Source organism: Mycobacterium sp. AZCC_0083 (assembly GCF_014202335.1).
Taxonomy (GTDB): Bacteria; Actinomycetota; Actinomycetes; order Mycobacteriales; family Mycobacteriaceae; genus Mycobacterium.
The window spans coordinates 681,761-733,549 of sequence record NZ_JACHGP010000001.1; the positions used below are offsets into that span (position 1 = coordinate 681,761).

The window sequence follows — 51,789 nt, forward strand, 5'->3', positions numbered from 1 at the left end:
GTCGAAGATGCCGACGGAGTGCAGGCGCAGATCCTGCACCATCCCACCGGCGCGATCAACGAGATCGACTGCGACGCAGTGATCTACGCCACCGGCTTCCTACCCACTCCGCTTCGCGGGATTCTCGGCGATCTTTCCGATGACGTCGTGCTGGATGAGGGCGGCCATCCCGTGGTGTCCCGCGACTACCGCGTCGCCACGTCGAAGCCGACCTCTGGCGGGCTGTACATCCAGGGCAACACCGAGCACAGCCACGGGTTGACCTCGTCGCTGCTGTCGAACATCGCGGTGCGCAGCGGGGAGATCCTTCAGTCGATCGATTCGAGCCGCCTCAGCCCGGTCGGCGACGCAATGCACCCGATCGGCGTGCTGGCGTAACCGGACCGGCTTAAGCCAGTGCGCGCTGCGGTTGGCCCGAGTAGTCGCTCAGTGGCCGGATCAAGGCGTTGGATGCGGCCTGCTCCATGATGTGGGCGGTCCATCCGGTGATTCGGCTCATCACGAAGATCGGGGTGAAGCTCGGGATGTCGAATCCCATCAGGTGATAGGCGGGGCCGGTCGGGAAGTCGAGGTTGGGTTTGATGCCGGTGGTGGCCGCCATCCCGCTCTCCAGCACCTGGTAGATGTCGAGCCAGCGTTGGCCGTCCTTGGCGGCAGCGACGCGTGCCAGTGCCGCCTTCATCGTCGGGACCCGGGAATCACCGTTCTTGTAGACGCGGTGGCCGAAGCCCATGATCTTCTCGTTTCGAGAAGCCTTGCCATGCAACCAATCCGCGGCCCGGTCCGCATTGCCGATCTCGATCATGTCGTGCATGACCGCTTCGTTGGCGCCGCCGTGCAGCGAGCCCTTGAGAGCACCGATCGCCGCCGTGACCGCGCTGTAGATGTCGGACTGCGTGGAGGTCACCACGCGAGCCGCGAAGGTGGAGGCGTTGAAGCTGTGTTCGGCGTAGAGGACCATCGACTGTTCGAAGGCCTCGACGATCACCGGTTCGGGCACCTCGCCGAAGCACATGTTGAGGAAGTTCTCCGCATAGCCCAGCTGGGCGTGCGGCGGAATCGGTTCCAGTCCCCGACGGCGGCGCATGTCGGCGGCCACGATCGTCGGCAGGGCCGCGTACATCCGCAGCGACTTGGTGTAGTTCGCATCCGGTGAACCGTTGTCCTCCTCCGGATCCTCGGCACCGAGATAGCTGATCGCGGTGCGTACCACGTCCATCGGATGACAGTTGTCCGGCAGTTTGGCCAGCAGTGAATGCATGGACCGGTTGAGCCCGCGGCTGGAGCGCTCCCGCTGCGAGAACAGCTGCAGTTGGCCGTCGGTGGGCAGCTCGCCGTGCCACAGCAGGTAGGCGACCTGCTCGAAGCTGCATCGTGCAGCCAGGTCCTGCACCGGATAACCGCGGTAGGTCAGAGAATTCGTCTCGGGCACCACCTTGGAGATCGCCGTGGTGTCGACGACGACGCCGGCCAATCCCTTGTAGATGCGCGGCGTCTCGGTCGCTGCGGTCACGATGTCACTCCTTGCAGCGCGAAGTTGTAGATGTCGGAGTCGAACTGGTTGTAGTCGTTGTAGCGCAGCAGCTCGTACAGCCTGCTGCGGTGCTGCATCTGATCGAGGAGCCCGGATTGCGTTCCGGTGGACTCGATTTCACGCAGGCTCGCTTCGACGGCGAACATCGCCAACCGCAGCGTGGTGACCGGGTAGATGACCACGTTGTAGCCGATGTCCGAGAGCTGCCTTGCGGTCAGCAACTGCGACTTGCCGAACTCTGTCATGTTCGCCAGCAGTGGCACGTCGACCGCCGCGCGGAACTGTTCGAACTCCTTGGGTTCGGTGAGCGCCTCGGTGAAGATCAGGTCGGCTCCGGCATCGGCATAGGCCCGGGCCCGCTCGATGGCGGCAGGCAACCCCTCGATGCCTGCGGCATCGGTGCGGGCGCAGATGACGAAGTTCGGGTCACGCCGGGCGGCAACCGCGGCGCGCAGACGTTTCACCATCTCGGAGGTCGGTACCACGGCCTTGCCGTCGAGATGGCCGCACCGCTTGGGGTTGACCTGGTCCTCGAGGTGAAGCCCGCCCAGTCCGGCGTCCTCCATGACGGAGACGGTGCGGGCCGCGCTCATCGGTTCGCCGAAGCCGGTGTCGGCGTCGATCAGAGTTGGCAGGTCGGTGACCGAGGCGATCTGTGCGCCTCGCCCGGACACCTCGGTCAGCGTCGTTAGACCGATGTCGGGCAGCCCAAGATCCGCGGACAGCACCGCCCCCGACACATAGACGCCGTCGAAGCCGATGTCGCCGATGAGCTTGGCCACCAACGGCGAGAAGGCGCCAGGAAAGCGTTGCAACCGACCCGATTCCAGCGCGAACCGGAAGCTTCGCCTCTTCTCGGCGGCGGAGCTGACCGCTCCGATCAGCCCGCTCATCGGAAGATTCCCGAGGGGATCGTCGGTGCCTTGTCGAGCACCCGGGGGTCGACAAGGACGTTGAGAGACCGCAGCGCACCAGGTTTCAGTTCCGCCAGATTGTCGACCACCGACAGGAAGCGTTGCTGCTCAGCCGAGTCGACGACACCGTCGGCGAGTTCGGTGAACTTGGCGACGTACTGTTCGCGCTCGAACGGGCGGGCGCCGAGTGGGTGTGCGTCGGCGACGGCGAGCTCGTCGGTGATCACCTCGCCGTTCTTGAGCGTCACCTCGGCCCTTGCGCCGAACGCCTTCTCGGCCGGGTCGCTCGAGTGGTAGCGCCGGGTCCATTCCGGGTCCTCGACGGTGCGGATCTTGCGCCACAGCTCGACGGTGTCCGGCCGGTGCGCGCGTTCGGGAGCGTAGGACCGTTCGTGGTGCCAACTTCCGTCCTGCAGTGCGACGGCGAAGACGAACATCACCGAGTGGTCCAACGTTTCGCGGGAGGCGTCCGGATCGAACTTCTGCGGATCGTTGCTGCCAGTGCCGATCACGACGTGCGTGTGATGGCTGGTGTGCAGTGTGATGGTGGCGATCTGCTCCAGATCGCCGATGCGGTCACGCATCCGGCGCGCCAGATCGATCGGGGCCTGGCTCTGATACTCCGCGGAGTGCTCCTTGGTGTAGCTGTCCAGGATGGCGCGCTTGGGTTCTCCGGCAGCCGGCAGCGGCACCGTATAGGTGTGATCGGGCCCGGACAGCAGCCAGGAGATCACGCCGTCCTCGCCCTCCCAGATGGGCGACGGCGAGCCCTCCCCTCGCATCGCGCGATCGACGGCCTCGATGGCGACCTTGCCTGCGTGGGCCGGTGCGAACGCCTTCCAGCTGGAGATCTGGCCCTTGCGTGCCTGCCGGGTTGCGGTCGTCAGGTGCAGTGCCTGACCGATCGCGGCGTAGATCGTCTCCGGATCGAGCCGGAGCATGGTGCCTAGACCCGCGGCGACCGACGGCCCGAGGTGTGCGACGTGGTCGATCTTGTGCTCGTGCAGGCAGATTCCACGGACCAGATCCATCTGGACCTCGTAGGCGGTGGCGATGCCGCGGACCAGGTCCGCGCCACGGACGCCAAGCTGTTGTGCGACCGCGACGAGCGCGGGGATGTTGTCGCCGGGGTGCGAGTACTCCGCGGCCAGGAAGGTGTCGTGGAAGTCGAGTTCGCGGACGGCAACACCGTTGGCCCAGGCGGCCCACTCCGGTGAGTACGTCCCGTCGACGCCGAACACGGTGGCGCCGTTCTTGTTGTGATTCGCCTGCGCCTGAGCGCGAGCGACGGTGACCGGGCGGCGGGTCACCGACGCGGCAGACACCGCGGCGTTGTCGATGATCCGGTTGACCACCATCGCCTCGACCTCGGCGGGCACGTCGACCGGGTCGGCGGCGACCTCGGCGATCTTCCAGGCCAGGTGCTCAGTGCGGGAGAAGTCGTCGGCGCTGCGTCGGGTGCGAACGTCATTTTCAAGCATGTCCGCACGGTACGCAGAGTCGAAACCCTCGGAAAACCCCCTGTAAAGGCGTAATTTTGTGTCCTTCGTGGTCCAGGTTTGCGGATCTTGTGTAAGGACCTTGCGCTACCGTGGGGCGATGGCGAAGACGTTCGCGGGCGCCCGACTGAGGCGCTTACGTGAAGAGCACGGCCTGACGCAGGTCGCACTGGCCAAGGCGGTCGACCTGTCGACGAGCTACGTCAACCAGCTGGAGAACGATCAGCGCCCGATCACCGTGCCGGTCCTGTTGGCCCTGTCCGATCGGTTCGACCTGCCGACGCACTACTTCGCGCCGGACTCCGACGCCCGCCTCGTCGCCGATCTGCGGGAGACGCTGGCCGACAGTCCCGCCACCGACACTCAGATCGAGGAGCTCGTCGCCCGCATGCCAGGTGTCGGGCAGACCCTCGTCGCCCTGAACCGGCGGTTGCACGACGCCACCACCGAACTCGAGGCCTATCGCGGGCGGGCGGACTTCGACGCGCCCGGCATCGGTCAGGGACCGATGCCGTTCGAAGAGGTGCGCGACTTCTTCTACGACCGCAAGAACTACATCGGCGAACTCGACGAGGCCGCGGAGGATCTGTTCGAACGGCATGGCATGACGGTCGGTGGGCTCGACACGCAGTTGACCGCATTACTGGCCGATCAGCTTGGCATCACCGTGCTGATCGACGACGGAGACGTGCTGAGCCCCAACGCCAAACGCGCGTACGACCCTGGCACCAAACGGCTTCACCTGGCGCGCTGGCTGCAGCCAGGGCAACGGGCCTTCCAACTGGCCACGCAGCTGGCGCTGTTGACGCATTCCGAGCTGATCACGGCGATCCTGGCGACCGACGACCAGCTGACCCCGGAGGCCCGCGAGGTCGCCAGGATCGGCCTGGCGAACTACTTCGCAGGCGCGTTCCTGTTGCCCTACCGGCAGTTCCTGGCCGCCGCCGAGGCGCAGCGCTACGACATCGACAAGTTGGCCCGCCGGTTCGAGGTCGGATTCGAGACCATCTGTCATCGGCTGTCGACCCTGCAGCGACCGGACCGTCGGGGAATCCCGTTCATCTTCGTCCGCACCGACAGTGCAGGGAACATCTCGAAACGGCAGTCCGCCACCGCATTTCACTTCTCCCGGGTCGGCGGGAACTGTCCGCTCTGGGTCGTGCACCATGCCTTCGCGCAACCGGGACGATTCCTCACCCAGGTCGCTCAGATGCCGGACGGGCGGTCCTACTTCTGGATCGCCAGAACCGCTGATTCGCCGTCCGATCGGTACCTGGGGCCGCAGAAGAGCTTCGCGATCGGTCTTGGCTGCGATCTGGCCCACGCCGACAAGCTGATCTACTCCGCCGGAATCGACTTCACCACTGCGGATGCCACCGTGCCCATCGGCGCGGGGTGCAGGATCTGTGACCGGCCTGCGTGTCCGCAGCGCGCCTTCCCCTACCTCGGTGCCGGTGTCCGCGTCGACGAGCACGCGAGCAGCAACCTGCCGTACCCACCGACCGCCGATTCGTGACGAGACACCACCCGCCGCCGAAGCGCCGGGTCAGAGTTGCTAGCCGATGCCTTGGAACTTTGCTGGAACGCTGATATACCTACGAGCAGATCAAGTTCAACGGGGGGTTGGCGTGGCTGGTGGGCACCGGGCGAAGACGGCGAAGGCCAGTAACTCCCGACGGGCGAAGGGGCGCCACCGCGCCAAGCCGGAACCTCGCGTCGCTCATGGCTGGCTCGGCGTTGGCGCGGTCACCCTTGGCGTCGGTGCGGCTCTGGCCAGCGGGTCGGGTGTCGCTCACGCTGAAAGCACCGGTTCGGACAGTCCAAGCGGCTCCTCTTCATCGAGCAGCGGCACGGGCTCCGAAGCCAGCCGAGGGCCAAGCACGTCAACCGAGAGCACGTCGAGCGGCCCGTCGACCTCGACGCAGGAGCCGGGCGAATCCCCTTCCGCGGCATCGACCAGACCGTCGCAGACGAAACCCACCACTCACATCTCGTCCTCGACAAGCCACCGGACCAAGCCGACGGCCGCGGCAGAATCAACCAACACGTCGCCGGCCGCCTCGGCCGACCAAGACAGCACACCGGTTTCCCCGACACCGGGATCTACGAGTGCATCCACCAGCTCGTCACCCGAGGTCATCGCTTCGACGAGTGCCACCCCGTCGTCGGGGAACGGGCTGGCCCCCACCGTGCAGCGTGCGAAGGTGGCCGCGCTCGCGGAGGTGCACCCCACGGTCGACCCGGAATCCCCGGGACCTGCAGCCCGATCGTTCGTGTCGGGTGCCGGGTCGGCAACCGCGACGACCGCGGCAGCGACATCGCGCGTGGCATTGGCGCCGACTCCGGCGGTGGTGGCCGTGCTACCAGCGGCCGCCACACCGGTCGCACCGCCACTGCCGGGCAACGTCATCATCGGCGTGCTGTCGCAAGTGTTCTCCGTGGTGAATACGCTCATCGCTCCGAATCCGGCTGTGCCCCCGACGGATCCGTTGCACTTGCTGGCGTTCGAGCTGGTCCGTCGCATCGAATTGACACTCGGGATGCCGGTGGTGGGCACTCCCACCGGATTCACCAACGATCCGGTGATCGGCACGAATCCGGTATCCACTACTCCTGGAGTCCCCAGCCCCGACGACGTGGTCCAAACTCCGTACGGGGACATCGGCACTTGGCTGCTGGAGTCCAACGGACAGATCTCGGACTACGGCGGGCAACGGATCGACGGCAAGTCGGTCTTGGAGCCGATCAACGTCATCATCGTCGACCCGACGTCGAGCACCGCCGCTGAGGCCACCGCCAAGTTCAATGCACGTATGACTCAGGCCGGATTCCCGGCCCTGCCAATACACTCCACCGGCTTTCAAGGCACCATCGACGACGTCACATACGGTCAACAGCCCACCGGCAGCCTGGACGCCTACTCCGACAACTTCTTTCTGCTCCCCGACGACCACGCCCGTGCGTTCGGACCCGACCCCGTGCAGACCGCGTCGGGATTCGTCTGGACCGTCGCGGTCAGCCGCGAACAATTCGGTCTGGTCAACGGCATCGTGCCGGCGCATATCGTGACCTCGTACAACGCGGCCCGCGACGAACTCGCCAGTCAGCTCGTGGCCGACGGCGCAACGTTGGTCGGCATCGTGCCCTTGAGCAATTCGGTGGACAGCGCCACCCAAACCACCGGCGATCACGACGGCTATGCCATCGTCATCCAGCTGAACGACTGATTCCAGGTCGGTCGGCCGGTCAGCCGATGTCGAGCAGTTCCTCATGGAACCCGCCGTAGCGGCGATCCTCGTCGACGAGGTGGACCTCGAGGATCCAATGACATTCCCTGCCAGAACGGTCTTTTCGGCGCATCGGGTGCTTCGATCCCGGTGCGATGTAGGAGTCGATCTCCTCGCCGCGGATCTTCTCGTGCGGGAACTCTCCGACGAGGTGCCCGGCGATCACGCCACCGAAGACCCACCCCTGTTTGTCGCTCAAGGTGACGACGTGGTCGAACAGTTCCTCGCCAGTGATGTCCGATTGGCTGCGGAAGTAGTCGCGTCCCGCGTTCCACACCTCGGGAAGGGCATCACGTAGCGCGAGCTTGCGCGGATCGTCGCCGAGCACGAAGGTTCGCCCGAAGTCGGCTTCCCACTCTTCGAAGATCGGCCCCAAATCGAGGAACAGTACGTCGTCGTCGGCGATGACGCGGTCGGGCGGGCTGTCGCGGGCTGTTTCCAGGGTGTTCTCACCCGCGCGCACGATGCGCTTGTGCCAGTGCCGCGTGACGCCGAACATGTCCTTCGCGATGTCACGGATCTCGTCCGACAGGGTGCGTTCGCTGATCCCGGCGCGCACCAGTCCCCGCGCCTCGACCTCGTCGAACAACTGCGAAGCCTTGACCTGGGCGTCCAACAGTCGGCTGACTCGAACGCCTTCTTCTACAACGATGTCCTCCACGGGTCGATGCTAGTTCGGGCCGATGGGATGGGCGAACGATATTGGTCGGTCGATAGGTTCGAGCTATCGGCGCATTTCAGATCCCGAAGACAGCTCCCTGTCGCCCACCCTGCTGGGGCGTTACGGTCGTAGGTATGTCCACGATCGACAAAGAAGAAGCCGGTCAGATCCTCAACGACGCGCGTCTGGAGAAGGGGCTGACCTGGCGGGAGCTGGCCGACCACATCGACAAACCTCTGGTGTGGACGGTTGCGGCCCTGCTCGGCAAGCACCCGGTGCCACAAGCGACCGCGCAAGCCGTCGCCGAGATCCTCAATCTCGACGCCGACGTCACCCGTGCACTTCAGCGCCAGCCCTACCGGATCGCCGACGTCGACCTGGCCACGGACCCTACCGTCTATCGCTTCCACGAAGCGCTCGACGTGTACGGGCAAGCCCTCAAGGAATTGATCCACGAAGAATTCGGTGACGGAATCATGAGCGCGATCAACTTCAACGTGGACTTCGCGAGACACGAAGACCCACAGGGTGATCGGATCGTCGTCACCTTCAACGGGAAGTTCCTGCCCTATCAGTGGTGACCCGAAAACGCGACTATCGAACGGTTCTGGTGCAGGACGCAACGTCGCAGGTGACCGACGAGCGGTTGCAGGACCTGACCCTCATCGGCGTCACGGTGGCAGATACGGCAACCGTGTGGCTCCGCCTTGACGATCGGGCGCAGGCCCGACCCGCTAGAACTCCGCAGTTTGCCGCCTGTTGACGACGAGATGTCAGAGGTCACGTTTCGGACTCGTTCGTCGTGGCCGAAGCGTGACGGAACCTTGATCGAATTGCTAAGGCGCACTGGGATATCGAAACGCCATCCAACCTCTACGATTCCAATTGACATCGGTGTAATTATCTAGGGATTGGGATCCATGCGTCAGGTTGCGCGGTGTGTTCTTGTCACCATTGGGGTCAGCGGTCTCGTGGCTGCTGGGCCGGCCAGCGCCAGCATGGCAGCGGCCAACCAATCCCTTCGGCCCATCATCGCGTCCGTGCTACCCATGCCGAGCGAGGTAGTGGGTGTGGCGCACCCGGTGGTGGTGACGTTCAGCGCGCCCGTCGCCGACAAGAGCTTGGCCGAGCGCGCCATCGACGTTGAAACCACGCCGCCGATGACCGGCAAGTACGAGTGGCTCGGCGACGCCGTCGTGCAGTGGGTTCCCGACCGATACTGGCCTGCGCACAGCACGGTGGCGCTGTCGGTGGGTGGTATGTCCACCAGCCTGCAAACCGGTCCTGCCGTGGTCGGTGTCGCCAACATCTCGGAGCACACGTTCACCGTGACCATCGACGGCGTCGACTCGGGACCGCCGTCTGCACTACCGGCACCGCACCACCGACCCCACTGGGGAGAACCGGGCGTGTTCCCAGCCTCGATGGGTAGGCCGGAGTACCCGACGCCGGTCGCCTCCTACACCGTGCTGTCGAAGGACCGCGACGTGACCATGGATTCGAGCAGCGTCGGCATCCCCACCGATGCTCCCGACGGTTACCTGCTGACGGTCGACTACGCCGTCCGCATCACCAACCGTGGCCTCTTCGTGCATTCCGCTCCATGGGCCATCAATTCACTCGGGTTCGAGAACGTGAGTCACGGCTGCATCAGCCTCAGTCCCGAGGACGCGGAATGGTACTTCAACACCGTCAATGTCGGCGATCCAGTGATCGTGCAGGAGAACAACATTGAGGTTCCTCGCACGGTGTCGGGCTTGAGCGTCCCGACACCTCGATGACGAGCGGTTAGTTCTTTCGTCCCCACGCCGAACGCGCACGTACGGCGAAAAATCGGCCGGATCGTCGCCGTGGTTGCGCGTTCGGCGGACCGCTGCGCCTGGTTGGTCGCGTTTGCGTGTATCCGGCCCAGCCGCGGGCACACACAGCCCGACCGTCGGGTGCCAGCAGGCCGCGATCGCCTTGTCGACCGAGCCCATGTACGTGTCGTTCGGGAGCGCAAACCGACCGGCTTGAAGTGGCGGATGAAACTCGACGCGTCCAGGGTGACGCCGCGGAAGATCGCTGCGGCTCAAGCACACTCGCGGACCGAGCTCGGCGGCCAGACCGCCGACGAGAGCCCCAAACCTTCGACGAGCAACCAATCTTGAGTGCCACCGTGTGTCGACGGCCGACTCTTCAGGCACCACGACGTGACGTCCGGCGCTACCTCGACATCGGAGGAGGAACGAGCCTTAGCTCGGGCCTCGAACCGCAGGACCGGGCAGAAGCGGCTGACCGTCTGCAGGGGCGCCGGGCGCGGGCGGATCGATCGGATCACCCTTGCCCCCGAAGCCACCTGCCATGTCGACGATCGGAGCACCAGCGGCCAACGGCCCAGCTGCCGCAGCGATGGGAGCGATGGGAGCGCCGAGCGGCGGGACGATCGGCGGCACACCGAGCGGCGGGACGATCGGCGGCACACCGAGCGGCGGCACGATCGGCGGCGGCGCCAACGGCACCACCGGCACCGGCCCTGGCAATGCCAGCGGGACCCCGGACATGTCGGCGAGCGGAGCGGCGCATGGCGCCGCTGCCGGAGCACCAACCGTGCCAGCCGACGACGAAATGCATTCGTAGCCGCCGGTTGTCCATGCAGCGGCTGCAGCGTTCGCGCTCAGCCCGAGGGCGACCCCGAACAAGCCTGCGCCGGCAACAACTACTCCGATGCTCAATCGATCAAAGATCGCCATCGTCGTCGACTCCTTCGTTCGTGGTCAGACATTCCAAGTGGTGAAACAGGAAAGCTCGCCGCACCGCTGTCACGGTTCGACGATCGCGTTAATTATCAGCAGCCCAATGGCGATCCGCACCACGCCGCACCGCACCGTTTCCAAACGGAGACTCTCCTGATGCCATCTGTACGTCACGAGCGAACCGATGCCCATAGGCTTCGGTGACGAGCCCGCCTTCCTCTACGAGGGTCGCGCTCCGAAACAGCCGACGGAAGTGAAACCAGTGCGCCGTGACCGTGTCGTCGCCGTTCCGCAACGGTGTCGCGCCCCGGTCGCGCTCGTCACGGTGTTGTGCGTCGCCGTTGGTTGTTCGGCGTCCACACCGCCAGCTTCGACGCCCGCCGGCTCCACTCCAGTGACGGTGGCCGCCAACGGGCGGGTGGACGCGACCATGATGGACGAGCCGACGGTTCCCACCGCGGGAAATGCCCCCACGGGCGCGCAACCGCGGCTGGCAGTAGACCCGGTGCAGCTGGCCGACGATCTCGTCGCCGACGAACAAGCTCTGCGTGACCCATCGACGCCGGAGGCGGTGCTGTCAGCGGCCGCGCGCCGACAGCAGGCGGCCTACCGCGCGATCGGGCGCCACCCCGAATGGGATGGGCTCACACGGCCGCGCATCCCAGCGTCGCTGCTCCAGGCTTACGACCTCAACGTCGACGCCCGCAGACAGCTCACCGCGATGGCTCAGGTCAAGGACACGCTCCCGGCATGGCGCATCAAGGCACCCGTTCCTGCCGAGGAGCTGCTCGGTGAGTACCGCGAGTCCGAGGCGGCGTCCGGTGTCGGCTGGAATTACCTTGCCGCGATCAACTTGATCGAGACGCACTTCGGCAGCATCGATGGGGTCAGCACCGCCGGCGCGCAGGGTCCGATGCAGTTCATGCCATCGACGTTCGCCGGTTACGGGGCGGGCGGCGACATCACCTCACCCCACGACAGCATCATGGCGGCAGGCCGCTACCTGGCCGCGAATGGCTTTGCAGACGACCGCGATCACGCCATCTACCGGTACAACCACGCCAACGAATACGTGCAGGCGGTCAACGACTACGCAGCCGTCCTCGCCGCCGATCCCGCAGCGTTCGCGGGCTACCACCGTTGGGACGTCTACTACCACACGACCGTCGGTGACGTGCTGCTCCCCATCGGTTACGCCGCGACGTCGCGGATCCCCGTCGCCGACTACCTGGCGACCCACGCGCAATGAGTCGTCCGGGGCTTGAGCGTCGGGTTGCCAGCACCCTTAACGCTTCGACAACAACCAGCTAACTTGGATGCCAGATGGCTGACGATTCCAGACCTCACCCGAGCGCACCCAGGACGATCGTCTTCGCGCTCTACAACAAAGTGACGTTGCTGGACGTGGCAGCGCCGCTGGAGGTCTTCGCCCGCGCCAACGACTTCGGCGCCCAGTACGAGGTGCTGCTGGCCTCACCGACCGGTGAAGCCGTTGCGACGACGAGTTTCACGAAACTCAACGTGGACATGTCCCTCGCCGAGGTGCCCAACTCGATCGACACTCTGCTCGTGCCAGGTGGTGTTCCTGCCGACTTCACCTTCACCCCGGGCGAACACGACATTCCAGAAGAGCAGACACCCGATGCCGTAGCGGAGGCGCTGCAGATGGTGCGCGAACTCGCGCCGCGAGCGCGCAAGGTGGCTTCCGTATGCACCGGGGCGTTCGTCCTCGCGACCCTCGGACTACTGGACGGTCGGCGTGCAACCACGCATTGGGCTCATTGTCAGACACTGGCTCGCACTTATCCGAAGGTGATGGTCGACCCGGACTCACTGTTCGTGCGGGACGGTCGATACATCACCGGCGCGGGCATCAGCGCCGGCGTCGATCTGGCGCTTGCGCTCGTCGAGAGTGACTACGGCCCGAGCGTGGCACGTCGCGTGGCGCGCTGGCTGGTCGTCTTCCTGCAACGCCCCGGCGGGCAAGCGCAGTTCAGCGTCTGGGCTGAATCGGCACTCCCGGCGACGGGCGGTCTCCGCGAGATCGTGGACTCCGTCATCTCCAATCCCGGCGGCGACCACTCCATCGTGGTCATGGCAGCGCGTGCAGCGGTCAGCGAGCGGCACCTGGTACGCATGTTTCGGGATCAAGTCGGGATGACACCGGCAAGGTTCGTCGAGCAAGCCCGCCTGGAGGCCGCCAAGGTTCTCCTCGCAACGGGCGACCAAAGCCAGGAAGTCGTTGCGCGACGAGCCGGGTTCGGGACCCCGGACACCATGCGACGCACCTTTCGCCGCAATCTTGGCGTCTCCCCCGGCACGTATCGAATTCGCTTCCGCACCACCGGAATCGAACTTGGTTCTAGCTAGCTCGACTAGATCTGGACACGGGCGGTCGCCAGACAGTCGCGCACCCTGGCACCGTAACGCAGGCCGCTGCGCTGCGCCGCCGCATGGAAGGACTCCCCCGCCAGGACCAAGCCGACGGCGTTCTCCAACCGAACGTCGTGGACGTACTGCCGCAGCGTCACGCCGACCTGCGCCTTGAACAGTCTGGACAGGTGCCTAGGGCTGATGCCGACTTGGGCCGCAACGCGTTCCAGCTCGTAATGCCCAGCCGGTTCGGCGTTGACCGTAGCCAGCAGGCGCTCGAGTTCGGGATGTCTGGGGCGCGGCGTCCTGGCGGCGACGGAGATCTGCGGATGTCCTTCCATCCGCCTGCTCAGCACGACCATGTCCTTCGCGATCTCCTGGGCGACGTCGGCTCCGTAATCGTCGCTGACGAGGGCCAGCGCGAGATCGATCCCGGCCGCGCCCCCCGCGGACGTCCAGACGGTCCCGTCGCGGACGAACACCGAGTCACGGTCGAGGACGGTCGACGGGTGGCGCGCAGCGAACGCTTCCAGATACCGCCAATGGGTGGTGGCGCGTTGACCGTCGAGTAGACCCGCTGCGGCCAAGGCGAATGACCCGGCGCAGACGGCGGCGACCCGACGAGCACCTTCGGCGTGAAGGCGGACCGCCCGCTCCAGGTGGCGATCAACACCGTCGGCAACCAGGCACTCACCGCCCGGCACCAGCAGGGTGTCGACCTCCCCCACGAGTGCTGAGGCGGGAGTTGCGTCGAGGGTCAGCCCCGAGCTGCACCGTACGGAGTTGGTGTCTGCGGTCGAGTAGAGGTCGACGGAGTAGTCGCAGCCCTGCGTCCTCGCGACGTCGAACACTTCCAGTGGTCCGGTGACGTCGAGGGTGCGGACGCCGTCGAACACCAGCATCGCAATGCGGCGTCTACCGGGCGTGGAGATCATTTGTTTAGCGTGAGGTGCCGCGGGCACGCGGTGCGCGGCAATGTCCGGATCTACGCGATACGTGTCCGTCCCGGTCGGACGCGTTGCGTGTTCGGGCTAGACGAGCTGTGGGATGGCCTGCGGTGCGGCCGTGCTCGGGGTGCCGACGAAGCGCTCCAGCAACCACCCGAAGATCAGGCCGATGCCGCCCCAGACCAGGAGTTGGTTGAGGATCGAGTACCAGCGGAACTTCCACAACACGTCGGGGTCGAACCCGGGGTAGACGATCTGACCAGGAGCGGCGGTCTGGCCGTCGATGGTCAGCGGTGTGGGCAGGATGTTGGTGATCGGTTGCGGGGTTTCGGTGGCTGCGCGGGCGAAACCGAACTGGCTGGTCTGCTCGACGTTGGCCGGCAGGTCACCCAACGAGGGCAGCACTGAGATCAACGCTCCGAACACCGCCGCGAATGCGGCCGTGCTCAGCGCTACCGAGATGCCGGTGTTGAAGCGGCGCACAAGGATTCGGAACAGGTACACCGCGAGGCCCAGCAGGATCAGTGACCCCGCCACCATCGTCAGGTACAGGTGCCCGCGAGTGACGATCGTGAAGTCGTGACCGATCGCCGGTGGATTCGCCGGGTACTTGAAGAACGGCAGCAGGTACACGCCGAGGAACCCGAACCCGGCGATCATCCAGACCAGATTCCGTGGACGGACGTGCACGCGTCCGTGCAGCGCGACGTAGGCCACCGCGACCATGGCACCCATGGCCGCGGAGAACGCGAGCACGCCGGTGGCGATGCCCACGGTGGACTGGATGGTGCGGGAGAAGATCTCTGGGCCGTCCATCCCTGGCATGCCCCCAGCCGCCTCCTTGAGCTTGCCGAGGATCTCGTCGCGGCCGGACTCGTAGTCGATGGCCTGGTTGATGACCGGCTCGGCGAAGATCCTGGCGAAGACGAAGCCGATGATGCCGGCGATCACACCGGCCAGCGCGCCCCGAAGGACGATGCGAAATTCCACGAGTGTGCTCCTGTCGCTCAGTGGCAGGGGAATCCGAGGAGATGGCGCGCATCGTGGACCCATTCGTGGACCACCATCGTCTTCCCGAACACCGACGTCATGCCCTCGTCGACGCCGACGAAGTAGTACGCCAGCAGGGCGACGAAGACGGTGGTGGACAGCATCACGATGAGCCGGCCCCGTGAGATCGCCTCCGGTGAAACCTGAACTCTCGGTCCCGATGCGGGTAGTGACGCAGTCGTCATGATGGGCTCCTACTCAGTGGTCGTGGTCGTCTTCGGGGTGTACGGCGTGCCCACCGTCGTCCAACGGGGGCGCGTCGAGGACTTCGTGATCGTCGACGACCTTCTCCAGGGCGCTGACCCAGTGGTCGTAGTACTCCCATTGATCGCGCTCGGATGGTGCGGTGTTCTCCCAGTCACCGATGGTCGTGATCAGACTCTGCTGGAAGTCGCTCCAGTCGTAGTGGCCGAACTCCGAAAGCGCCAGCGCCAAGCCGAATGCCCGTCGCTGCCACTCGTGATCGAACTGCGGCGCGGCCCGATCGGTGGTGCAGGTCTCGTGCAGCATCATGATGCGGGCCCAGCCAGCGCGACGCCCATCATCGATTCGGTGGTCACCAGGTCCATCAGCATCTCGTCGGTGAAATCCTCAGTGCCGGCCGGACGTTCGGGGATGACGAACCACCGCGAGTGCCCGCTGCTGTCCCACACCTTGATCTCGGTGTCGTCCGGCAGCTCAACGCCGATCTCGCCCAGCACCTTTCGGGGCTCACGCGCCGCCCGGGCGCGGAACACCGGATCCTTGTACCAATATGGGGGAAGGCCCAGGACGGGCCACGGGAAGCACGAGCACAACGTACAGATGACCAGGTTGTGCACGCCAGGCGCGTTGGCGACGGCCTGTAGGTGCTCCCCCTCGGCCCCGGCCATGCCCTCGGGCAGGTCCAGTTCGGCGACCGCGGCCGGTGTGTCGACGACGATGCGTGCGGCGAATTCCGGGTCGTTCCAAGCCTTGACGACGATCTTCTTGCCGTTCAGCGGGGTCATCTCGGACTCGAAGTAGGCGAGCACCTTGTCGACGGTTTGCCCGGTGATGATGCCCTTCTCGACGAGAAGCGCTTCCAGCGCCGCGACCTTGGCGGCACTCGACGCTTCCCGGTCCGACGGGTAGACAAACTGATCACTCACTGGTTCTCCTCGATGGGTTGCAGGTACGCCTCGAACAGCTCGGCGTAGACGGAGTTGGGACTGTCTTCGGCGCGCGCGCCCCATAGTTCGGTCGGCGAGAACTCGACGATGTAGATCGGCATCGGGTCACCGATGCCGTCGCCGGTGTGGGTGAAATACGCGTAGTCCCCGTCGAAGACCCGCTCCACGGTGCCGACGTGACTGCGCAGGTACCCGGGCAACCGGGTGTGCGCGGCGGCGGGCACGTCGGTGACGCGCACCCGATCACCAGGAGCGAATCGCGGGTGGGCGACATCGCGTCGCGGGCTGTCCCCCTTGCGTAGGTACTGCTCGATCTGGTCGTCGACCTCGGCGCTCGCGGCATTCGACTCGGCCGCAACCGCGCCGGATGCCATGGCCGCCGCCAGTTCCTCTTCGGTGACGTAGCCCTGCTCGACGAAGAACGACGTGATTCCGCCGAGCCATTTCTCGTAGTAGCGAAACTTGAAGTAGTCGAACGGATTCATCGCCTCGGCGCCGGTACGCAGGCTCGCCCACGTCCATTCGTCGTGGAAGGCGGTCGGCACGTTCTCGATCGGGTAGGCAGGAAGAGCCGACGACAGGTGATTGCTCAGCCCCATCATCGCGACGTGGATGCCGAAGATGCGCTTCTCCCACTCTTCGACGAAGACGCGCTTCTCGAGGCTCAGTGGTTCCGGCAGACCTTCGAGGCCGCCGAGATAGTGCTGCAGTTTCATTACGCCGGACTGCCTTCCGCTGAGTTGATGGCGGTGTTCTGAGCCGCCTTGCTGGTCATGGCCCCGGCCAGGTACTCCGCGGCGATGCCGAAGGTTGCGCCGACGACGCACGCGCACGCCGCGACCAGTCCGGGGTGAGAGATCGTGGTGACGGTGACGTCATGGCCTCGGCCGGCCACCGTGGACACCGTCGAGGCGAAACCGACCACCACCGCGGGCGTGGTGGACAGCAGCGGAACCCACGATGCCTGCACCATCAGTGCGCTGCCGACACCGACGGCGACCGCGGTGGCCAGAAGACTGCCGCCCAGCAAATGCGCTGCGAACAAGCTCGCCGTGGCGATGACCACCCCGACGATGTTCGAGCACACCGAGCGCACCCAGCCGGACACGCCGCCACCGACGAAGACGAATGACCCCCATGCGAGGAATACCACCCAAATTGGCACGGTGACGACGTCTGCGGTGAACGCCACGGCGAGGCCACCGAGAATGCCGATACTCACCGTGAGAGCTGAACGGGAATCCATCGAACTACCTTCCTGGCAAATGCCGCATATTCGTGCCAGAACGTTCTGGAGACGACGTTCTCACCAGCGCTAGTTTTGTGAGGAGTTGTTTCGCAGCAGTAACGCCGGCGTGGCCGTCGTTTCCTGTGAGGACATACTTGACGCAATTCAGGACATCACCGGCATGACCGCCAGACGGTTGCGCCGCCGCGGCGGCGATGTTGTAGTTGGTTGCCCGTGGGCTTGCGTCGTCGATCAGTAGGCGGGCATCCACCGAGCTGCCACACCTGGGCCTTTCGGGTACGCGTGGTGAGCCCTGCTCCGCGGCATGCCACGCATGTCCCACAACGAGCGACACCTGTAGAATCTAGACGTCGAAAAGGACCTGGAGCGGCACTGGTAAGCCCGCTCTCTTCTGTGAGGAAGCTCCGTACCGCTGCGGCGGACCCGCGACAAGCAACTGGTGTGTGTGCACCGGCGGCTTGGCGCGCACGAAGCTTGGCTCGTCCGGCCCCGGTCGCATACACACCCTCATCGGAAGGGTGTTTATGCCAATCATTCGGGCGGCCACCGGAATCGTCACTCAGATCAACACTTTCACTGTGCCAGAGGGCGGCCAGCAAGCGCTGATCGACTTGCTCACTGAAGCTTCGGAATTTGCGAGCGCGACACCTGGGTGGGTCTCGGCAAGTGTGCATCGAAGCCACGACGGCACCCGGGTGGTCAACTATGCGCAAAGCGATGGCATTGACTCGGCGTTGTTGGTGATCAAGCGTTTACGCGATGCCGGGTTCCTCGATCGCAACTCAGCACTCGGTGAGGCGCACCCCGGTCTCTACGATGTGGTGTTCACACTCGAACGCTAATCGGTCGGCGGCTACCCGGGGCCGTGAGCTATCTCTGATAGGAGGTCCTACGCAGCTTTTGCGGCTCCGGTTTGCTGGTGCGCAGAAGGCAGGACTAGGTGCCGGTTTCGATGATGTGGGAGTTGAAGCCGTGAGCGCACGAAGTACGTGCCAGAACGTCCTGGAGACGACGTTCTCATCAGCGCTAGCTTCGTGAGGAGTTGGTTCGCAGCGGAAGCGACGGCGTTCCCGTCGTTCCCTGAGGACATACTTGACGCAATTCAGGACATCACCGGCATGACCGCACAGACGGTTGCGCCGCCGCCGCTACCTTTGTGGAGATCCGACCATGCCGACTGCCGACGAGCTGCTGAGCGCCGACGCCGTGCTCGGCCTCGCCCAGATTCTCGACGCGGCTAGCTCGCCCCGGACCCGGTGGACGGCAGTTCACTCGGCCGTCGGCGAGTTCTCCTCGCAGACATTGACTCAACGGGTTGGAGTGGTGTGCACGGCGATTCTGCACGACGGCCCCGGCTACGCCGAGTTGGCGTCGACCGTTCGGCGCGCGCTCAGTGACGTCCACCTCACCGGGTGGATGATCTGGCCGCTCACGGAGGCCATCGCCATCGCCGCTACCGCTAGCGGAGATGCAGGCGACTTCGACGACGGACTAGATCTGTTGGCGGCTCTCACTCCACGATTGACGAGCGAGTTCGCGGTCCGCACCTTCCTCAACGCCGACTTCGAGCGGGCTCTAGCCATCGCCGAGACCTGGAGTGCCCACGACGACAGCGCCGTGCGGCGACTGGCCAGCGAGGGAACTCGGCCAAAACTTCCGTGGGCCAAGCAAGTTCGTCCGCTCATCCTCGCTCCAGGTCGCACCCGGCGCATTCTGGACGCGCTCTACCGAGACGAATCGGAGACCGTGCGCCGGTCGGTGGCCAACCACCTCAACGACGTGTCCCGGCTGCAGCCGGAAACGGCGGTGGCCACCGCGACCGCGTGGGCAGCGACCCCCGACGACCAGACTCCGTGGATGATCCGCCACGCCATGCGCACCTTGGTCAAGGCCGGCGACCCGGCGGCCCTTCGGCTGCTCGGGTTCACCGCCGATCAGTTGGACGTGCGCGGCCCGGTGCTAGAGGACGCGACGATCAACTTTGGCGGAACGATCACCTTCACCGGCGACATCACCAACCTCGGCGATCATCCTGCCGTCTTGGCCATCGACTACGTGATCCACCATCGGAAGGCCAATGGCTCCACCTCGCCGAAGATGTTCAAGCTGACGACGAAAACCTTGGCGCCCCATGAACATGTCGCCCTATCGCGTCGACACGCCATCAAGCCGATCACCACTCGCCGTTACTACCCGGGTGCGCACGGCATCGAGTTGCAAATCAACGGGCAGAGATTCGGCTACACGGAATTCGTGCTGTCAATGCCGTCGTGACTGTCCCAATCCTTTGTCGTACCAACATAATCAACACGATAGCTGCGGATGTCGAAGCCGACGCCGACGGCTGACCACACATTCGAGAGTGTCAGGTAGCCCGGCTGTCGAACATATGTTCTAATGGACTCCTACCGCCAGCCCGCGCACTGCGGGCGATGTTCAGAAGGAGTACGCCGCAACCATGATTGTAGACACTCTGGCACCCGAAACGCTGTCCACCGACTTCGACACTCCCGATGTCTTGGGTTCTCCTGTCGAGAGCGCAACACCCGCGAGTACCCGCGTACCCGCCGCTGAAGTTTCCGCCGCGGAGACGCCGAAGAAGGCTCCTGCCAAGAGGGCGGCCGGCAAGAAGACCAAGACTCTCGAGTTGACCCTCACCGTCATCGGCACCGCCGACGGCGAATGGCGCGCCGAGCTCAAGCAGGGCACCACGTACCTGGCTCGTGATCTCGCGGTCGCGGCCGCCGCCGTGTCCCGCGCGGCCAAGGAACTGCACCAGGACCTCTCTACCCCGATCGACGAGGTGATCGAAGAGGCGCGCTCCCAGCAGGCCGCCAAGGTCGCCGCTCTCGAGGCCGAATTGGAAGCCGCCCGCAAGACCCTCGCCGATCTGGACTGAGATCCCGGAACCACGTCGCTCGCCGAATCTGATCCGTGAGTCGCTATTCAGCGGCTAGCAGGCTGTGCGCAGCGCTGTCTCAGCCTCGATCGACCGATGGACCTTGGTGACTGTTGTCGGGTGGGGTAATCGTGATTGTCCGGATTTGCAGGTGAGGTAGCTGCCAGCCTGCGTCACAATTCCACATGACTCCAGGCGAACACGTTCCAAATGTGTTCGGACTACGTGGTCGGCGAGACGCGACACTGCCGAGTTCCGTAGCGGCCCAGCGGATCCGGCCGCACGGTTTGCGAGCGGGATGATCGAACTGGTCGGCGCGCCTGGCCGCGAATGGCTGATCATCGAGGCCGCGGGAGCTACCGCTCCACGGTCCAGTCCTGCTGGGTGAAGGCAAACGGCATCGTGGCCTTTGGACCGAAGCGCTCGGCCACCAAGTCCAGCACGACGGCATTGCGTTCGACAGGGTTGATGCCGGTCAGCCTCCCTGCGACGGGACCCTCGGCCACCGACCAGCGTCGTGCCCTGTCAATCAGTAGCCGTAGTTACCATGCCCCGGATAAGTAGGGGCATTGCTCGCAGATGTCGTTGATGTCGTTGGAGTGATCGAATTCGACATCGACGGGCCTGATTCGCCGGGATTCGGCCCGCCGAGTGCCAGTAATGCGGCGGCGATGGCGATCGTGCCAGCCAGAAAGCTCGTCGCGAAGATCTTGCGCATCATGAGCAAACTCCGTTCCTAGGTACGCGCCCTCGGTGTACCCCTACCCATTGCACGAACGGCGAAGGCGTCACGTTCAGACAACTCGCACGCCAGGGCTCGCCACTGGTGGTGCGCTTGGTGCGACCAGTTGGCGCCGGGCCGGTGCGGATCTTCGGCTGCTGCAGAAGACGATGGGCCACGCGTCGATCACCGTGACCGCGCACGTCTACGCCAACCTCTACGACTACGAACTCGTCGACATCGCCTCGACGCTGGACGCGCTCGACGACGTCCGCTGAAGCCACGTCTGAAAGTTTGGCCTTATAAACCTCAGTTCGAGCCTTCCCGATAAGCCCGATTGCCTGTCGAATATGGCCCCTTTTCAGGCTGAGGCGAAACCGGTACCGAGGCGTTTGTGCTGGTGAAACTGGATGAATTGGACCCATCTTAGGGTTTCAGAGCACGCAGTCTGAACGGCGCGGCGGATGCAGAGCGGATGAAGACGACCCTGTGATCCGTATGCACGGCCGGAAAGCATGACCAGGCATGACGCGAACTCAACTGTCGCGCCCACAGCACCGACCGATCCTGCACCTGCCTACCCACTGGCCATGGTCACATCACTGGCTCACGCTGTGGCACAACACCATCGGATACAGCCCACCATCGACCGCGACCGCCTGACCATCCCGCCAACGAGGCCCAACCGGAGCACACAGAAAAGCTGGACCGACCAGCAGTTACCACACGTGCAAATCCGGACAATCACGATTACCCCACCCCACAACGGTCACCAAGGTCCATCGGTGGATCGAGGCTTAGGCCTCGTGCCCGGGCGTCAAGTCGGACACGTCAGAGAACGACAACCAGTCCTCGAAGCCGTCGGGTGACGATCCACTCACCGGCTCCAGCAGATGTCCGACGTGATCTCCGACGTCGAAACGGTCGACGATGCGTCCGACGAACCACGCCGCCGCGGCAACGAGGATGAGCATGCCGGCCGGACCGGGGCTCCAGTCGCAGTGCTTGAACTTGTCGATCCGGTCACCGGTCTGCCCGCCGAACAGTTCGGCCAAGCGGTGATCTTGCCGCGACACGATGTGAACGGCCAGATGCGTTGCGTTCTCGGCGATTCGGTAGGTGTGGTTGCGCCGGGATAGTCCGACGAGGAACAGTGGCGGATGGATGCTGGTCTGACTGGCGAAACCGACCAGACACCCTGCCGGCGGGGCATCCGTACCGTCGGCGCGAGTGCACACCACGAACATCGGGTAGTCGAGCGTAGCCACCAGCCGTTCGAATGCGCCGGTCCCATCTTCGACGCTCAGCTTGGTGTCAGTCATCCATCCTCCTGCGGATCCAGGACGTGAGTCCTGCTGCGGCCGTGTACCCGCAGCGCGACGTCGTAAATCGCCGTCGGGACCAAGAGACGGCGCGGCCCGGCCCCTGCGGGCCGGACCTCTCGATCGACGTCTGCTATTGCTGCTCGGCCTTCTCGCGAGCCTCGCTCACCTTGGCTGCACCGCGCGCGGCCTCCGCCTCGGCTTCCTTCTTCGCGGCCTCACGTTGGGCGTCGGCCTTGTCTTGCTGGGCTTCGCCTTCGCGACGGATGTCATCACGGCCGGTAACCGCGCCGATGATCTCCTTGGCCTTGCCCTTGACGCCTTCCACTGCGCCGCTGATGCCTTCTGCCGGTCCACTCTTGTCGTCAGCCATCACAGATCCTTCGCTGGTTGATTCCCATCGTCGGCGCGCTGCTCGCTGAACGCCCCCGTCTGACGGGGCATCCGCCCCGGTAGTGCAGCAATCGATTTCCCACACCACACGTCTACCAAACCCGGCGTGCGAACGCGCACCCCTGAACAACCAGCTGTGACGGTGCCATCAAGGCCCAGAATGAAAGCTGGGACGACACCATTGCGGTCCAAATCGGACGTCTGCGTCCATTCGCAGAACGACGGATCCCGTCAAAGCGCGCTCGCTAATACGCTGCGCCGGTCGTCTTCTGAGGGATAGCGTGATCGTCCGGGTCACGACGACCCCCGTGGCCCACCGCGTGGCTCGAACGAACCGTCGGCTGAAAGGCGCTCGCGTGCAACAGGCTTCAACATCCAGCACACCGCATCTCGGACGTTCACTCGGACTGTGGGCGATCGTCGGCCTCGGCCTCGGCTACATGACCCCGATGACCGTGTTCGACACGTTCGGAATCGTGTCGGACGAGACGGATGCAGTCGTCCCGCTCGCCTACATCGTCGCCCTGATCGCCATGGTGTTCACTGCCATCAGCTACGGCCGAATGACGCGCGTCTTTCCCTCGGCGGGATCGGCCTACACCTACGCCTCCGAGGTGATCCACCCCAACGTCGGCTTCCTCGTCGGATGGTCGTCGTTGCTCGACTACCTGCTGCTGCCGATGGTCAACGCCGTGATCGGCCGGATCTACTTCGAGTCGTTCTTCCCCGACGCTCCGTCGTGGATCTTCGTGATCGTCTACGTCGCGATCGTCACCGCGCTCAACGCCTGGAGCATCAAGGGTACGTCCAACATCAACGGCGTCCTCGTCGTGTTTCAGATCGTCCTCATCGGCGTGTTCATCGTGCTCACGTACAACTCGATACGGAACGGCCTGGGCCAGGGCACGATTTTGACGCTCGAACCGCTGTATCACGCAGGCGTCGACATGAGCGCCGTCATCGCGGGTGCCACCGTGGTGTGCTTCTCGTTCATCGGGTTCGACGCGATCACGATGTACAGCGAGGAGGCCAAGACGCCGAGCACGGTGCCGAGGGCCATCGTCTTCGCGTTGCTGATCGGCGGCGCGATCTTCTTCCTCGGGGCATGGTTCGCCCAGGCTGCCTTCCCCACGCTCGACGGCTTCGAGGTCACCGACGACACGCTGCCCGAGCTCGCGCTGAAGGTGGGCGGCGAGTTCTTCAAGATCCTGTTCGTGTCGGCCGCCCTGGCCGCCATGTTCGCATCCAGCCTGTCCTCGCACGCGAGCGTCTCTCGCATGATCTACGTGATGGCCCGCAATGGCACGGGGCGCATCCCGCGCTTCCTGTCCTACATCCACCCGAGATTCCTGACACCGCTGCACGCCGTGCTCATCGTCGGCGCGGTGTCGCTGCTCGCGTTCAAGTTCACGCTCGAATTCGTCTCGGCGATGATCAACTTCGGCGCCCTCATTGCGTTCACGGTCGTCAACCTGACCGTGCTGCTCTACTACGCCGTCCGGTTGAAGCAGCGGAACACACCTCGCCAGATCCTCACCAACATCGTGCTGCCGATCATCGGCATGTGCATGACGGCGGTGCTGTGGATCAACCTGCACTTCGACGCCCTGCTCTACGGCGCGATCTGGTTCGTCGTCGGGCTGATCCTGCTGGTCTACGTCACCCGCGGGTTGCGCAAGCCGCTCACGATGAAGATCGAGGAGGAGACGCTCGCCGAAGAAGGCACGCCGATCCCCCACGTCGAGCACGGCAAGGCGGGTGAGTCCAAGTGAAACTGGTCGTCGGCTATCTCGCGACACCCGGTGGCGCGGACGCGGTTTCACTCGGCGTTCAGCTCGCCCGCACCCTCGGAGCCGAGCTTGAACTGCGACTGGTCCTGGCTCCCGACGACGTGACCACCCCCCGTGTCACGTCCGACAAGTTCCACGAGATGCTCGCCGAGCAGAGTTCGGAGTGGCTCGATGAGGCGCTGCAGCTGGTGCCCGACGACGTCACGGCTCGCGGCGGAGTGCTGGTCGAGGATTCGGTCGCAGGTGCGCTCAGCGAGGAAGCGGTACGGCTCGAGGCCGAGGCTATCGTGGTGGGCGGGTCGGGAGGCGGGTTGATCGGAAGCCTGTCGCTGGGCTCGCTCGTCGACGATCTGCTGCACTTCGCCCCGGTGCCCGTCGCGGTGGCGCCGCGCGGCACCCGGAACTCCGATGTGGAACGCATCCGGACCGTCACGTGCGCCATCGGTGACCGCCCCGGCGCGGCTCGCTTGCTCGACACCGCGGTGCGAGCGAGCAAAGCGACTGGCGCGCCGCTACGGCTGGTGTCGCTCGTCGCGCTCGACAAGCACGGTGAGGCCGGTGTCGCGGCAGCACGCGAACACGCCTACGCCACACTCGAATCCGCGAAGGCAGCACTTCCCGAGGGTTCTGACGTCGCGGCCGTCGTCGCCGACGGTGCCACGGTTGAGGAGGCCGTGGAAGGGCTCGACTGGGAGGACGGCGATCTCCTGATGCTCGGCTCCAGCCGGTTGGCACCACCCCGCCGTCTCTTCATCGGTTCCACGGCCGCCAGAATCCTGCGGCATCTGCACGTGCCGATGGTCGTGACTCCAGGTGAGGAAGAGTCGACGTGAGGATGACTGACTCTCTACCCAACGATTCCGCAACTCTAGCGACGGATCTAATCGTGTTCATCACACCCATCTGCTAACCGGTCGAGCTGGGACGAACTCCCTCGGGCGGCCGTGAACGTCTGTGAGTTGCGGCTCCGGTTGCCCGGCACACCGAAGTACCGCACGATCAGTAGCTGAACAACACCTGCACAATGCATCGAAGTGCCTGGAGGCAGGATTCGGCAGACCGCCGGCGCCCGATCGCACCAGCGGGTCGAAGCACGCCGCCATCCACGAAGCCAACATGCACGTCGAGAACCGGAGCCAACTCGAGTTGAACGCCCGAATCTGTCTGTATCTTTCAGGCACTCCGTTAGCCGCGGCACTCCTATTCGCGCCCAGCGCCCCGGCTGAGCCCCCATCGACGATTCCCGGAGCGGACTCCGCCATCGCCAAGGCCGAAAGCGTGCTCGGCTCAGACCAGTTCGGTCCGTACGGATGTGAGGCTTTCGTGGCCTATGCCTACGGCGTACCGCAAGCGAAGTACGGCTGGGACGGCGCATCCGAAACCATGTACCAAACGCTCCTTCGACAAGGTCAGATCCACACTGACATGAATCCCCCGCGGGGAGGACTTGTCTTCAGCAAGGGATCCGACGGCCCCCACATTGACATTGCCCGTGGAGACGGGACGTATATCTCCGGCGGCGTCCAAGGACTCGCACGAGGGTACGGCGACGGGCACAACATCCAGGTTCTGCCCAGCCCAAATGTGGGGCGCAGCTGGACCTACCGCGGCTGGAGTATGGGCTACCCGCAATAACGACGAGCCCTCGCCGAGTCGCGACGCTTACAACTGTTTGCGCTCGACAGGGCGGTGCAGAAGCCTCGAATTGGACCTCCTGGAGCGCCGGTTCTAGAAGGCTCGTTGGATATCGGTCGGATGAATCTCGGCACGACTTCGAAGGCCTCGGCAACCAGAGGACAATCAAACTCAGACCACGTCGGGATCTACTGGCATCAGTCAGTTGGACCGATCTCGCGTCTTGAGGCCACATGAACCTGCCGGCGTTGCGCGGACGCACTGCCGAGGTGAAACGCGCCATAACGGTGCTGGATCGCACGGTGGCCTCGGGTCAGGGCGCTCTGCTAGTCGTCGTGGGTGGAGCTGGCATCGGAAAGTCGGCCCTCATGTCCGAGATCTGCAACCGCGCTGCGCAGCGCGGTTACGGCATCGGTGTCGGCAAGGCGGAAGAGTCCGATCAGATCGCCTCAATGGCGCCGTTGCTGCTGGCGTTGCGATCAGGCCGCGAACCGTTGTTGTCGCAGCAGGCATTCATGTCTCTGGCGCCGATGGAGCGTCAGCAACTGTGGCAGATCGACCGACTCGTTGACGACCTCGAGACCCGCGCCACGACCGGACCGGTGCTGGTGTGCATCGATGACTTCCAGTGGGCGGACGCCTCAACGGCGTTGGCGTTGCGGGTTCTTCCCGGGCGACTCGGCGGTTCGCCGATCGTCTGGATGATCACCACGCGGCCTGGGGCCCGAGCCGCTGAGGACCTCATCCAGGCAGCCAGTCGCGACGTCACGGTCGACACCATCGCCTTGACACCACTGAGTGCCGCAGCGATCGCGCAGATCGCACAGGACCATCTCGGCGAACCCGTCGACGACGACGTCATCGCGCTCTTGGGCGGCGCCGATGGATTGCCATTCCTCGCCGTAGCCCTGCTGGAAGGCCTTGCAGCACAGCAGCCCACCGAGCGACCGGTCAAGTCCCGGACTGGAGTGGCCGGCGACGAACTTCCTGCCGCGCTGGTCATGGGAGTGCGCACGCGGGTGGAGGCCTTGCCGGTGCAGAGTGTGCAACTGGTGCGCGTCGGTGCTGTCCTGGGACGGACGTTCGCCGTAGCCGATGCAGCTGTGTTGTTGGGTAGCCCGTCGACTGACGTCGCGCTTCCCTGGGTGGAACCGGCGGTGCGGGCGGGCGTGCTCGACGACGAAGGCGGCCGATTGGCGTTCCGGCACGATCTGCTCCGCCAGGCCGTGTACGCCGACATCCCGGCCTCCCTGCGCCAGTCCATGCACCGCGCCGCCGCCCAACAGATGCTGGTAAGCGGTCAGGGCGCGGTGGCCGCTGCCCCGCATGTGCTGCGCTGTGCGATCGTCGGGGACCTGGAAGCCGTCGATCTGCTCCGGCAAGCCGCCAAGGTCAGCGATGAGGTCACCCCTGACACCGCAGCAGAGCTATCCCAACGTGCATTCGCCCTATTGACACCGTCCGACGCGATCTGGAGTGCCACGGGCCTGGAGGCCTTGCGCGCCTTCAACATTGCTGGACGCGGCGGTGAAGCGATGGCGGTCGCCGACACCCTGCTCGCCTCCACCACCTTGGATGAAGAGACCTTCGCTCAGATCCAGATCGACGTCGCTCAGGCAATGTGGTCCCGGGGCGAACTGGACCACATGCAAATGCGGGTTGGCACCGCCAGTGCGCTGCGCGACTTGACGGCGGGCACCCGCGCTCACCTGCTAGCACTGCGGGCCTTATCGCATTGCCGCGACGTCGACATGGCCGCGGCTATCGCCGACGCCGACGAAGCGTGGGCCGCCGGTGAGCGCAGCCACAGCGCCGCCGCCCAAGCCACGGCCCTGCAAGCGTTGGGAGAAATCGCCCGCAACGACGGCCGCAACGCCGCAGCATTGGGCTTCTTCCGTCGGACCCGGCCCTTGGCGGGCCGGCGATTCCTGCACGACGAAGTGGTCTCCCTGCAACTGCTGGACCGCTTCGACGACAGCGCGGCGCTGCTTCGGGAAGCCCAGCACCAATCCGACGACGAAGGACACTCCTCCTACCTGCCCGAGACGACGTTCGGGTTGATGTGGCAGGCGTACAGCCTGGCAATGCTCGAGGAATCCGACACCCACGCACGATCGCTCATCCGCCTCGAAGATGAACTCAACCACTACACCTTCCACAACGAAGCCCGAATGTTCTTGTGCCGCACCGCTCAACTCCGCGGCGACTACGCCGACGCCCGCGAACAGCTGCGGAAAGCGGCCGCGCACGACGCCAACGACGACGGCCAGCAGCACACCCTGCTGGTGGTCCTGACCTGGCTCAACCAAGCCGAGGACGACATCGCCGCTGCGCTAGAGGCGGTGCACTCGCTGGTCGAGCGCGCGCATACCGTTCGCCACCGATGGGTGTGGCAGCCGGGTTGGCTGATGTCAGCCGTGGATATCGCCAACCAGGCCGGTGAACGAGATTTCGCCCGTGAGATCACCGGCATCGCGTCCACGTTGTGCGAGCACAACCCGACCGCGTCGAACATTGCGATCGCCGCGTGTGCCACCGGCCTGACCACCGGTGACATCGACGCGCTGGCCGAAGCAGCGTCTCTATGCCGGCGCAGCCCGCGACCGGTCCTGCGCGCCCAGATCACCATGATCTTCGGTCAAGCGCTCCTTGCTGCCGGCCGCACCGCCGAAGGCGTCGAGCACCTCGACCGCGCCTGGGATGGCTACAACGCGGTCGGCGCAACCGGCGACGCCGTCAAAGTGCAGCACATGATGCAGGCAGCCGGGGTGCGGCGCAGGCGCTGGAAAGCGGCCGATCCCCGTCCCGCTGTCGGGTGGGAATCCCTGACCAGCGGCGAGCAACGGGTCGCTCGCTTGATAGCCGAGGGCCATACCAACAAGTCGGCCGCCGAGATCCTGGTGCTGTCCCCCAACACCATCGCCACCCATCTGCGATCGGCATTCCTCAAGTTGGGCGTGAAGTCCCGCGTGCAACTGGCATTGGCCGTCGCCGAAGTGTCCTGAACCGTCTTCGACGGCGCGCCCGGGTCCGCGCAATGCACAATTCCTCACTCAAATTGATGAGATCCGGTTCCTCGGAGATGAGAAGCGCCGTTTTCCCTGGGGAACGGCGTGTTCCGGGGCTACGGTTCGAACAGACTGATTTTCGAACGCTTTTCGGCTCATTGTTGCGGCAGCTCCAGACATCACCGGCATCCGCTTCACCCTTCAAGAACGCGCCACCCGGCAGGCCCCAAGCCTGTGCCTCTACACGCGCGCTTCGTCCCGCTAGCCGCACCGGATTTCTCCTGCGGAGTCAGGCCACCCCGATGGATGTCAATTCGTTTGACCACAACCACGTTGACGCCAACGGCATATCAATCCACACCGTATCGGTGGGCGAGGGTCCGCTGGTCGTGTTCTGTCACGGCTTCCCCGAGTCCTGGTACTCCTGGCGCCACCAGTTGCCCGCCGTCGCGGCGGCCGGCTTCCGCGCTGTCGCGATGGACATGCGTGGCTACGGCGAGACCACCGCACCGGCGTCCACCGATGCATACACCTTGAGCCACATGGTGGGCGACGTCGTCGCACTGGTCGCTGCCCTCGACGAGGAGCAGGCCGTCGTCGTCGGTCACGACTGGGGCGCCCCCATCGCCTGGTACAGCGCGCTCATGCGACCCGATGTCTTCCGGGGCGTCGTCGGGATGAGCGTGCCCTACACCGCGCCCATCGCGATGCCGAGTGGAATGACCATGACCGATTTGATGCGGAAAGCAGCTGGGCCGGGTCGGGAGTACTACCGCCTCTTCTTTCAGGAACCCGGTGTCGCCGAGGCCAATTTGGAAGCCGACATCGACCGCACCGTGCGCGGTTTCCTGTACAGCATCAGCGGGAACGTCGTGACCGACGGTGTCTTCGAGCGCGGCTGGGACGGACACTTCCCGATGGGCCAAGACTTCATGCAGCAGCTCGTCGTGCCCGAGGTGCTACCTCCGTGGTTGACCGAGGAGGACGTCAAGTTCTACGCGGCCGAACTGGCCCGGTCCGGCTTCCACGGTGGGCTGAGTTGGTACCGCAACATCAACGCCCAACCGGCGATTCTGAGTCCGTTCGTCGGGACCACGATCACCGCGCCGTCGATGTACGTCTCGGGAGAGAACGATCTCATCGCCGCGAATCCTGCTGCGATGGAAAAGTTTCCGACCTCGTTGCCAGGACTGCGTGGTGTGCACGTGTTGCCCGACGCGGGTCACTGGATACAGCAGGAACGCCCTTTGGAGGTCAACGACGTCCTCGTCGCCTTTCTGACTTCCCTCTGAATCGCAGATGACAGCGAGCTAGACAGTCCCACTATCGGATTCAACCCATCACCGCATTGACCCAAGGAGCCCGACATGACCTCACCGACCAAGACAAACCCCGTCATCTTCATCCACGGACTGTGGATCCACTCCAGCGCCTGGCAGCCGTGGCTGGAACTCTTCGAGAGTTGCGGATACTCCGTGTCAGCACCGGGTTGGCCCGGTGACTCACCGACCGTCGCCGAGACGCGGAAGAACCCCGATGGGCTCAACGACATGGGCATCGCCGAGATGGTCGATCACTACACCCAGATCATCGGGAGACCTGAGGTCAAACCCGTTGCCATCGGCCATTCGTTTGGCGGTCTGATCGCCCAGGAATTGCTCGCCACCGGCGTCGTCGCCGCAGCCGTCGCCATCGACCCAGCACCCATCAAGGGTGTCAAGGCCCTGCCGTATGCGCAGCTCAAGTCGGCGTTCCCAGTACTCGGAAACCCGGGCAACCTGCACAAGACCGTGTCGCTAACGGCCAAGCAATTCCACTACGCGTTCGGCAACACGTTGTCCGAAGAGGAATCCGATGCGCTGCACGACCGGTGGACCATTCCCGGTGCCGGGCGCCCGTTGTTCCAGGATGCCAGCGCGAACTTCTTCCCGAACTCACCAGCCAAGGTCGACACCCACCTGGCCGACCGGGGACCGCTGCTACTGACCTCGGGCACCGAGGATCACGTCGTCCCGCTCAAAGTCACCAAAGAAGTGTTCGGCAAGTACGCCAAGAGCGCCGCCGACACCGAGTTCCACGTCTTCGAGGACAAAGGCCACTCCCTGACCATCGACGCCGGCTGGAAGGACGTCGCCGACGTCGCCCTGAACTGGTTGGCCACCAAGGGTTTCTAACCCTTCGAACACCGCTGCGCCCCGGACACGGGTCGAGCCTCCTCCCACTCGTTAGGACCATCATGACCACTACCTTGACCACCAATTCGGTCGCCCACCAGGATTCAGGACCGCTGCACTATCAGGATGCGACCACCCTGGCAGCGCTGATCGCCAGCAAGCAGGTCACCTCCCGCGAAGTCGTCCAAGCCCACCTGGACCGCATCGCCGAGGTCAATCCGAAGATCAACGCCATCGTGACCCTGCTTGCCGAGGACGCGTTACGCGGCGCCGACGCCGCGGACAAGGCCGTCGCCGGGGGCACGGAACTCGGTCCCCTGCACGGAGTTCCGTTCAGTATCAAGGACTCCCTCGACACCGCCGGCATCGCCACCCAGCGCGGCACCAAACTGTTCGCCGGCTTCATCCCCGACGCCGACGCGACCACTGTGGCCCGATTCAAGGCGGCTGGCGGCATCCCCATCGCCAAGACCAACCTGCCCGAATTCTCCGGCTGGACCGAAACCGACAACCTCGTCACCGGCCGCACCAACAACCCGTGGAACCTTGACCGGACCCCTGGCGGATCCTCGGGCGGGGAGTCCGCAGCGATCGCGGCCGGCATGTCCCCGATCGGCATCGGCAGCGACGTCGCGATCTCCGTACGCGGGCCGGCGGCGTTCACTGGCATCGCCGCCCTGAAGGCTTCCCACGGCCGCATCCCCTACACCGGGCACTTCCCAAGGGTGACCTCAGCGTGGTGGCACGTCGGGCCGATGGCCCGCACTGTGCGCGACGTCGCGTTGGGCTACGACATCCTCAGCGGGCCAGACGGCATCGACGGCTATGCCATCCACGGCAAGGACATCGACTCAGCCGCCACACGAATCGCGGGTCAGACCATCCGCGTCGGATGGGTATCCGACGATGCGTTCGCCCCGGTGGATCCCGAGATCACCGCTGCCGTCACCGACGCTGCCGCGCACCTGGCCGAACTTGGCTGCAACGTCGAACAAGTCGCCGTGCCGTTTCTCAAGGAGGCCGACGGCCTCAACACATTGCAAACGTTCGTCTACGGCGAATTAGCGCCGTACATCAAGGAATTAGCGGCTGGTCGCGAAGGCGAACTGTTCCCGACCGGAGCTGCCATTCTGGCAATGGCGGACCCGACCTTCACCCAAATGTTGGAGGCACGCGCGAAGACGGAAGCTCTGCGGTCAGCCTTCGCCGGCTACTTCCAGGACTACGACGTGCTGCTGTGCCCGGTCACCCCGGTCAGTGCCACACCACACGGTGCGCTCGAACTCTTCGTAAACGGAGTCACCGTCTCGTGGACCCACGTCATGGACGCCACCTCACCGTTCAACCTGACCGGGCTGCCCGCACTGTCGGTCCCCTACGCGTTGAGCTCCGAACAACTGCCCATCGGCATCCAACTCGTCTCGAAATGGTTCAACGAGGCCACCATCCTGCGGCTCGGAGCTCTGCTCGAGCGCAAAGGCGGCCTGGGCGACCGACGCCCACCCATCGGCGTTTGAGCACCTCGCAAACCACTCTTCCTCAACGGCTTTCACGTCCGACCACACAGGAGAATCCCCACATGAGCATGTTCACCACCAAGGACGGCACCGACATCTATGTCAAGGATTGGGGCAATGGGCAGCCAATCGTCTTCAACCACGCCTACTCATTGAACTCCGACACCTTCGAAGACCAGATGTTCTTCTTCGCCAACCACGGATACCGCTGCGTGGCACACGACCGCCGTGGCCACGGGCGCTCCAGTCAACCGTGGGACGGCAACGACGTCGACACCTACGTCGAGGACCTCGCCGAACTGATGGAAGCCCTAGATCTGACCAACGCCATCCTGGTCGGCCACTCCACGGGCGGGGGCGTCATCGCCCGCTACATCGGCCGCCACGGCAGTCGACGAATCGCCAAGGCCGTCTTCATCGGTGCGACCGTCCCCGTGGTCATGCAAACCCCGGCACACCCCGCTGGTGTCCCCACCGAGTTCTTCGACGACATGCGCGCCGCAGTCCTGGCCGACCGCACCGAATACTTCCGCGACATGGTCACGTTGCACTTCGGTGCCAATCGTCCTGATGTCAAGATCCCCCAAGCCCAGCTCGACGCGTGCTGGCTGCAGACCATGTTGACCGGATTCCCGGCCTCCTACCTGGGTATCGCCGCGTTCGCCGAAACCGACGTCACCAACGACTTAAACAAGATCGACGTCCCCACCCTGATCCTGCACGGAGACGACGACCAGATTGCCCCGGTGGGCAACGCCACCCTGGCCGCGGCCCTCGTACCCGACGCCATTCTCAAGATCTACCCCGGAGCACCACACGCCATGACCACCACGCACAAGGACCAGGTAAACCAGGACCTGCTCGACTTCGTCACCGCATAGCGGCCGTTCACGGAAACGATGCCGAAGTGCCGGAAACCTGTCGGGCGGGAGCTGCTTATGGCGAGTCGTCGAGAGGTGCTGGCGGCATACCAGAGTTACCTCGATGCGTTCATGGAAGCCGACGAGGACGCCATCCGCCGCCACCTGCAGTGGCCCTGCACATTTCTGATGGACGGACGCAGCGAAACTCTGGACGAATTTCCTTACAGCCCAACCGCACTGAAACGCGAGAATGACTGGGCCACCAGTGCAGGGCTGGAAATCGACGTCGTCGCGGTGTCGGCCACCAAGGCCCACGTTCTGCTCAGAAACTGTGAACGCCTACGACCGGACGGATCGCTCATCGAGGAAGTATCCGCCTTCTACGCATTCACCCGCACCGCCGAAGGCTGGAAGATCTTCGCCATGTCCAGCATCGAGTTCCCATCCGGCTGACACGACAGCGGCCACCCAACCAGGTCGCCCGAGACACGACAGACCAATCTCAGCGCAATGTCCGGCTGCCGAAGACGACGGGCCTCGAGCACCCTGACGCGCACATCTACGGCGACGACATCGCCTCGGCGCTCGACGCGCTCGCCTGACGTCCGCTGAGACACATCTGAAAAGTTTGAGCCAATTTGGCCCATGTGAGGCACTAGCCGCGGCTTCTCGACCAGCCCATCGCCGACCCTGAGCGGCTTTCGAACTGGGGCTTTGTGGTGGTCCCGGCTGGTATCGAACCAGCGACCTTCCGCGCGTGAGGCGGTTAGGCCGTCGCGGCAGGCGCGTTCACCGTGGCGATGGTCCTGGTATTTGATGTCCGTCGTCGCTCCCGCAGCGGTAACTCCGCCCGGCCTCTTTTACTGGCGCGCGGCACGTTAATCTTGGTTCGCGGCGCGGTGCCGCGTTTGCTAGGAGGTATTACCCATGCGCTCTTTCAGCGTGGCGGTGTTCGCCACGATTGCCGCCATCTACGGTTCCTCTGGCGTGGCGGTGGCGGCGCCCAAGGATTACTGCGCTGACCTCAAGGGCGGCAGTACCGGCAGCACGTGCGAGATCCAACTCTCCGACCCCGCGTACAGCGTCGACATCAGCATCCCGCTGGACTACCCCGACGAGAAGTCGATCGCCGACTACATCTCCCAGACGCGCGACGGGTTCCTCAACGTGGCCAAGTCTGGGGCGCCCCGCGACACACCGTATGAGTTGAGCATCAAACCGACGGAATACACCTCGTCGATTCCCCCGCGGGGCACGCAGGCCGTGGTGTTCACGGTGAACCAGAACGTCGGCGGCGCGCATCCGCAGACGACGTACAAGTCGTTCAACTGGGACCAGAGCTATCGCAAGGCGATCACCTACACGGCCGCACCGGACGACAAAGAAAGTACCCCGCTATGGCGGGTGGACGATCCGCTGAAGACCGTCGCGCCGATCGTCCAGGCGGAACTGCAGCAGCAGCTGGCACCGCCGTCACCGGTCGCGCCTCCCCCGCCGCCCGCACAACCGGGACAGCCGGTCGCGGCCACGCCGACCACCACCCCGACTACCACGCCGCCACCACCACCACCGCCGTTGCCATTCGCGACAGCCGCGCTGTACAACCCCGCCAACTATCAGAATTTCGCGGTGGTCAACGACGGGGTGATCTTCTTCTTCGACCAGGGCGTGTTGTTGCCCGACTTAGCCGGGGCGCTGCAGGTGCTGGTGCCCCGGTCGGCGATCGACCCGATGATTGCGTAACACTTTCAAACACTGGTTTCGCAGAGGGCAGCGTCAGCAGAAGCTTCGCCCGTCACCGGGTTGTGTATGAGGTGTATCCGGCATGGGCGGCAAGGCATTCCATCACCTCGCTGATCGCGTCGCCTCTGGCGCTCGACGCGCTCGACGACACGCGTCGGGACCTTCGGTAATCATCCTTCGGAACGGATCCGCAGTTTGGCCGGATATTGGCCGGATCGTTTCTCGCCAATGAGCCAGATGACGGGCAATTCATGCGTTTGAACCGGCGCTTTGTGGTGGTCCCGGCTGGTATCGAACCAGCGACCTTCCGCGTGTGAGGCGGACGCTCTCCCACTGAGCTACGAGACCTGGGAGACGCACCGATCCGTGATCAGTGGACATCAGAGATTAACACGGACGTCGCTTTGGCCGGGAATCCCGACGTCCGGAACGAGTCGACATTGCGACGGCGTGGGTCGCCATCGACGAATGAACCCGACGCGGCGACCGACCTCGTCGGGTTCACCTCGCCGAGCGGCAACGTCGGCTGCATCATCGATTCGCCTACGCGGTGCGACACCTCCGAGCGCGACTGGACTCCCCCGCCCCTGCCCGCCGACCGTGAGTTCGATTACGGCCGGGCCATTTCGCTGTCGGGCGGCGAGGAGGCGGCGTTCGTCTGCGCAGGCGACACCACTCTCGGCGGTGGCAAGCCACTGCAGTATGGCCAGTCGGTGTCGCTCGGGTCGATGCAGTGCGACAGCGCGGAGTCCGACGTCACCTGCCGCGAAACCCAGACGTGACACGGCTTCACGATCGCCCGCGAGGCGTATCAGGTGTTCTGATCCCGCAATGGTGCCAGGGTGATTTGTCTCGCCTCGCTTGAGTGGACTAATGTCGTGCTTCGCAACGGGCGACGATCTCGCCCGTAGCACGCGGACGTGGCGCAGTTGGTAGCGCACAACCTTGCCAAGGTTGGGGTCGCGGGTTCGAATCCCGTCGTCCGCTCGAAGGTGCAATGGCATCAACCCCGACGGTGGAGTGGCCGAGTGGTGAGGCAACGGCCTGCAAAGCCGTGCACACGGGTTCGATTCCCGTCTCCACCTCCAAGAATGACCCGGCGCGATTAGCTCAGCGGGAGAGCGCTTCCCTGACACGGAAGAGGTCACTGGTTCAATCCCAGTATCGCGCACCAACATTACCGCAGGTCAGAGGCAGTTTCAAAGCCTCAGCGCAGGGCACATGCCAGATACGTGCCAAATGGTTGTAGAGAGCTCGAGTCGCGATCGTGATTCGAGAGGCTAGCCATGACCGCCACCACTGCTCCAAACACCCCGCACGACCTTGTCCGCTGCGACCACTGCGGCCGGTACGGCTGGCACACAACCGACCGGTGCCCCGATGTCACATCCCCGGAGGACATTGCACGCATGACAACCACTGCTCAGATCAACCCGTACCCCGACATCGCACCACCAGCCGGTGCTACGACTGTCGATGACTGGGGCGATGAGGAGCGCATCATCTACGGCAAACGCCACGAAATCGGCGCCATTGTGACGGGCGCCTGGGCACTCCAGCTACCCAACGGATCTGTCCGGGGGAACGACGGCCACGACGTCTATGTGGATGAGATGGATGAGCGCGGTTACCAATGCGAGCGGCTCAACCTGTCCAGCGCGCAGGCGCGCCAGCTGGGTCAGGCACTACTCGCGGCGGCAGCTACGGCCGACGGGTGGGTGGCGAAATGAGCACCGACACCGTGGAGTTGGTCACCGGTCTCCAGGGTCGCTGGCTCGGCAAAAGAGGCATCTTCCGCCACTCCGTCCCCGGAATCGAGGACGTCGACCTCAACGGCGACGAAGGCGTCCACCACGTGATGGTCACCAGCGTCGCTGGTTCCGTCGTCGGATGGCTAATCCGCTGGGCATGGGAGCCCGGCGAGATCGACTACGAGGTCCGCATCAAAGGCCTCGAAGAGCATGCTGGGCTGTCCGACGTCGCCGCGTACAGCATCGACACCCTCGCCGACCTGGCCCAGTTCGCCAACAACCTCCGGCAGGAGTGGGAACTGATCACCGGCGTTCGCGAGAACCATGTTTGGAGTGTCTGGCCCGACATGATCGATAGGTTGCCCGAATGAGGATCAGAAACCTGGCCGCGGAGATGCTCGCTGGCGGCGGACGCGCTGGAGAAGATTTACGCAGGCTGCTACGCGTGCCAGGCCGATACGGAGCTGCTCGCCGGAGAACCAGTCTCCCTAGCGCCGCGTCTTATCAGAAGGTCGCGATTCAAACGCGACCCTAGGGTTGGATCTCAAATCCGACCCTTCGGCCCGTCACCGGCTCTCCCGGTGGCGGGCCGAACCTTTTTGGCCTGCATGGCAGTCATTGCTCTCTGCGTAACGCCTGCAACGCCCTCTGGGTGCGCGACCCAGCAAAGAGCATGTGTTGTGACGCCAATCACAAAATGTGCTCTCCGGAGTGAACCGATTGGGGGTGATCCAGCGTGTCACAAGTAGCCCATGCAAGATCGGAGTAATGCCATGAAACGGACCATCATCCTGCCAGCCTTGATCACCGCGTTCGTCGCGCTGTCACCGGCCGGCGTTGCACTCGCCGACAACCCACACAGCCCCGGCGCTACCGGACAACCGAACCAGTCCGCGGAAGACCAGCCCTCGGCGCCGGCGGGCTTCAGCTCCGGCGGCTTCGCCAATGCGGAGCAGCACTATGCCGGAACTCAGCCACAGAACAGCCGCAACGCTCATTCCGTGAGCCAATACGACGTCGCCGCCTTCCAGGTGTCCCACAAGGGACCGTAGAGCAAGTAATTCTTGGGCGACGCCGGCCGCCACGGCGGATCGAACCAGACTGGGGACCTCGGCCAATTAGTTGAGTAGTTCGACGATTGCGCCGACCTCGGTGGCGTACAGCTCCGCGTCAATCCGCTGGGCGGGCGTGAATGCTTGAATGCCAGGCGGGATTGCCGAGCGGCCGAACGAGCAATTCCAAATCGCGCATCGCGGCGGCCCCACGGGATGGCTTCTGGCGGCTCGACATATCGGACACCGACGAAAGCTAGCACCCGCTCAACGCGGATAGGGGAACCTCAGTGCGTCGGCGCGCGGACCAACCAGCAGCCTGCGATGGGCCGGGGCGAGATCGCTCGATCGTGTCGGTGCCTGGAGCTACAGTCGCCGCGCATGCGCAACGCAGCGAGTTGGGCCGTATCCGCAGGCAACAAATTTCGCGAAGTGGCGAGGACGACCGAGAACCCGACCACGACGCTACTGGCCGAGGGCCTCACGCATCTGAGCGAGGCAGTCAGATTACTGCAGCAGGAGCTGGGATCCATCGAGTCCAAAGTTAAGGCGCTCTCCGACGGGTGCCGTCGCTGTCGTCGGTGCGTATGAAGCGCCGCCCGAGCGCAACCACACGCCCCCATCCCCGGCTTCCAACGCGGTCCGGAAGTGAAGCGGTCTAGCCTCGCTGCAGGCGACCAGCAGAGGGCGTCCTGACGAGGAGCGTGTGAGCCGTGAGTGACAAGCCGAACATTCTGATCATCTGGGGCGATGACATCGGGCAGAGCAACCTCAGCTGCTACAGCGACGGGGTAATGGGTTACCGCACCAAGAACATCGACCGGATCGCCGCCGAGGGCGTGCGGTTCACCGACTACTACGGCGAACAGAGCTGTACCGCCGGTCGAGCGGCGTTCATCACCGGGCAGAACCCGTATCGCACCGGCCTGACGAAGGTCGGTCTGCCCGGCGCGACGCTCGGCTTGCAGGCCGAAGACCCGACCATCGCGACCGCGCTCAAGACGCAGGGCTACGCCACCGGGCAGTTCGGCAAGAACCACCTCGGTGACCGTGACGAGTTCCTGCCCACCGCGCACGGCTTCGACGAGTTCTTCGGGAACCTGTATCACCTCAACGCCGAGGAAGAGCCGGAGAACGTCGACTACCCGAAGGACCCGGAGTTCCGCAAGAAGTTCGGTCCCCGAGGCGTCCTGCACACCTACGCGAACGGCGACGGCACCCAGCGGATCGAGGACACCGGCCCGCTGACGAAGAAGCGGATGGAGACCTGCGACGAGGAGTTCCGCGACGCCGCAGTCGACTTCATCAAGCGCCAGCACGACGCTGAGACACCGTTCTTCGTCTGGTTTAACTCCACTCACATGCACTTCCGGACCCACCCCAAGCCGGAGAGCATCGGGCGCTCCGGACGGTGGCAGTCCGAGTACCACGACACGATGCTCGATCACGACGACATCGTCGGAGACCTGCTGGACACCCTTGACGAGCTGGGCATCGCCGACAATACGATCGTCATGTACTCGACGGACAACGGCCCGCACATGAACAGTTGGCCCGACGCGGGCATGACGCCCTTCCGCAACGAGAAGAACTCGAACTGGGAAGGCGCGTACCGGGTTCCGGCCATGGTGCGTTGGCCAGGACATATCCCGGCGGGCACCGTTCTGAACGGGATCGTCAGCCACAACGATTGGTTCGTCACGTTGCTGGCGGCGGCGGGGGAACCCGACATCGCCGAGAAACTACTCAAGGGAACTGATCTGAACGGGACAACCTTCAAGGTGCACCTCGACGGGCACAACCAGTTGCCGTACATCACCGGCGAGACCGAGGAAGCTCCGCGCCAGCACTTCTTCTACGTCTCCGACGACGGCGATCTGACCGGACTGCGTTACGACAATTGGAAGATCGTCTTCATGGAGCAACGCCAAGCAGGAACGCTGGCGATCTGGCTCGAACCTTACGTAGAACTCCGCGCCCCGAAGCTATTCAATCTGCGCACCGACCCCTACGAACGCGCCGACATCACCTCCAACACCTACTTCGACTGGATGATCGACCGCATCTGGGTATTCACCCCGGCGCAGGCTTACGTCGCCGATGCCCTGCAGTCATTTATCGAGTTCCCACAGCGCCAAAAGTCGGCCAGCTTCAACATGGACCAGGTGATGGCCAAGCTGCAGGAAGCCCCGTCCCGCAGTAGCTGAGTGGATTGACATGTCCCGCTGGGCAAGTGTTGTCCCAGCGGGACGTATCGCCGTTGGGTGACGCAAGCGATCAATCGTCCTGCTCTGACAACACCCGATAGACGGTCGCACGGCTGACTCCGAGGGTTGCGGCGATGGTGCTGGCGGACTCACCGCTGGCGTGCATTCGTTGCGCCAGAGCCACCTTCGACTGGTCAAGCGCCTTCGGGCGACCAATGGACTGCCCGCGTGCCCGCCGTGCATCCCGCGCTGCCGTGCGGCGTTCCTTGCCCAGTTCCAACTCAAGCTCGGCGAGGCTGGCGAGAACGCCCGCCACCATGCGGCCCGAAGCGTGCGACGTGTCGATGCCTTCACGAAGCGACCGGAGCACGATCCCGCGCTCACCAAGGTCGCGGATGGTGGTCATAACCTCAGCGGCGTTGCGGCCCAGACGGTCGATGCCAACAACGACGATGGCGTCACCTTGCCTCTCAGAGTCCAGCAGCGCAGCCAGGCCGTGTAGACGTTCCCGACAGCTTGTCGGTGTAGACGCGGGTGGCGCCAACGCCTGCTGTGTCGGAGTCCAGCGCGCGCCGCGCTGCCAAGTCAGTGAAACCACTGGGCGCCCTGGGGTGTGCCGCTCTCAATGTCGACACCGTGACCGATCGGTTGGACTGGCATGGTGTTGTCGGGCAAGGTCGCCAGGACGTCCGCCATGGCCGGATCGGCGGCCAGGAGGTCGACCCAGTGCTTGCGGCGCGCGGGGGTGATCTTGCCTTTGGTGATGGCGTCGTCAACGTTGGCCTCGATGCGCTGGGCTTGGGCTGCGGCCTTGACCTGCTTGCCGTCGGTGGCCTCGCGGCGAAGCATCGCGATGGGATCGGCGTCGACCACCTCGAGGCCGGCTCGCTTGGCCGTCGCGGCCATCGCCGAGGACTGTGCGTCCTCAACGGTGGGTTTTCGGGTCTTCGCGGACTTGGTCTGACAGCCGGGTCGAACGGTGGCTTGGCGGCGGTCATCCCGCGCAGGAGGGCACCGCCGCAACGTCAAGTGGCATCACCGCAAAAAGTGCATCCGCACCATTGCTGGCGGAACTAGAATCCCTCCATGGGAGTGGAGGGAACGTTGCGAGTCGACCCGACACACCTACGCACAGCGGCCAAGAGCCAAGCTGAGGTGAGCACGTTCGTATCCAGCATGACGAATGGACAGTCGATGGCCACCGGAGGTGCTGGCATGCCGGGGTTGCTCAGCGGGGCGGCGTGCCAGTTCGCCGGATCGATCCTTGACACCGCGGCCAGCGCAGTTCACGGGGAACTCACCGATCACTCCACGAAACTCTCGGCGGCGGCCGATCACTATCACCGGACGGATGAGGAGCTCGGGCGCCGTCTGCGCAAATTCGCCCCATGACCACCACGGCTAGCGCGCTTGCCGGGACGGCGTCTTGACGGTCACGATCCCTCAGGTGGAGGCCTCGAAGCCCGAGGGGCTCACCCAAACAGCCACCGCCCTGGGCCAGACGGCGTCGAGTCTGTCGTCGCAAATCGACACCCAACGTGCCACGATCGACGGGCTGCGCGACAAGTGGGAGGGTCCAGCCTCCGATGCGGCCATCGCGAAGGCGCAACCCACGCTGCTGAAGTTGCAGGAGATCCACGACGCTCTTGGCCGTACCCAGTCCGTCCTGCAGCAGGGCGGCAGCGCACTCGCGCTGACCCGAACCAACCTGCTGCACACCGTCACTGGGTTGACTGGACAGGGTTGGCAGGTCGGACCGGACGGGACCGTGTCCGTGCGCCCCGGAAGCCCGATAGATCAGTTCGCGAAGATCAGCGGGTCCAATGCGATGAAGGTCCAGCAGCTCGCCGCGACGAATTCGGTGAACGTCAAGGCGCTGCTGGCCAGTTTCGACACCACCGACCGACAACTGAGTCAAAACCTGCGCACGGCCGTCGGTGGCCTCGACGGCGCGCCGCAGAACGTCGGGCCAGGCGATCTTCCAGAATCGCCGGGCTACGACGACGGTTCGGAGATCCCGGTCGGCAAGGACGCCAACGACGTCAACAAGTGGTGGAACTCGCTCGACCCCACTGAGCGGAAGCGGCTCCTGGCTGCTTGGCCCGACAAGTTGGGCAATCTCAACGGCATTCCCATCGCCGACCGCAGCATCGCGAACAACGCTGTCCTGCAACAGGATCTGAATCGGCCCGCCGAGATAGCCAAGTCCCGCGGGGTGACCAAGGAGGAGGTCCTGGCTCACCCCGAGAAGTACGGCATGGCCGGACCGATGATGGATCGCTACGACAATGCCCTCAAGGTTGAGGCCGCGTTGACGCAGGACGCCAGGGATGCCAAGGACGCAGGCAACAAGACGCCCGACATCCTGCTGATGAAGTACGACCCCGAGGCGTTCGGCGGCAAGGGGGCCGCCGCGATCGCGATCGGCAACACCGACAAGTCCCCGAACACGACCGTGATGGTGTCCGGCCTGACGACGTCGGTGGCGGCAGGGACGTTGTCCGACGGGAGCGCGGTGAACGTCTACAACGAGGCGAACAAGGCGGATTGGAACAACCCGACGGCCGTCGTCCAGTGGATGGGCTACGACGCCCCGAACGATCTAGCGGTCGCCGAGCCGAACATGGCGCGCAACGGTGCACAACTCCTGGCTCCCGACGTCAACGGACTCGCCGCCACGCACGACGCCGGCCCCTCGCATACGACGGTGATCGGTCATTCATACGGCTCGACGACGGTCGCCGACGCCGCGGCCGGCTACGGGATGCACGCAGACGACGTCGTCCTCGTCGGGTGCCCGGGAACGGATCTGGCGAAATCGGCCGCCGATTTTCACCTGCCGCCCAACGGTCATCTGTACGTCGGCTCGGCGTCGACCGACATCGTCACGAATCTCGGAAGCCCCCACCTCAACGTGCCGGGCGTTGGACTCGGCACCGACCCTGCCATGGATGGGTTCGGTTCCACCCGATTCCACGCCGAGGCAGCGGAATTCAGTCCCAACCCGATCGATGAGCACACCTCGTACTTCAAGAAGGGATCCGAGTCGTTGTTCAGTGTCGCCGACATCGTTTCCGGGCACGGGGACGCACTCGAACATGACGGCATGACCGCTGACCACCGCGTGCAGACTCCCGGATTGCCCTTCCCGGTACCGGGATTGCCTGCGCCGCTGGTCGTCGATCCGGAGTTGATGCACAGCTCCAACAACGACCACTACCACACCGGACAGGGTGGCTAGCCATGAAGACCAAAGGACAGGAGCAATGAACATTGAGGCTCGTATACGCCCGAATCACCGCGGTGCTCGTGGCACTGCTCGCCCTGGTGGGGTGCAGTGACATCGTGCTGAACCCGATTTCCCCGCAGGAAGCCCGCCGTCAGGTCATCGACGTATCCAAGCAGGTGGTCTCCGATCTCGGTGGCGAGGTGGCCGACGCGACCTTTGGCTACAGTTCGTGCAACGACCAAGGCGAAGCGCCGTTCCAGGCTCATGCCAATCTGGGGCTGTGGATCCCTGGGGCCGACCGGTCTCGCGAGGTGTCCCCCAATGTGGTGCTCGATCGGTTGCGGCAACACGGCTGGCAGACCGATCCGGATTTTCACTCGCATGGAACCACGTTCAAGCGCGACGGGCAGGACGTGGTCGTGTGGGTGATACCGCCACCCAAGCCCAACGACCCGCCCATCGCTCACGTGAGCATCGATGTCCTCGGCGAGTGTCGCGACACCTTCGACCATCGATCCGACCAGACGAACAGCCTCTTCGAGAACATTCGGGGAGAACTCACCTCGGGTTGAACGCGAGTGGAGACGGGCCCTACCGTTTGGTGGCCGTCAGCACTTCGAGAGTGACTGGTTCGATGAACCGTCCATTCGGGTCGATCGCGAGCAATGCATCGGTGATGGCTTGTTCGAACGCGCCGCGCCGATCGCCGAGGAGCCGGCGAAGTGGCAGCGACGTCGAGTAGAGGTAACCGATGACCTGTTCGACCGTCCACGGACGTGCGGATTCGTAAATCCGTCGATGCACGTGCCGGAAGGGTGAGACCGCCAGGATCTCCTCGTGCGACCCGTGGTCGACGGGTGCGTTCATGCGTCCAAGCAGCGGGTCCGGGGGCATGACGTCCGCAGGTAGGAAGTGAGGTTGAAGCTCCTCGATGGCGTGCTGCCCTGCCGTGATCGGCCGCACCAAGCAGCTGTCGTTGGCGAGCACGATGCCGCCGACGTCATCGACCATGTCATCGAGGACTGCCAGGACTCGTGCGCGGTCCATCCAATGAAACGAGCGACCCATGGTGACCAGCCGGAAGCGCCCGAGATCGCCTGGGAGTTCTGTCGAGCTGCCTTGTGTCCAGGTCACATTCGCAATGTTGGATGCCTGGGCCCGCCCGGCGGCTTCGGCGAGCATCTCGGGCTCGGGGTCCACGCCGACGGCTTCAGCGACGTGTCCTGCGAGAGGGAGTGTCAGCTGGCCTGTACCGCAACCTAGGTCGAGCAGACGCCTGGTGCCGTCGAGGCCGAACTGCCGGACAAGGTCATCGAAGAACGCCTGCGGATAACCCGGTCGATATCGCGCGTAATGCCATGCGGTTCCTGCAAACAGGCCGTCGCCTGACCTGCCGAGTGAATCGGTCACGCTCACCTCACTGATCTATCCCATTGTGTCCCGGGTCCGGCGCTGCCCGGCGGCAGCAGGATTGGCCCCGCCCAACGCCGAGGATCGAGTGCTATTCGACGGCGGCAAACCGGCGTAGATTCTGCGCGCTAACGGGGCCATCCCGACTCGACAGCTGCTGAACAGCTCCAAAACTCTACGGCCCACTCATCCTTTGAGCCCAAAGCCCGTGTGGGTCAACCTAATCCATGTCGATGACGTGACCCGTCGGTGACCTACCACAGGCAGTACGCACGTTCATGGTGTGCGTATGAACATTTCTGATGTACGTTAGTTACGTGGATGCTTCCGAACGCGGTATGTGGCTGATCGACCAGCTCCGGCAGCGGGGCCGAGTCGACGTGGCGGAGGCGGCCGCCGAGTTCGGTACCGCGGAGATGACGATCCGCCGCGACCTGGACGCGCTGGTGCAGCAGGGTGTGGCCCGCCGGGTCCGGGGTGGCGCGGTCAGCCTGCTGATGCGTGGTGAGGAGTTGCCGTTCGCGATGCGCGAGATGTCCGCCGCGGCGGCCAAGCAGCGGATCGGCGCCGCGGCGGCCGAGCTGATCGCCGATGGCGAGGCGGTCGGCCTCGACGGCGGCACGACCGTACTCGAGACGGCACGGGCACTGCGGGGCCGGCGGTTGACGGTGCTGCCGGTGTCCTTGCATGCGGCAATGGCCTTCGCCGACTCGCCCTCGGTGCGGCTGCTGATGCCCGGCGGTGAAGTCCGGCCGGGAGAACTGTCGGTCGTCGGGCCCGCCACGCTGGCGACCATCGCGGCGCTGCGCTTGGACACGATCGTCCTGGCGTGTTGCGGGATCTCACCGGAAGGCCAGGTGACCACGCACGACCTCGGCGACGCCGCGGTGAAACAGGCCCTGATCGGCTGCGCTCGTCGCACCATCCTGGTGCTCGACGGATCGAAGTTCGCCCACTCGGCCATGGCCGTGGTGTGCGAGGCAACCAGGGTGGACGTCGTCGTCACCGACGACACCGCTCCCGCCGAGGCCATCGCGTCGCTCGAGGCGGCGGGGACGATCGTGCATCGTGTCTAGCCCGGTGAGCGACCTGGGGAGTCGGCCCGACGCGACGCGAGTCCCCTCCCCCGGCGCCGCAGCGACGCGGATCGCCATCACGGTCGTCTTCGTGGTCCACGGTCTGTTGTTCGCATCGTGGACGGCGCACATTCCACACGTCAAGCAGTCGCTCGGCCTGAACGACGGCTCCTTGGGTCTCGCGCTGGTCGGCGCCCCGGTGGGATCGATAGCCGCATTGTGCCTGGCCGCAACGTTGTTGCCGCGCTTCGGGAGTCGACGCATCATCCAGGTTGCGTTGTGCGGGTACTGCGCAGCAGGCCCGCTCGTCGGCATCACCGGCAGCCTGCCCGCACTGTTCGGTGCACTGGTCCTGTGGGGCGTGTTCCAGGGCACCCTGGACGTGGCGATGAACACCCAGGCCATCGACATCGAACGACGAAGCGGCCGACCCCTGATGTCCGGTTTGCACGGCGGCTGGAGCATCGGCGCGTTCACCGGCGCCGGGATCGGCGCCCTGGCCGTCGGCGGCGGGCTCGCATTGACACCCCAACTGCTCGTCCTGGGATCGGTTGCCCTGCTCATCGCCGGCCTGCTCAGCACGCGCCTGCTCCCCGACCATCGAGATGGCTCGGACACCGAAACCCCCACCGCCGAAACGGAATCAGGAGATGGCCGGTCGCGGTGGTCGGTCGGGATGCTCGCCCTGGCGACGATCGCCTTCGCCAACATGCTGTGTGAAGGCACCGCCGCCAACTGGGCCTCGGTCTACCTGTCGGGCTCGCTCGGTGCGACCCGAGCCGTCCCCGGGCTCGGACACGTCGCTGCGCTGACCTCCCTCCCGACCGCGCTGGGTCTGCTACCGGTGTTGACCGGGCTCGTGGCGCTCGGCGCGTGGTTCGCACCCGGCCTGAAAGGCAGGCGCACACCATGATCGACTGGCTGCTGCTCGACTACGGCGAAGTTCTCAGCACCGCCCCACCCGACGCGGCGTTCACCGAACTCGCCGCAATCGCCGACCTGAATCGCGACGAGTTTCGCGAACGGTACTGGCGCTACCGGCCCGACTACGACCGGGGCCAGACCCCCGAGCGGTACTGGTCGGGGGTTCTCGACCGCGACCTCACCCGGCAACGATCCGTGGTCGAACGACTCACCACCGTCGATATCGATGGGTGGTCTCACTTGAACCCCGACAGCCTGCGCACAACGCTGAACTTCGCCCGCCACAACCACATCCGCTTGGCACTGCTCAGCAACGCCCCCGAACCACAGGCCGACGCCATCGAGGACACCCATTGGGCCCGCCACTTCGACCACCGCTTCTACAGCTGCCGGCTGCGGCGAAACAAACCCGAGCCGGGCGCATTCACCGATGCGCTTAGCACCATGGGCGCCGCGCCCGAACAAGTGCTCTTCATCGACGACCGTGCCGAGAACACCGCCGCAGCAGCCGATCTGGGCATGGCCACCATCACCTTCACCTCTGCGGCCGCGCTACATCACCAACTGACGCGCGTCATCAGGTGAGTTGGGATCACAGACACCACGGCTGGCACGGGAAACTGATGCCCGGCGGTGGAGGTGGAGGCGGCGGAGGCGGCAGCTCTCCGTCCCAAATGTTGTGCGCGACATTGCCCTGGCCGGAGTAGACGTACCAGTAGGTGTGGCAGATGCTCTCGTCCCAAACGACTGGGTACACACGGATGTTGCCGGTCTGCACCGGCGGATCCCCTGGGCACCAACGACACGGACCGGATGGGCTGTCTTCCGGACAGCCGGGCCAGGCGTTCAGCGGCGCGGGACCACCGGGGATGGCATGGGCGGTGCCGGGGCTCACCACCCCCGGGACGGCGCCCAACAGGAACACGGCCGTGGCCAGCCCGACGAATAGTCGCTTCATGGCTCGTTCCCTTCGTCCGGCCGGAGCGTCGACCGGTGACGGCAAGGTTTCTGTAAGCCTCTTGGAGGATCCTTGGAAATTGGGCCGCCTCGCGGGAAGATCCGTAAAAAGTGTGCGAATTGGGGTGGCTCGTCGCTCCTAACTGGTGAACGGGGCGTATGCGCCCGAACCGAGCCAACCCAGAAGGAGCCTTCGTGATCGCCGCCTTGCTCTACGGCTATCTGGCGGGATGGTGCCTGACCACCGTCGGGATGGCACTGACCGTGCGCCGGTTGCGTCCCGTGCCGCATCCGATATCGCTAGCCATCGCCGCAGGTGCAGCCTGGCCGGTGCTGCTCCTGGGGGCTGCTCAGCTGGCGGTCGTCGCCCTGGCTGCAGAAGCCATTCGCCGACGACGACCCAAGGCGGTCGAGCAACCGCTGCCCGTCGAACCGGTCCCGGAAAAAGTGTCGGACTAGGCGTCGCTCGTCGCTCCTACCTGTGAACGCACCCGCGACGACAGACCAGGAGCATCCCCATGAACATGCAATATGCGCAGGCCGTCGTCGCTCACGAACAAGCGCAACTTCGACGCTTGGACACCGGTCCAACCACCGCGAGGTACGCCCCTCCGTCGGGACCGCGGTATGGCGGCCCACCTCGCCATTCGTCCAAATAGTACAGATTTTGATGTACTGTTTGGTCCATGGCGACCCTGGTTCATCAAGATGCGCTCGCCCGTTTCGGTTATGCGCTCTCGGACACCACGCGCACGCAGATCCTGTTGAACCTGCGTCGCTCCGGGGCCTATCCGTCCGACCTTGCCGAGCAGATTGGCGTCTCGCGGCAGATCGTGTCGAACCACCTGGCGTGTCTGCGCGGCTGCGGCCTCGTGGTCGCGGTCACCGAGGGCAGACGTGCGCGGTACGAGCTGTCCGACCCGCGCATTGCGCACGCCCTCGATGACCTGCTCGGCCTCGTCCTCGCCGTCGACCCCGAGTGCTGCGCAGAACACGGATGCAGCTGCTGATGTCGTCCGACCTCGGCATGCCCGGGCTGGGGCCTGCGCTCACCGATGAACGGCGCCAACTTCTTTCGCGCCGCATCCGCCTGTTCGTCGCAGCGACGATCACCTACAACGTCATCGAGGCGATCGTCGCCCTCACCGAAGGCACACGGGTCTCGTCGACGGCCCTGATCGGATTCGGCCTCGACTCGGTGATCGAGGTGTCGTCGGCGGCCGCAGTCGCCTGGCAATTCGCCGGGAAGGACCCCGAAGCCCGCGAGAAGACCGCGCTGCGGATCATTGCCTTCTCGTTCTTCGGCTTGGCCCTCTACGTGTCCATCGACGCGATCCGGTCGCTGCTCGACGGCGGCGAGGCTCAGCACTCCATCGTCGGGATCACCCTGGCGGCCGTCAGCCTGGCCGTCATGCCGGTGTTGTCGTGGGGGCAGCGGCGAGCCGGCCGCGAACTGGGCTCGCTCTCGGCGGTCGCCGACTCCAAGCAAACCCTGCTGTGCACCTATCTGTCGGCCGTCCTGCTGGTCGGACTCGTGCTCAACGGCGTGTTCGGCTGGTCGTGGGCCGATCCCGTCGCTGCGATGGTGATCGCCGTCATCGCGGTCAGGGAGGGTCTCGACGCCTGGCGGGGCGATACCTGCTGCTCGACGCCGGCTACCCGGGCCACCTGCGAATAATCATTCTGTGACGAGAACGGCAATGAGTTTCGCGACCCGTGCGCCGAGGAACCCGATGCCACGTTCGGACACCAGCCCGGACACGAGAGCGAGGGAGCTCACATGAGTGCTTTGGACAAGGCCAAGAACAAGATCGAGGACCTCGGCGGTCAGGCCAAGGAAGCGGCTGGCAGCGCCACCGGTGACAAGGACACCGAGAACGAGGGCAAGGTCGATCAGGTGAAGGCCAACCTGAAGGACGCCGGCGAGAAGGTCAAGGATGCTTTCAAGTAGGTACGAAGAAACTCGCATTCGGCCCGCCATTCCAACGGATGGCGGGCCGAGTCGTAGGCGCACGAGGCATCCTTGGCCCGTGGACGTCGACGCCTTGCTGCAGACCATCCCGCCGTTCGCGGTGTACCTCGTCGTCGGCTTCATCATCGGCTTGGAGAGCCTGGGCATCCCGCTGCCTGGCGAGATCGCACTCGTCAGTGCGGCGTTGCTGGCCTCGCGCCACACCCTCGACATCAACCCGGTGGGCGTCGCCGCGGCGGCGATCACCGGCGCCATCGTCGGCGACACGATCGGGTACAGCATCGGTCGCCGGTTCGGCATGGGGCTCTTCGAGCGCCTTGGCAAGCGGTTCCCGAAGCACTTCGGCCCTGGGCACGTTGCACTGGCAAAGCAACTGTTCTCCCGATGGGGCGTGTGGGCGGTGTTCTTCGGCCGCTTCATCGCACTGCTGCGCATCTTCGCGGGCCCGCTCGCCGGTGCGCTGAAGATGCGTTACCCACACTTCTTGGCCGCCAACGCATCTGGCGCGTTCTTCTGGGCGGGAGGCACCACCGCCGTCGTCTACTACCTCGGCCTGGCCGCTGAGAAATGGCTCTCCCGGTTCTCCTGGATCGCACTCCTCGTCGCCGTGGCGATCGGTGTGATCGTCACGCTGCTGCTGAAGGAGCGAACCAGCTGGGCGATCGCCAAGCTGGGGGAAGAGCACGACTGGGACACCCTCCGACACCATTAACGCCGGAGCGGGTGGCCGAAGTCGTGCACGCCATTCACGCGCGGTTCGACGAACGGCCGCTGCGGGAGTTCGTGCCGCTGTTCGTGGAACGCGGCGCCAAGCGCGAGCTCGGTCAGCTCAGCACCATCGACGCATAGTTCGACGGTCGCCACCACTGGCCTGACACCATCGAGGCATGACCGACCGCTTCGAAGTCCAGCGCACCATTGCCGCCCCCGCAGCCGATGTCTTCGCCGTCTTGTGTGACCCCCAGGGACACGTCGCGATCGACGCCACCGGCATGCTCCAGGGCGCCGACGGCGAGCCCGTGACGGCGGCGGGCGACAGCTTCGTGGTGCACATGGATCGCGAGGCGCTCAACGACTTTCCGCTCGGCAGGTACGACGTCACCGTGCAGATCGCCGAGTACGAGTTGGACAAGCTGATCGCCTGGACCGTCCTCGGCCAGATCCGCCCAAACATCGGGCACGTCTACGGCTACCGCCTCGAGCCCGACGGCCCGGCAGGCGAGGCCACCGTCGTGACGTCGTTCTACGACTGGTCGAACATCGATCAGCACTGGCGCGACGCCGGGATCTTCCCCGTGATCTCCGAGGGCGCGCTGCGCGCCACGCTGGGCATCCTCGACCGGACGGTGCGTCGCGGTTACCCGCGCGGTTAGACATCCCAGGTTCGTAAGGTGTCAAGCGGCTTTGGCGGGTTGGCGGTGTGCCCAGGCGGTGTGTTCGTCGTAGGTGCTGTGGTGGCGGAGGCATCCATGCAGGATCCCGACGAGGCGGTTGCCCAGGGCGCGCAATGCTTGATGATGCAGGTCGCCGGCGGCGCGGTGTTGGTCGTAGAAGGCGCGCGCGCCCGGACTGGATTGCAGTGCGCAGAAGGCCCATTGATCGACGGCGTCGTAGAGGCGGCGGTTGCGGACGTAGCGGGCCAACACGGCGCGTTTGCGGCCCGACGCGACGGTCAATGGTGAGGTTCCGGCGTAGTTCTTGCGACACTTGGCTGTGGTGTAGCGATTCGGGTCGTCCCCGAATTCA

General features: G+C 64.9%; 63 protein-coding genes, 4 tRNA genes and 1 pseudogene (1 of these 68 running past the window's edge). 43 read left to right on the forward strand and 25 right to left on the reverse strand.

The genetic code is table 11. From position 1 onward, the window contains the following. Nucleotides 1–378 carry the end of a lysine N(6)-hydroxylase/L-ornithine N(5)-oxygenase family protein gene (locus HNP02_RS03175; RefSeq protein ID WP_184434576.1) on the forward strand. Its footprint begins 963 nt before the window's first position, so 378 of the gene's 1,341 nt are visible here — the last part of the coding sequence; the start codon falls outside the window, past its left edge; its stop codon occupies nt 376–378. 10 nt (nt 379–388) lie between these two features. On the opposite strand, the gene HNP02_RS03180 is transcribed toward HNP02_RS03175, so the two are convergent. The 3 genes from HNP02_RS03180 to prpD are packed head-to-tail and all read right to left on the reverse strand — an operon-like array spanning nt 389 to nt 3,929. After that, a complete protein-coding gene (locus HNP02_RS03180) occupies nt 389–1,513 on the reverse strand; it encodes a bifunctional 2-methylcitrate synthase/citrate synthase (protein WP_184434579.1) in 1,125 nt (374 codons plus the stop codon). Further along, nucleotides 1,510–2,427: a methylisocitrate lyase gene (gene prpB, locus HNP02_RS03185; RefSeq protein ID WP_184434582.1), complete on the reverse strand. Its 918-nt coding sequence runs from the start codon at nt 2,425–2,427 to the stop codon at nt 1,510–1,512. The genes HNP02_RS03180 and prpB overlap by 4 nt, the downstream gene beginning before the upstream one ends. Continuing rightward, nucleotides 2,424–3,929 (reverse strand): 2-methylcitrate dehydratase PrpD, encoded by a 1,506-nt coding sequence (gene prpD / locus HNP02_RS03190; RefSeq protein ID WP_184434585.1) that lies wholly within the window; start codon nt 3,927–3,929, stop codon nt 2,424–2,426. Before prpD ends, prpB begins: the two co-directional genes overlap by 4 nt. Before the next feature lie 118 nt (nt 3,930–4,047). Here prpD and HNP02_RS03195 point away from each other — a divergent pair, with 118 nt between their 5' ends. After that, on the forward strand, nt 4,048–5,463 hold the full coding sequence (locus HNP02_RS03195) for a short-chain fatty acyl-CoA regulator family protein (protein ID WP_184434588.1): 1,416 nt from the start codon (nt 4,048–4,050) through the stop codon (nt 5,461–5,463). 79 nt (nt 5,464–5,542) lie between these two features. On the opposite strand, the gene HNP02_RS03200 is transcribed toward HNP02_RS03195, so the two are convergent. From HNP02_RS03200 to HNP02_RS03210, 3 genes are read right to left on the reverse strand one after another with little or no spacing between them, the layout of a single operon-like run. Then, the gene (locus tag HNP02_RS03200) at nt 5,543–5,743 is read right to left on the reverse strand and encodes a hypothetical protein (protein ID WP_184434591.1); all 201 of its coding nucleotides are present in this window, start codon (nt 5,741–5,743) and stop codon (nt 5,543–5,545) included. Beyond that, nucleotides 5,740–5,931: a hypothetical protein gene (locus tag HNP02_RS03205; protein WP_184434594.1), complete on the reverse strand. Its 192-nt coding sequence runs from the start codon at nt 5,929–5,931 to the stop codon at nt 5,740–5,742. Before HNP02_RS03205 ends, HNP02_RS03200 begins: the two co-directional genes overlap by 4 nt. After that, complete coding sequence (locus HNP02_RS03210; RefSeq protein WP_184434598.1) at nt 5,932–6,135, reverse strand: hypothetical protein; 204 nt, start codon at nt 6,133–6,135, stop codon at nt 5,932–5,934. It lies immediately after the preceding gene. 16 nt (nt 6,136–6,151) lie between these two features. On the opposite strand from HNP02_RS03210, the gene HNP02_RS03215 reads away from it, so the two are divergent. Next, the gene (locus tag HNP02_RS03215) at nt 6,152–7,174 is read left to right on the forward strand and encodes a hypothetical protein (RefSeq protein WP_184434601.1); all 1,023 of its coding nucleotides are present in this window, start codon (nt 6,152–6,154) and stop codon (nt 7,172–7,174) included. Nucleotides 7,175–7,193: 19 nt separating this feature from the next. On the opposite strand, the gene HNP02_RS03220 is transcribed toward HNP02_RS03215, so the two are convergent. After that, the gene (locus HNP02_RS03220) at nt 7,194–7,895 is read right to left on the reverse strand and encodes a M24 family metallopeptidase (RefSeq protein WP_184434604.1); all 702 of its coding nucleotides are present in this window, start codon (nt 7,893–7,895) and stop codon (nt 7,194–7,196) included. A gap of 143 nt (nt 7,896–8,038) precedes the next feature. Here HNP02_RS03220 and cynS point away from each other — a divergent pair, with 143 nt between their 5' ends. The 3 genes from cynS (at nt 8,039) to HNP02_RS03235 (ending at nt 9,676) form a co-directional block, all read left to right on the forward strand. Then, complete coding sequence (cynS, locus tag HNP02_RS03225; RefSeq protein WP_375373635.1) at nt 8,039–8,476, forward strand: cyanase; 438 nt, start codon at nt 8,039–8,041, stop codon at nt 8,474–8,476. Next, nucleotides 8,473–8,658 carry a hypothetical protein gene (locus tag HNP02_RS42430; protein ID WP_255506182.1) on the forward strand — a complete coding sequence of 62 codons (186 nt, stop codon included), beginning with the start codon at nt 8,473–8,475 and terminating at the stop codon, nt 8,656–8,658. The genes cynS and HNP02_RS42430 overlap by 4 nt, the downstream gene beginning before the upstream one ends. A gap of 157 nt (nt 8,659–8,815) precedes the next feature. Next, the gene (locus HNP02_RS03235) at nt 8,816–9,676 is read left to right on the forward strand and encodes a L,D-transpeptidase (RefSeq protein ID WP_184434609.1); all 861 of its coding nucleotides are present in this window, start codon (nt 8,816–8,818) and stop codon (nt 9,674–9,676) included. 453 nt (nt 9,677–10,129) lie between these two features. Here HNP02_RS03235 and HNP02_RS03240 read toward each other — a convergent pair whose 3' ends face one another. Next, nucleotides 10,130–10,627: a hypothetical protein gene (locus HNP02_RS03240; protein WP_184434612.1), complete on the reverse strand. Its 498-nt coding sequence runs from the start codon at nt 10,625–10,627 to the stop codon at nt 10,130–10,132. A gap of 187 nt (nt 10,628–10,814) precedes the next feature. Here HNP02_RS03240 and HNP02_RS03245 point away from each other — a divergent pair, with 187 nt between their 5' ends. Both HNP02_RS03245 and HNP02_RS03250 read left to right on the forward strand, forming a co-directional pair. Continuing rightward, complete coding sequence (locus HNP02_RS03245; protein WP_184434615.1) at nt 10,815–11,879, forward strand: lytic transglycosylase domain-containing protein; 1,065 nt, start codon at nt 10,815–10,817, stop codon at nt 11,877–11,879. A gap of 74 nt (nt 11,880–11,953) precedes the next feature. Further along, nucleotides 11,954–13,000 (forward strand): GlxA family transcriptional regulator, encoded by a 1,047-nt coding sequence (locus HNP02_RS03250; RefSeq protein WP_184434617.1) that lies wholly within the window; start codon nt 11,954–11,956, stop codon nt 12,998–13,000. Nucleotides 13,001–13,005: 5 nt separating this feature from the next. Here HNP02_RS03250 and HNP02_RS03255 read toward each other — a convergent pair whose 3' ends face one another. The 7 genes from HNP02_RS03255 to HNP02_RS03285 all read right to left on the reverse strand — a co-directional run bounded on the left by HNP02_RS03255 (nt 13,006) and on the right by HNP02_RS03285 (nt 17,397). Further along, nucleotides 13,006–13,938 (reverse strand): GlxA family transcriptional regulator, encoded by a 933-nt coding sequence (locus HNP02_RS03255; RefSeq protein ID WP_184434621.1) that lies wholly within the window; start codon nt 13,936–13,938, stop codon nt 13,006–13,008. 96 nt (nt 13,939–14,034) lie between these two features. Further along, complete coding sequence (locus HNP02_RS03260) at nt 14,035–14,940, reverse strand: CbtA family protein (RefSeq protein WP_309241389.1); 906 nt, start codon at nt 14,938–14,940, stop codon at nt 14,035–14,037. Between the two features lie 17 nt (nt 14,941–14,957). Then, nucleotides 14,958–15,185 carry a CbtB-domain containing protein gene (locus tag HNP02_RS03265; protein WP_184434626.1) on the reverse strand — a complete coding sequence of 76 codons (228 nt, stop codon included), beginning with the start codon at nt 15,183–15,185 and terminating at the stop codon, nt 14,958–14,960. 13 nt (nt 15,186–15,198) lie between these two features. Next, nucleotides 15,199–15,513 carry a nitrile hydratase accessory protein gene (locus tag HNP02_RS03270; protein WP_184434629.1) on the reverse strand — a complete coding sequence of 105 codons (315 nt, stop codon included), beginning with the start codon at nt 15,511–15,513 and terminating at the stop codon, nt 15,199–15,201. Further along, nucleotides 15,510–16,130, reverse strand: a complete 621-nt coding sequence (gene nthA / locus HNP02_RS03275; protein WP_184434632.1) for a nitrile hydratase subunit alpha — start codon at nt 16,128–16,130, stop codon at nt 15,510–15,512. The genes HNP02_RS03270 and nthA overlap by 4 nt, the downstream gene beginning before the upstream one ends. Continuing rightward, a complete protein-coding gene (gene nthB / locus HNP02_RS03280; protein ID WP_184434635.1) occupies nt 16,127–16,867 on the reverse strand; it encodes a nitrile hydratase subunit beta in 741 nt (246 codons plus the stop codon). Before nthB ends, nthA begins: the two co-directional genes overlap by 4 nt. Beyond that, nucleotides 16,867–17,397 (reverse strand): DUF1097 domain-containing protein, encoded by a 531-nt coding sequence (locus HNP02_RS03285; RefSeq protein WP_184434638.1) that lies wholly within the window; start codon nt 17,395–17,397, stop codon nt 16,867–16,869. Before HNP02_RS03285 ends, nthB begins: the two co-directional genes overlap by 1 nt. A gap of 527 nt (nt 17,398–17,924) precedes the next feature. Here HNP02_RS03285 and HNP02_RS03290 point away from each other — a divergent pair. From HNP02_RS03290 to HNP02_RS03300, 3 genes are all read left to right on the forward strand, one after another. Further along, nucleotides 17,925–18,242, forward strand: a complete 318-nt coding sequence (locus tag HNP02_RS03290; RefSeq protein ID WP_184435093.1) for an antibiotic biosynthesis monooxygenase — start codon at nt 17,925–17,927, stop codon at nt 18,240–18,242. Between the two features lie 328 nt (nt 18,243–18,570). After that, the gene (locus HNP02_RS03295) at nt 18,571–19,674 is read left to right on the forward strand and encodes a DNA alkylation repair protein (RefSeq protein WP_184434641.1); all 1,104 of its coding nucleotides are present in this window, start codon (nt 18,571–18,573) and stop codon (nt 19,672–19,674) included. A gap of 184 nt (nt 19,675–19,858) precedes the next feature. After that, complete coding sequence (locus HNP02_RS03300) at nt 19,859–20,299, forward strand: DUF6319 family protein (RefSeq protein ID WP_221317052.1); 441 nt, start codon at nt 19,859–19,861, stop codon at nt 20,297–20,299. Nucleotides 20,300–20,655: 356 nt separating this feature from the next. On the opposite strand, the gene HNP02_RS03305 is transcribed toward HNP02_RS03300, so the two are convergent. Both HNP02_RS03305 and HNP02_RS03310 read right to left on the reverse strand, forming a co-directional pair. Then, complete coding sequence (locus tag HNP02_RS03305) at nt 20,656–20,805, reverse strand: hypothetical protein (RefSeq protein ID WP_184434644.1); 150 nt, start codon at nt 20,803–20,805, stop codon at nt 20,656–20,658. 23 nt (nt 20,806–20,828) lie between these two features. Then, nucleotides 20,829–21,020: a hypothetical protein gene (locus HNP02_RS03310; RefSeq protein ID WP_184434647.1), complete on the reverse strand. Its 192-nt coding sequence runs from the start codon at nt 21,018–21,020 to the stop codon at nt 20,829–20,831. A 32-nt stretch (nt 21,021–21,052) separates the two neighbouring features. On the opposite strand from HNP02_RS03310, the gene HNP02_RS42435 reads away from it, so the two are divergent. Further along, on the forward strand, nt 21,053–21,298 hold the full coding sequence (locus HNP02_RS42435) for a site-specific integrase (protein ID WP_255506123.1): 246 nt from the start codon (nt 21,053–21,055) through the stop codon (nt 21,296–21,298). Nucleotides 21,299–21,817: 519 nt separating this feature from the next. On the opposite strand, the gene HNP02_RS03320 is transcribed toward HNP02_RS42435, so the two are convergent. Continuing rightward, nucleotides 21,818–22,342: a flavin reductase family protein gene (locus HNP02_RS03320; RefSeq protein WP_184434650.1), complete on the reverse strand. Its 525-nt coding sequence runs from the start codon at nt 22,340–22,342 to the stop codon at nt 21,818–21,820. A gap of 133 nt (nt 22,343–22,475) precedes the next feature. Beyond that, complete coding sequence (locus tag HNP02_RS03325; protein WP_184434653.1) at nt 22,476–22,715, reverse strand: CsbD family protein; 240 nt, start codon at nt 22,713–22,715, stop codon at nt 22,476–22,478. 376 nt (nt 22,716–23,091) lie between these two features. Between HNP02_RS03325 and HNP02_RS03330 the strand changes: the two genes are divergently transcribed. The 10 genes from HNP02_RS03330 (at nt 23,092) to HNP02_RS03375 (ending at nt 35,465) form a co-directional block, all read left to right on the forward strand. Next, nucleotides 23,092–24,507 (forward strand): APC family permease, encoded by a 1,416-nt coding sequence (locus HNP02_RS03330; RefSeq protein ID WP_221317053.1) that lies wholly within the window; start codon nt 23,092–23,094, stop codon nt 24,505–24,507. After that, nucleotides 24,504–25,358: a universal stress protein gene (locus HNP02_RS03335; protein ID WP_184434656.1), complete on the forward strand. Its 855-nt coding sequence runs from the start codon at nt 24,504–24,506 to the stop codon at nt 25,356–25,358. The genes HNP02_RS03330 and HNP02_RS03335 overlap by 4 nt, the downstream gene beginning before the upstream one ends. A 283-nt stretch (nt 25,359–25,641) precedes the next feature. Continuing rightward, nucleotides 25,642–26,160, forward strand: coding sequence for a hypothetical protein (locus HNP02_RS03340; RefSeq protein ID WP_255506124.1), 519 nt, complete (start codon nt 25,642–25,644; stop codon nt 26,158–26,160). A gap of 233 nt (nt 26,161–26,393) precedes the next feature. Further along, nucleotides 26,394–29,165, forward strand: a complete 2,772-nt coding sequence (locus tag HNP02_RS03345) for an AAA family ATPase (protein ID WP_184434659.1) — start codon at nt 26,394–26,396, stop codon at nt 29,163–29,165. A 371-nt stretch (nt 29,166–29,536) separates the two neighbouring features. Then, a complete protein-coding gene (locus HNP02_RS03350) occupies nt 29,537–30,460 on the forward strand; it encodes an alpha/beta fold hydrolase (RefSeq protein WP_221317054.1) in 924 nt (307 codons plus the stop codon). Between the two features lie 75 nt (nt 30,461–30,535). Further along, entirely contained in the window at nt 30,536–31,342 is an 807-nt protein-coding gene (locus HNP02_RS03355; protein ID WP_184434665.1) for an alpha/beta hydrolase, read from the forward strand. A gap of 62 nt (nt 31,343–31,404) precedes the next feature. Continuing rightward, on the forward strand, nt 31,405–32,859 hold the full coding sequence (locus HNP02_RS03360) for an amidase (protein WP_184434667.1): 1,455 nt from the start codon (nt 31,405–31,407) through the stop codon (nt 32,857–32,859). A gap of 62 nt (nt 32,860–32,921) precedes the next feature. Then, on the forward strand, nt 32,922–33,740 hold the full coding sequence (locus tag HNP02_RS03365) for an alpha/beta fold hydrolase (protein WP_184434670.1): 819 nt from the start codon (nt 32,922–32,924) through the stop codon (nt 33,738–33,740). 57 nt (nt 33,741–33,797) lie between these two features. Further along, complete coding sequence (locus HNP02_RS03370; protein ID WP_184434673.1) at nt 33,798–34,175, forward strand: hypothetical protein; 378 nt, start codon at nt 33,798–33,800, stop codon at nt 34,173–34,175. A gap of 474 nt (nt 34,176–34,649) precedes the next feature. Next, entirely contained in the window at nt 34,650–35,465 is an 816-nt protein-coding gene (locus tag HNP02_RS03375; RefSeq protein WP_184434676.1) for an RsiV family protein, read from the forward strand. 273 nt (nt 35,466–35,738) lie between these two features. Here HNP02_RS03375 and HNP02_RS03380 read toward each other — a convergent pair. After that, nucleotides 35,739–35,813, reverse strand: a tRNA-Val gene (locus HNP02_RS03380). A 92-nt stretch (nt 35,814–35,905) separates the two neighbouring features. Here HNP02_RS03380 and HNP02_RS03385 point away from each other — a divergent pair. The 8 genes from HNP02_RS03385 to HNP02_RS03420 all read left to right on the forward strand — a co-directional run bounded on the left by HNP02_RS03385 (nt 35,906) and on the right by HNP02_RS03420 (nt 40,475). Continuing rightward, the gene (locus HNP02_RS03385) at nt 35,906–36,247 is read left to right on the forward strand and encodes a hypothetical protein (protein WP_184434679.1); all 342 of its coding nucleotides are present in this window, start codon (nt 35,906–35,908) and stop codon (nt 36,245–36,247) included. A 132-nt stretch (nt 36,248–36,379) separates the two neighbouring features. Further along, a tRNA-Gly gene (locus HNP02_RS03390) sits at nt 36,380–36,452 on the forward strand. Between the two features lie 27 nt (nt 36,453–36,479). Continuing rightward, nucleotides 36,480–36,553: transfer RNA gene (locus tag HNP02_RS03395), tRNA-Cys, on the forward strand. A gap of 11 nt (nt 36,554–36,564) precedes the next feature. Beyond that, a tRNA-Val gene (locus HNP02_RS03400) sits at nt 36,565–36,639 on the forward strand. 235 nt (nt 36,640–36,874) lie between these two features. Next, nucleotides 36,875–37,195 (forward strand): hypothetical protein, encoded by a 321-nt coding sequence (locus tag HNP02_RS03405; RefSeq protein WP_184434682.1) that lies wholly within the window; start codon nt 36,875–36,877, stop codon nt 37,193–37,195. Continuing rightward, a complete protein-coding gene (locus HNP02_RS03410; RefSeq protein ID WP_184434685.1) occupies nt 37,192–37,587 on the forward strand; it encodes a hypothetical protein in 396 nt (131 codons plus the stop codon). Before HNP02_RS03405 ends, HNP02_RS03410 begins: the two co-directional genes overlap by 4 nt. A 402-nt stretch (nt 37,588–37,989) precedes the next feature. Further along, entirely contained in the window at nt 37,990–38,268 is a 279-nt protein-coding gene (locus HNP02_RS03415) for an adenylate cyclase (protein ID WP_184434688.1), read from the forward strand. Nucleotides 38,269–38,981: 713 nt separating this feature from the next. After that, on the forward strand, nt 38,982–40,475 hold the full coding sequence (locus tag HNP02_RS03420) for an arylsulfatase (protein WP_184434691.1): 1,494 nt from the start codon (nt 38,982–38,984) through the stop codon (nt 40,473–40,475). Between the two features lie 70 nt (nt 40,476–40,545). On the opposite strand, the pseudogene HNP02_RS03425 reads toward HNP02_RS03420, so the two are convergent. Together HNP02_RS03425 and HNP02_RS03430 are read right to left on the reverse strand one after the other, a co-directional pair. Next, nucleotides 40,546–41,059 (reverse strand): annotated as a pseudogene (locus HNP02_RS03425) (recombinase family protein). 1 nt (nt 41,060) lies between these two features. Continuing rightward, nucleotides 41,061–41,381: a hypothetical protein gene (locus HNP02_RS03430; protein WP_184434694.1), complete on the reverse strand. Its 321-nt coding sequence runs from the start codon at nt 41,379–41,381 to the stop codon at nt 41,061–41,063. 180 nt (nt 41,382–41,561) lie between these two features. On the opposite strand from HNP02_RS03430, the gene HNP02_RS03435 reads away from it, so the two are divergent. Genes HNP02_RS03435 through HNP02_RS03445 form a run of 3 tightly spaced genes read left to right on the forward strand, consistent with a single transcriptional unit; the run spans nt 41,562 to nt 44,276 of the window. Next, nucleotides 41,562–41,867, forward strand: a complete 306-nt coding sequence (locus HNP02_RS03435) for a type VII secretion target (protein WP_184434697.1) — start codon at nt 41,562–41,564, stop codon at nt 41,865–41,867. Nucleotides 41,868–41,922: 55 nt separating this feature from the next. Beyond that, on the forward strand, nt 41,923–43,716 hold the full coding sequence (locus HNP02_RS03440; protein WP_184434713.1) for an alpha/beta hydrolase: 1,794 nt from the start codon (nt 41,923–41,925) through the stop codon (nt 43,714–43,716). A 32-nt stretch (nt 43,717–43,748) separates the two neighbouring features. Further along, nucleotides 43,749–44,276 carry a hypothetical protein gene (locus tag HNP02_RS03445; RefSeq protein WP_184434716.1) on the forward strand — a complete coding sequence of 176 codons (528 nt, stop codon included), beginning with the start codon at nt 43,749–43,751 and terminating at the stop codon, nt 44,274–44,276. Between the two features lie 19 nt (nt 44,277–44,295). Here the strand turns inward: HNP02_RS03445 and HNP02_RS03450 are convergent, their stop codons facing one another. Then, a complete protein-coding gene (locus tag HNP02_RS03450; protein WP_184434719.1) occupies nt 44,296–45,114 on the reverse strand; it encodes a class I SAM-dependent methyltransferase in 819 nt (272 codons plus the stop codon). 317 nt (nt 45,115–45,431) lie between these two features. Between HNP02_RS03450 and HNP02_RS03455 the strand changes: the two genes are divergently transcribed. The 3 genes from HNP02_RS03455 to HNP02_RS03465 are packed head-to-tail and all read left to right on the forward strand — an operon-like array spanning nt 45,432 to nt 47,699. After that, nucleotides 45,432–46,190, forward strand: coding sequence for a DeoR/GlpR family DNA-binding transcription regulator (locus HNP02_RS03455; RefSeq protein ID WP_309241391.1), 759 nt, complete (start codon nt 45,432–45,434; stop codon nt 46,188–46,190). Further along, nucleotides 46,183–47,103 (forward strand): MFS transporter, encoded by a 921-nt coding sequence (locus HNP02_RS03460; RefSeq protein WP_184434722.1) that lies wholly within the window; start codon nt 46,183–46,185, stop codon nt 47,101–47,103. Before HNP02_RS03455 ends, HNP02_RS03460 begins: the two co-directional genes overlap by 8 nt. Continuing rightward, nucleotides 47,100–47,699, forward strand: coding sequence for an HAD family phosphatase (locus tag HNP02_RS03465; RefSeq protein ID WP_184434725.1), 600 nt, complete (start codon nt 47,100–47,102; stop codon nt 47,697–47,699). The genes HNP02_RS03460 and HNP02_RS03465 overlap by 4 nt, the downstream gene beginning before the upstream one ends. Before the next feature lie 7 nt (nt 47,700–47,706). On the opposite strand, the gene HNP02_RS03470 is transcribed toward HNP02_RS03465, so the two are convergent. Then, a complete protein-coding gene (locus tag HNP02_RS03470) occupies nt 47,707–48,072 on the reverse strand; it encodes a hypothetical protein (RefSeq protein ID WP_184434728.1) in 366 nt (121 codons plus the stop codon). 194 nt (nt 48,073–48,266) lie between these two features. Between HNP02_RS03470 and HNP02_RS03475 the strand changes: the two genes are divergently transcribed. The 7 genes from HNP02_RS03475 to HNP02_RS03500 all read left to right on the forward strand — a co-directional run bounded on the left by HNP02_RS03475 (nt 48,267) and on the right by HNP02_RS03500 (nt 51,416). Continuing rightward, a complete protein-coding gene (locus HNP02_RS03475; RefSeq protein WP_184434730.1) occupies nt 48,267–48,530 on the forward strand; it encodes a hypothetical protein in 264 nt (87 codons plus the stop codon). Nucleotides 48,531–48,757: 227 nt separating this feature from the next. Then, the gene (locus tag HNP02_RS03480) at nt 48,758–49,081 is read left to right on the forward strand and encodes a helix-turn-helix transcriptional regulator (RefSeq protein WP_184434733.1); all 324 of its coding nucleotides are present in this window, start codon (nt 48,758–48,760) and stop codon (nt 49,079–49,081) included. Continuing rightward, nucleotides 49,081–49,749: a cation diffusion facilitator family transporter gene (locus tag HNP02_RS03485; RefSeq protein WP_184434737.1), complete on the forward strand. Its 669-nt coding sequence runs from the start codon at nt 49,081–49,083 to the stop codon at nt 49,747–49,749. The genes HNP02_RS03480 and HNP02_RS03485 overlap by 1 nt, the downstream gene beginning before the upstream one ends. Nucleotides 49,750–49,851: 102 nt before the next feature. Then, entirely contained in the window at nt 49,852–50,022 is a 171-nt protein-coding gene (locus tag HNP02_RS03490) for a CsbD family protein (RefSeq protein ID WP_184434740.1), read from the forward strand. A gap of 79 nt (nt 50,023–50,101) precedes the next feature. Further along, nucleotides 50,102–50,755: a DedA family protein gene (locus HNP02_RS03495; protein WP_184434743.1), complete on the forward strand. Its 654-nt coding sequence runs from the start codon at nt 50,102–50,104 to the stop codon at nt 50,753–50,755. Nucleotides 50,756–50,766: 11 nt separating this feature from the next. Continuing rightward, nucleotides 50,767–50,892: a three-helix bundle dimerization domain-containing protein gene (locus HNP02_RS42440; protein WP_255506126.1), complete on the forward strand. Its 126-nt coding sequence runs from the start codon at nt 50,767–50,769 to the stop codon at nt 50,890–50,892. Nucleotides 50,893–50,930: 38 nt separating this feature from the next. Then, a complete protein-coding gene (locus HNP02_RS03500; RefSeq protein ID WP_184434746.1) occupies nt 50,931–51,416 on the forward strand; it encodes an SRPBCC family protein in 486 nt (161 codons plus the stop codon). Nucleotides 51,417–51,437: 21 nt separating this feature from the next. Here HNP02_RS03500 and HNP02_RS03505 read toward each other — a convergent pair. Continuing rightward, nucleotides 51,438–51,789, reverse strand: a 352-nt coding sequence (locus tag HNP02_RS03505) for a transposase (protein ID WP_184434749.1), incomplete at its 5' end; no start/stop codon positions are given.

Excerpts from the sequence above, each read along its gene's own strand:
- HNP02_RS03340 (WP_255506124.1), top strand. The coding sequence starts at position 25,642 with ATGCACGTCGAGAACCGGAGCCAACTCGAGTTGAACGCCCGAATCTGT.
- HNP02_RS03500 (WP_184434746.1), top strand. The coding sequence starts at position 50,931 with ATGACCGACCGCTTCGAAGTCCAGCGCACCATTGCCGCCCCCGCAGCC.
- nthB (WP_184434635.1), bottom strand. The coding sequence starts at position 16,867 with ATGAAACTGCAGCACTATCTCGGCGGCCTCGAAGGTCTGCCGGAACCA.
- HNP02_RS03480 (WP_184434733.1), top strand. The coding sequence starts at position 48,758 with ATGGCGACCCTGGTTCATCAAGATGCGCTCGCCCGTTTCGGTTATGCG.
- HNP02_RS03355 (WP_184434665.1), top strand. The coding sequence starts at position 30,536 with ATGACCTCACCGACCAAGACAAACCCCGTCATCTTCATCCACGGACTG.
- HNP02_RS03405 (WP_184434682.1), top strand. The coding sequence starts at position 36,875 with ATGACAACCACTGCTCAGATCAACCCGTACCCCGACATCGCACCACCA.
- HNP02_RS03410 (WP_184434685.1), top strand. The coding sequence starts at position 37,192 with ATGAGCACCGACACCGTGGAGTTGGTCACCGGTCTCCAGGGTCGCTGG.
- prpB (WP_184434582.1), bottom strand. The coding sequence starts at position 2,427 with ATGAGCGGGCTGATCGGAGCGGTCAGCTCCGCCGCCGAGAAGAGGCGA.
- HNP02_RS03430 (WP_184434694.1), bottom strand. The coding sequence starts at position 41,381 with ATGGCCGCGACGGCCAAGCGAGCCGGCCTCGAGGTGGTCGACGCCGAT.
- HNP02_RS03290 (WP_184435093.1), top strand. The coding sequence starts at position 17,925 with ATGCCAATCATTCGGGCGGCCACCGGAATCGTCACTCAGATCAACACT.
- HNP02_RS03370 (WP_184434673.1), top strand. The coding sequence starts at position 33,798 with ATGGCGAGTCGTCGAGAGGTGCTGGCGGCATACCAGAGTTACCTCGAT.
- HNP02_RS03235 (WP_184434609.1), top strand. The coding sequence starts at position 8,816 with ATGCGTCAGGTTGCGCGGTGTGTTCTTGTCACCATTGGGGTCAGCGGT.
- HNP02_RS03320 (WP_184434650.1), bottom strand. The coding sequence starts at position 22,342 with ATGACTGACACCAAGCTGAGCGTCGAAGATGGGACCGGCGCATTCGAA.
- HNP02_RS03345 (WP_184434659.1), top strand. The coding sequence starts at position 26,394 with ATGAACCTGCCGGCGTTGCGCGGACGCACTGCCGAGGTGAAACGCGCC.
- HNP02_RS03360 (WP_184434667.1), top strand. The coding sequence starts at position 31,405 with ATGACCACTACCTTGACCACCAATTCGGTCGCCCACCAGGATTCAGGA.
- HNP02_RS03245 (WP_184434615.1), top strand. The coding sequence starts at position 10,815 with ATGCCCATAGGCTTCGGTGACGAGCCCGCCTTCCTCTACGAGGGTCGC.
- HNP02_RS03250 (WP_184434617.1), top strand. The coding sequence starts at position 11,954 with ATGGCTGACGATTCCAGACCTCACCCGAGCGCACCCAGGACGATCGTC.
- HNP02_RS03285 (WP_184434638.1), bottom strand. The coding sequence starts at position 17,397 with ATGGATTCCCGTTCAGCTCTCACGGTGAGTATCGGCATTCTCGGTGGC.
- HNP02_RS03465 (WP_184434725.1), top strand. The coding sequence starts at position 47,100 with ATGATCGACTGGCTGCTGCTCGACTACGGCGAAGTTCTCAGCACCGCC.
- HNP02_RS03295 (WP_184434641.1), top strand. The coding sequence starts at position 18,571 with ATGCCGACTGCCGACGAGCTGCTGAGCGCCGACGCCGTGCTCGGCCTC.
- prpD (WP_184434585.1), bottom strand. The coding sequence starts at position 3,929 with ATGCTTGAAAATGACGTTCGCACCCGACGCAGCGCCGACGACTTCTCC.
- HNP02_RS03470 (WP_184434728.1), bottom strand. The coding sequence starts at position 48,072 with ATGAAGCGACTATTCGTCGGGCTGGCCACGGCCGTGTTCCTGTTGGGC.
- HNP02_RS03375 (WP_184434676.1), top strand. The coding sequence starts at position 34,650 with ATGCGCTCTTTCAGCGTGGCGGTGTTCGCCACGATTGCCGCCATCTAC.
- HNP02_RS03365 (WP_184434670.1), top strand. The coding sequence starts at position 32,922 with ATGAGCATGTTCACCACCAAGGACGGCACCGACATCTATGTCAAGGAT.
- HNP02_RS03300 (WP_221317052.1), top strand. The coding sequence starts at position 19,859 with ATGATTGTAGACACTCTGGCACCCGAAACGCTGTCCACCGACTTCGAC.
- HNP02_RS03195 (WP_184434588.1), top strand. The coding sequence starts at position 4,048 with ATGGCGAAGACGTTCGCGGGCGCCCGACTGAGGCGCTTACGTGAAGAG.
- HNP02_RS03265 (WP_184434626.1), bottom strand. The coding sequence starts at position 15,185 with ATGACGACTGCGTCACTACCCGCATCGGGACCGAGAGTTCAGGTTTCA.
- HNP02_RS03270 (WP_184434629.1), bottom strand. The coding sequence starts at position 15,513 with ATGATGCTGCACGAGACCTGCACCACCGATCGGGCCGCGCCGCAGTTC.
- HNP02_RS03310 (WP_184434647.1), bottom strand. The coding sequence starts at position 21,020 with ATGATGCGCAAGATCTTCGCGACGAGCTTTCTGGCTGGCACGATCGCC.
- HNP02_RS03325 (WP_184434653.1), bottom strand. The coding sequence starts at position 22,715 with ATGGCTGACGACAAGAGTGGACCGGCAGAAGGCATCAGCGGCGCAGTG.
- HNP02_RS03490 (WP_184434740.1), top strand. The coding sequence starts at position 49,852 with ATGAGTGCTTTGGACAAGGCCAAGAACAAGATCGAGGACCTCGGCGGT.
- HNP02_RS03415 (WP_184434688.1), top strand. The coding sequence starts at position 37,990 with ATGAAACGGACCATCATCCTGCCAGCCTTGATCACCGCGTTCGTCGCG.
- HNP02_RS03255 (WP_184434621.1), bottom strand. The coding sequence starts at position 13,938 with ATGATCTCCACGCCCGGTAGACGCCGCATTGCGATGCTGGTGTTCGAC.
- HNP02_RS03435 (WP_184434697.1), top strand. The coding sequence starts at position 41,562 with ATGGGAGTGGAGGGAACGTTGCGAGTCGACCCGACACACCTACGCACA.
- HNP02_RS03240 (WP_184434612.1), bottom strand. The coding sequence starts at position 10,627 with ATGGCGATCTTTGATCGATTGAGCATCGGAGTAGTTGTTGCCGGCGCA.
- HNP02_RS03485 (WP_184434737.1), top strand. The coding sequence starts at position 49,081 with ATGTCGTCCGACCTCGGCATGCCCGGGCTGGGGCCTGCGCTCACCGAT.